Origin of the sequence: Streptomyces sp. NPDC059166 (assembly GCF_042755185.1) — a bacterium.
Classification (GTDB): Bacteria; Actinomycetota; Actinomycetes; order Streptomycetales; family Streptomycetaceae; genus Streptomyces.
In genome coordinates, this window is the sequence record NZ_JBHZCI010000014.1 from 1 (window position 1) to 48,386 (window position 48,386).

Genomic DNA, 48,386 nt, shown 5'->3' on the forward strand with positions numbered 1-48,386 from the left:
GCGTCCGGGAACGTCTGCGCCCCGGCCGCCTACTCCTGGATCGCGGGCTCGAAGAAGGTCGCCCTGTCCGGTGACGAGGACTCCGCGACCGTCGCGCTGCCCTTCTCGGTCAAGCACTACGGGGTGTCCTACTCCACCGCGTCGGTCACCACCGACGGCCTGGTCAACTTCCTGTCCTCCCGGGTCGGTGACTACAACAACACCGCCCTGCCCACCACCGGCGCCAACGGTGTCAAGGGCATCCTCGCCCCGCTCTGGGACGACCTGACCCTGGACAAGAAGTCGTCCGTGCAGACCGCGACCACCGGCACCAAGGGCCACCGCAAGTTCGCGATCGTCTGGAACAACGCCGCGTACGCCGACGGCACCACGGGCCGCGCGACGTTCGAGGCCGTCTTCGACGAGGCCACCGCAGCGGTCACCTTCCAGTACAAGGCCGTCGCCGACCAGGGCACCGGCGCGACCATCGGCCTCGCGAACCAGGCCGGCACCGACGCCCTCCAGTACTCCTACAACCAGCCCGTGATCACCGCCGGCACCGCCGTCACCTTCACGCAGGGAGCCAAGTGATGAGAGCCCACCACTCACGGCGGGCGCTGGCGCTCGCCTCCGGCCTGGTCGCAGCGGGCCTGTGCCTGACCGCCGTGCCGCAGGCCATGGCCGCCGACAGCGACAGCGGTTCGGTCATGAAGCTGACCAGCACCGAAGCGAAGAAGCTCGCCGCGGAGGTCACCCTCGACCCGTACGTCAAGGCCGAGGACACCACGACGGCGAAGGAGGACAACTCCGCCGCCGCGTCGGAGACCGCCGTCGACCCGAAGACCAAGGTCACCCTGACCGCGAAGTCCACGCTGGAAGGCGTGCGCGGCATGGGCGCCACGGTCCCGGCGGGCAAGAACGGCGACTACTACACCGTCAACAGCATGGGCTACGTGCAGCTCCACGCCGCCGACGGCAGCCAGAAGTGGGCGCGCAACAGCAGTTCGTTCTACCCGGACTGGCAGGTCAAGCCGCTCCAGGTGTGGCGGGTCGAGCCCTACCCCGCGCAGATCCTCATGGGCTACAACGCGGTCTCGCCCTTCTCGCCCAACTCGGACTCCGGGTACTCGACGGGCGACCTGACCGGCGACGGCGTTCCGGACCTGGTCTTCTCGGCACAGGTCGGTACGAGCCCGTACCCCCGGGCGTTCACCTCGCCCGGTTCGACCCTGAACAGCGGCACGTTCGTGACCGTCCTCGACGGGAAGACCGGCACGACCGTCTGGTCGAAGCTGTACAACCACGCCTCCATGGTGAAGATCGTCGACGGCACTCTGCTCGTCGCCGACGCGCCCCGGCTGAGCAGCGACCCGAAGGTTCCGACGGACGCGACGCTCAACCTGACGGGGATGCGCTTCTCGGCTGGCTCGGACGGCAAGCTGACTCCGGCCGCGACCTGGACGTACGACACCAAGGAAGCCCGTTACGCGAACTGGGGCGACATCCAGGACCTCGGCAAGGGCAAGGTGGCCGTCTCCTGGAGCCTGAGCAAGGCCGACGGTGTCGACGGGCGCGGCCACACCGCGGTCCTCGCGGTCGCCGACGGTTCGGTCACCTGGCAGACCGACGGCATGCTGTACAGCCGCCAGATGCGTCTGGACGCCGGCCGCAAGCGGATCGTCGCCATCGAGCAGGCGGACTCCACCGACGGGGTGCACTACGAGGTCGCCTCCTACGACCTGAAGACCGGTCACCGCGCCACCCTGCAGGCCCGCGACAACGTGGTCCCCACCGCACTGACCGTGGGTGACCTCGGCGGCAAGGGCGGCGACGAGTACGCCGTCGCCGAGGCCGTCCTCGACGAGAACTACCTCGTCAGCGCCAGCACCGTTCGCGTCGTCAACGGAGACAGCGCGGACAAGCTCCGGTGGTCGTACTCGACCAAGCGGGACAGCGACGACGGAAACAGTGCGGCGAACACCTTCGGCCTGTCGGTGGCCGACGGCAAGCTGGTCGTGTCCGGCCAGGACAACGACCAGTTCGGTGTGCCCGAGAACCGTGGCGGCACCCGCTTCGCGTCGCTGACCGTGTTCTCCGGCAAGGGCGACGTCACGTGGCAGTCGAAGGGTGTCGCCGGCTCGGCGATGTACCACGACGTCTACAGCGACGCCCAGGGCACGCACCTGCGCCTGGTCGACCCCGGGCAGAACATCCGGACGTTCAAGCTCGCCAACGGCAAGGCGGAGAGCGTCACGCCGATGCAGAGCGACGTCTCGCACGCCGCGAGCGCCGACCTGAACAAGGACGGCAAGAACGACCTGGTCATGGGCGGTTCTTCGAACGGCCTGTGGGCCTACTCGGGACCGTCCCTCGTGAACGGCTCCAAGCCCGAGAAGCTCTGGCAGGCCACCCTGCCCGGCGCGGTCCACGACATCCAGACCGGCGACGTCAACGGTGACGGGAAGCCCGAGATCGTCGTCGCGGCCGACACCGCCACCGTCGTCCTCAACGGGAAGACGGGCAAGACGCTCGCCACGATCGACGGCGGCGGCCAGTACGTCCGCACGGCGAAGCTGGCCGACCTGAACGGCGACGGCGAGCAGGACATCCTCGTCCCGACCGACGCGCTGCGCGCCTACTACGGCGACGGCCACGCCATCTGGACGTACAACGCCCCCAAGGACGCGGGCGACGTGCAGTTCGCCGACCCGTCGGCGAACGACGGCCGGGTGTACGCCTCGTACGCCAGCGCCGACGCGCTCGACGTGGCCACGCCGGTGACGGGAGCGGTCGCGCTCAACGCCAAGACCGGCAAGGCCCGCTGGTCGGCAGCGCCGAAGGCGCCGGAAGGCGTGGTCGGCGGGATCCGCACCGTGGTCCCGAACACGGGTGTCTTCGCCTCCAAGGAGATCCCGTACGCCGACGGGCACGCGGTGGTCTACACATGGGCCGTCGACGCACCGCTCAAGGTCAACGGCACCACCATGATCAGCGCGCAGAACCTGTTCGAGATCCGCGACGGGCGGACCGGCGAGGTGCTGCACACCCTGATCTCCGGCGGCATGTGGACGCACAACAGCTACTTCGCCAAGGACGGCGCGCTGTACGAGGGCGGTGTCGCCTCGTTCCGGCGGTTCCGCGCGAACGGTGACGACAAGCAGCAGCTCGTCTCGCCGACGTCGTTCGGCGGTGGCTTCCTCACCGGTCCCGGCGGGCGTGAGCTGCTGGGCGCCGGCGTGGACGGCGGCCTGTATCTGTGGGACCCGAGCATCCTCGAGTCCGAGGACTCCTGGGCCCCGTCCGTCGGTCAGATCCCCGGCCTCCTGGGCGCCCACGGCTACTTCTCGGGTGACCTCGACGGGGACGGTGTGGACGAGGTGCTGTCCCTCAACGACGACCTCGGCGGCCGCGACCGTGTGATCGGTCTGTTCGGTGGCGGTTACTACTCGGGCAGCTACGCCATCCACCAGGTGACGGCGTACAAGCTGTCGTGACCTGAGCTCTGCTGATCAAGGGAACCCCCCGGGCCTCGCCCGGGGGGTTCTAAGCATGCTCGGTTAGAGTTGCGCCCTCATGAACGAGCAGCAGACAGACAGTACGAATTCAGCCAACCCGCTGCTACGTCTGCACCTTTTCGGTGGTTTCGTGGCAACGCGTGACAGTGGTCCCGCCCCCGCCGAGCGGTGGACGCGCCCCAGCGCCCAGACCCTCGTCAAGCTGCTCGCCGTCGTGCCCGACCATCAGCTCCACCGTGAGCAGGCCATGGATCTCTGCTGGCCGGACGCCGACCCCCAGTCCGCCACCGGCAGTCTCCGGGTCGCCCTGCACGCCGCGCGCCGTGCGCTGGAGCCCGAGCTCGCGCCCCGCGCCACCTCCTCGTACCTGATAGCCGACGGTTCCCTGCTGCGACTGGATCCGGCCACCGTACGGATCGACGCGGACGAGGCGGAGGCCGCCGCGCGGGCCGCCCTCGGCTCCCCGGACCCCGCCGCTCTCGCAGCCAGTCTCGACCTGTTCACCGGGGAACTGCTCCCCGAGGACCGCTACGCCCCCTGGGCGCAGTCGCGCCGCGAGCAGCTCGTCGCCCTGCGTGAGGAGGTGCTGCTCGCCCTCGCCGCCGCGCACCTCGCCCAGGGCTCCGTGGGCGAGGCGGTCGCCGTGGCAGAGCAGGTGCTTGCCGCCAGCCCGGCGGAGGAGCTGGCCCACCGCATCCTCATGGGCGCGTTCCTGCGGCAGGGCCTGCGCCGGCGGGCGGTCCAGCAGTACCACGTCTGCCGTCGGCTGCTCGACCAGGAGTTCGGGGTGCGGCCGGGCCCCGAGACGGAACGCCTCCACCAGGAGGCGCTGGAACCGGGGCAGGCTCCGACGCCGTCCCTCCCGTCCCTCCCCGCACTGCTGCGGGCGCCTGCGGCGATACCCCTCTACGGACGGGACGACATCCTGGCCGCCCTCCTGGCCGAGGAAGGGCCTCCGGTGAGGCTGCTCACCGGAGAGGTGGGGGTGGGCAAGACCCGGCTGGTGGGCGAGACCGCCCGGCGGGCGGCTGCCGCGGGCACGGCCGTCCTGTGGGGCGCCGGGCACGACGAGGAGGGGCACACACCGTACGGGGTGTTCGCCGAGGCCCTTGACGCCTGGCTCGCGGAACGCGACGTCGAGCACAGGGCCCGGATCGGGACGGAGTACCCGGAACTGGCCTCCTTCCTGCCGTCGCTCGGGCGGGTGGGCGGGCGGAGCGGGCGCAGCCCCGAGGAGGAGCGGGACCGGCTCTTCCGGGTCACCTCCGCCCTGCTGGCCGAACTGGCCGCCGCACACCCCGTGCTCGTCGTCCTCGACGACCTGCACGCCGCCGACACCGGCTCCTACCAGCTGCTCAGCCATCTGGCCCGGCGTGCGACCGACACGGGGATGCGCCTGCGCTTCCTCGTCACCTGCCGCGAGGAGGAACTGCCCGACGGCGACCCGCGCCGGACCGGACTCGTGTCCATGCTGCGGCAGGGGCTCGCCGTGCGCGAGAGAGTGGGCCCCCTGGACCGTGACGCCTGCCTGGCGGTCGTCCGGGACGCGACACGGGCGGCGCCCACCCCGGCCATCCCGGACGGCACGGGCGGGTCTTCCGAAGCCGCCCCGCGCTCCGCTCCCGACCCGCGGCTGAGCCGCGTCTGGGAACTCTCCCTCGGCAACCCGCTGTACGCCGTCGAACTGGCCCGGGGACTCGGCGACGGCCTGCCGGCCGCCGTCGCCTCGGACGGGGTGCGGCAGCTGGTGGGGGAGCGGCTGGGCCGCCTCGATCCGGACACCCGCCGTGTCGTCGAAGCGCTGTCCGTCGCAGGTGGCGAGGCCGCCCTGTCCGAACTGCTCGACGTCGCCGCGCACGGCCTGAGCCCCGCCGTGTCCGGCCCGGTGGCCGCGGACGCACTCGAAAGAGCCGTGGCCGCGGCGCTCATCGAGGAACGCCAGGTCGTCGTCTCCGGGCGCCCCGAGGCGGGCGTGGCGTTCCGCCACCCGCTGGTCCGCCTCACCTGCTACGACCGCCTCTCCGCGATCCGCCGACGCCAGCTGCACGGCGCGTTCGCCCAGGCGGTCCTGCGCCGCCGCCCCGACGCCGTGGATGCCCTCGCCTCCCACTTCGCTCGCGCCGACGACTCCCGGGCCGCCGAGTACCTCCGCAGGGCGGCCGAACGGGCGGCCGCCCTGTACGCCAACGACAGCGCCGACCGGTACTACCGGGACCTGGTGGACCGGCTCGACGTGGACGCGGCCAGGGCCCGGCTCGCCCACAGCCAGGTGCTCCGCAGGATGGGGCACTTCACCGAGGCCGCCGAGGTGCTGCGCCTCGCCCTCCACGAGTTCGAACGTCGCGCCGACCACGACGACACGGTGCTCGCGGCCGCCCGGCTCGCCGAGACCCTGGTCAAGACCGGGGCCCCCGACACGGGCCGGCAGGTGCTCCGGGAGCATCCGGTGGGCCCGGACACGGCGGCGGGGCCGATGGCCGACCACTACCTCGCCCTCTCCGTGATCTGCGGTGTCCAGGGCCTGTACGTCGAAGGGTTCGAGGCCGCGAGGAAGGCACTGGACGCCGCCCGCCGGGTGCCCGGGGCGCAGGGACAGGGGCTCGCCGCCCGCTGCTACACCCTGCAGGCCAGGAACCTCGCCCTCGCCGGCCGCTTCGACGCGGCGCGCGAGGCCGCCGACCGTGCGCTCGCCCCGGCGGAGGCCTACGGGGACCCGACGCTGCTGGGCCTGGTCCTGTCGACCCTGCGGGAGAACGCCCGCCGCGGCGGCCGGCTGCGGGAGGCCGTGGACATCGGGCAGCGCGCCCTCGACCTCGCCGAACAGTCCGGTGACCCGACCGCCGCCGCCTTCGAGCGGGCCAACCTCGCGGAACTGCGGCTGATGCTCGACGAGACCGAGGCGGCGCGGGCCCTCGCGGAAGCCGCCGTCGCCGGTGCGGAGCCCTACGAGGCATGGTGCCTGCCGTACGCGCTGGCGACCCTGGCCCTCGTGCGCATGCGCTCCGGCGCCCTCGCGGAGGCCGCGTCCCTCCTGGACCGGGCGGAGCAGACGGTCGGTGTGCCCGGTGACCAGCAGGCCGACTTCGAGATACGCGCGGCCCGCGCCGAACTGGAGCTGCGCGAGGACCGCCCGGAATCGGCCCTGAGCGCCCTCGGGATCTTCAAGGCCGACGCACCGGTCCTGACCGCCTGGGGCGAGCTCTGCTCCGGACGCGCGGACACGGCGAGGGACCTCGCCTCCGCGGAGGCCGTACGGGCGGAACGCACGGGCGAACAGCTCGCGGAGGTGGACGCCAGGGTGGCCCTGGCCACGGCGCTGGCCCAACTCGGTCGTACCGACGAGTCCCGCGAGGCCCGCACCCGCGCCGAGACCGTCGCGGCGGCCCTGCCCTACCCGGCGTGGATACGGCTGGCGGAGCTTTCACCCGGCCTTCCGCAGGGGGTGCGACCGCAGACGGAGGGGTAGGCCTCCTGGGAGGGGCGCACTTCGAAGCCGTCACTCCGAGTCCGCCGGGGAGGTGAGCGGCAGACATGAGTGCCTATCACATCGTCGGCCTGCTGGGGGGTGCCGCCGTCGTGGCGTGCCTGGTGGTGCTGGAGGAGATCGTCCGCAGGGGGCTCAAAGCCGCCGCCAGGAGGGTGCCGGCGCCGGTGTGCGGGCGCTGCGGACACCTGCTCTCCCTGCATTCGGAGAGGGGCTGCTCCCACAGTTACCTGAACTACCACTGGGACACCGACCTGGATCACACCCGCAAGTACGACTTCCACAGGGTGAGTTGCCGGTGCGAGGCGACCGGGCCCGCACCGTCGTGAAGCGTGCGGGCCCCGGGGCGGGCGCGGCGCCCGGATCAGCCCGCGGCCGCGTGGATCACGAAGCGGGTCCAGGCGGCGGGTGTCAGGGACAGCCGAGGGCCCCCCTCGTCCTTGGAGTCCCGGACGTGAACGGCCTCGGGGGCCAGGGCGACCTCGATGCAGGAGTCGCCGTCGCCTCCGCTGTAACTGCTTTTGAACCACGCCAGTTCGGTGGTGTTCATACCGCTCCTCGCATCTGCCGCAACAGGCTCAACGAGTCCTCCAGCGAAAGAGCCTGTGATCGCATCCTGGCATACCGCATGTGGAGCTCACTGACCACCTGCGGATCCGAGATGAAAGTTCCGCTCTTCTGACCTTCGCTGTAGCCGAGCCAGCGGAGGTCCTGTGTCTCCAGCAGCTGCACCGGGCCGTCAAGTCCGGCATGGTTCTCCTGAACCAGCGGCATCACCTGCACCTCCACGTTCCGCAGCCCGGCGAGGCGCAGGACGTGGTCGATCAGTTCCGCCGTCACCTGGGCGCCGCCCGTGCGCCGCAGGAACAGATGCTCTTCCAGGATGAAGCTGTACGCCGTGTTCGGCCGCTCCCGCAGCAGCCGCTGCCGGTCGAGCCGCGCGGCCAGCTGTGCCTCGATCTGCTCGTCACCGAGAGGCGGCAGCTGGTTCACGAACAGGCGCCGCGCGTAGGCCTCCGTCTGCAACAGGCCCGGAATCAGGCGGCATTCGTACGTGTAGAGGCTCACCGCCTCCTGTTCCAGCCTCGCCCACTGCCGGAACCAGCTCGCCAGCCCCGGCCTCCGTGACAGATGGCGTGCCGCTCCTCGCAGCGACCCGAAGGCGTCCAGCACGCCTTCCGCCCGCTCGACGAACTCCGCAGAGGGGAAGCGCCGGCCCTGCTCGATGGAGCCCACCGTCGGCACCGAGTACCGCACACGTTCGGCGAACTGCTCCTGCGTCAGCCGAGCCCGTAACCGGAACGCCTTGACGACCTCGCCGAACGCCTTGAGACTGTCCGAACTCTCAGGCTCCGCGACACCGTTGCCGGTTGCCGACTGGGCACCGCCACCCTCGTCCAACCCGCCCACCTCCACATACGCCCACGCGCCGAACCCAGCCATGGTCACGTACGGTGAGCGCCTGTGTCCACTCTCCGTACCCGTACGCTGACCCGGCGTACGAGTCGGTGATCTGGAGGGGTGCGCGGGAACCGTCCACCGTGGTCGCCATGACAAACCCCGCCTCTTCCGCCGCGCCCCGCACACAGGTCGTCGACCGGCCGGATTCGTTCACCCAGCGCTTCAGCCCGACACCGCGCGGTGCCCGGCTCGCCCGGCGCCTGACGGTGCTTCAGCTCGACCGCTGGGGTGTGCGGCCGGGCAGTGCCGTGTCCGACCGGGCCGCACTGGTCGTCGCGGAGCTGGCAGCCAACGCCGTGACGCACGGACGAGTTCCCGGACGGGACTTCGAGCTGAGCCTGGTCCTGCCACACGCAGACGTCCTCCGGATCGAGGTGTCCGACGCGCGCGGTGAGCGACGGCCTCCGGCACCCGGCGACCTCGGCACACCTTGCCCCGAGGACGAACACGGCCGGGGTCTGCTCCTGGTCGAGGCTCTGGCGGACCGCTGGACCGTGCGCGAAAGGCTGCCCGTGGGGAAGACCGTTCGTGCCGAACTCGACCTGCGGGGACGGAGCTCCACGAGCCTCTGACGGCGGAGACCGCGGATCGCGGGGCGCTCCCCGGCGGCATCCGCCCGCCGTGAGCCCCGGCGGTCCCGATCACCCCGTGTCCCGCTCGCCGCCGCCTCGACCGCCCGGGCTGCGGGTGACCTGTGCCCGGGCTCTGCCCGACGGTGGCCGTCCCCTCTCACCATCCCGTCGGCAGGCCTCTGAGGAACGGGGTGAGCCGGTCGGCGATCACCTGGTCGTCGTGAGCCGAGGTGTGCCCGTCGCACCCGAGGAAGTCCAGGCCCTCCTGATCGAGGAACCAGTAGTGCACCCCGGTGTCACCGGCGTCGTTCCGCGCCTCGACCACCTGCCGCACATGCTCGGCGTCCCTGTCGAAGCCGACGGCCACCAGAGCGGTCCCCGCGCCGTGGAGCGTCCGCAGTCTCCGGAGGAACTCGACGTAGGCGGTGCGGTAGGCGGCCGCGAGGGTTTCGGGCGTCCACGGTTCATCCGGCGTGAGGTCGGAGAAGTCGTTGGAGCCGAGGTTCACCACCACGATCTGCGGACGCCACGTCCCCGGGTTCTGCCAGACGTCGCCGTCCACGTCCAGGAGGGCGCGGTCGTAGAAGGTCCGGTAGGTGATGTCCGGGCAGATGCCGGCGACGTTGCGCACCATGCCGAGGCCGGAGAGGCCGTTGATCTGGTAGTCGGCGTCCAGCTGCCGGGCGGTGAGGGCGCCGTGGCTCACATCGGCGTTGGTGTTCCGCCGGACGTGCTCCGGATCGCAGTCGCGGGTGCCCGAGACGTTGCCGTAGCCCACCGTCAGGGAGTCCCCGATGAACTCGATCTGGCGGTCCCGGGGCGCCGGCTTGCTCAGTACGGTGCCCCCGGGCGCCGCGACGAAGCCTCCGAACGTGCTGGTGCTCCCCGAGGTCTCGTTTCGTCTGACGACCCGGACCGTGTGTTCTCCGTCCCGTAGGCCGTTGATCCAGTGCGTGGTGTCGCCGGGCGCCACCAGGGTGGCGACGGTGGCCCCGTCGACCTGTACGTCGTAGTCGCCCGCCGAGCAGTCCAGTACGACTCCGATCCCGGCCCCCCGGAAGCGGCCCTCGAAGTACACCCCGGGCCAGCTGAACCGGACCGTGGCCCCCAGGTCCTTGACGCGTCCCACGGTGTGCGCCTGCTCCGACACGTGTTGCACCGGGGCCGGCTGCCCTTGCCCGCCGGTGCCGCTCCGGCCGGCGACCCGCGCCACCCCGTCACCGTCCTCGGTGGCGGCGCGCCGGAGCCCGAAGGGCTCGTCACCGCTGCGGTCGCGAGGGCGCCCAGGGTCCTTGCCTCGCGGTCCGTCCGAGTGCGGTCCCTCCGCCTCACGGCTGCGGCCGGGTGAGGTCCACCGGTTCATCGGCGGCCGCCGAACTCCCAGTCGTGCACCTCGACGGCGGCGTACCCGTCCGGGGTCAGCAGGCCGCGCGCCTCGTCCGGGCCGGCCGCCCTGACGAGTGCCGCCGTGCCCAGCCGGTCGGAGCCGTCGTCGGAGAGCAGCGGCCCGTAGGCGATCAGGTCGTCCCCGTCGGACGGTGCCGCGAGGTCGGTGGCATGCCCGCCGCCGAGGCCCAGCACCAGATAGCGGTTGCCGCCGACGGCGCCGCCGGGGAAGTCCCACATGGTGCGCCCCAGCGCGTTGTGCCACCTCCGCAGCATCACGTCCCGGTAGACGCCGGCCTGGTGGTTCGGCTCGTCGAAGGCGAACGCGCGGGCGGCGGCCGGATCGGGAAGGCCGAGGATGTGCAGGCTGCCGGTGACCGTCTCGCCGTCCTCGGAGAACGTCGGGCCCCGGGCGATCATCCCCTCGGCGTACCGGTCCATGTACGACCAGTGCTCCTCCTGCAGTTTCTCGCGCAGCGGGAGCGAGTTCGGGCGGTCGCGGTGGTAACAGAGGAATTCCACGTCCCTCAGGATCTCTCCATGAAGTGATCGGCGCGAGGGGATTTCCGCCGGGGCGGTCGTCCGGGGCGGGCCCTCGGCCGACTGCGCCGGTACCGGCGCCCGCTGCGGGCGGGTGCCGGGGACACCGGCGGAGGCAGTCGGCAAGTGCGCTGCAGATCACGGGCGTTGCCGGGGTGCAGGTGTGTGGGGTGGGTGTCCGCCCTGCGGCGTCGTGCCCGTCCGGTCGTGGTCGGCAACCACCTGACCTCGGGTGTTCGAGGCGTGGTTCTTGTCCGGGGCCCTTCGAAGTCGCCCTCCGGTAACCCTTGACGCTGCCCTTCGGCGAAAACTACGTTTTGATCTGCGGAAATCAACTTCCACTTTGTGGAAACCTCTGAAACCTCTCTCGGTCGCAGAGGCCCGTGGTGCGCAGCCTTCTCCGAAGGAGGCCATCGACAGGCCGCGTCGCGACCCCTAGCGAAAACTCGAGGGCCGATCGATGACTGCTGTGGAGGGCCGGCCGTCCGGGACGGTCACCGGCGACACCGGGGCCGCCGGGGACACCGTGGCCACCAGTTCCGTCCTGTACACGTATGACCTGGCCCCGACGAAGAAACACGGGCGCCGCTGGGGTGCGTACAACGTCTTCACCCTCTGGGCCAACGACGTGCACAGTCTGGGCAACTACGCCTTCGCCATCGGGCTCTTCGCGCTCGGGCTGAACATCTGGGGCATCCTGGCCGCCTTCGCGCTGGCGTCGGTCCTGCTCTTCCTGCTGCTCACGCTCTCCGGGTTCATGGGGCACAAGACGGGCGTGCCGTTCCCCGTGATGAGCCGCATCGCCTTCGGGATCAGGGGCGCGAAGATACCCGCCGCCGTCCGCGGCGTCGTGGCGATCGCCTGGTTCGGCATCCAGACGTATCTGGCCTCCGCGGTCCTGAGCGCCCTGCTTGTCGCGATGTTCCCGTCGCTGGGCGATCTCGACACGAACTCCCTCCTGGGCCAGTCGACCCTGGGCTGGATCTCGTTCCTCTCCCTGTGGGTCCTGCAACTGCTCATCGTGAGTTACGGGATGCAGATGATCCGCAGGTACATGGCCTTCGCCGCCCCCACCACGCTGATCACCATGCTCGCCCTCGCGGTCTGGATGTTCGTACGGGCCGACGCCTCGATCTCCTTCTCCGTCGACGACCCGCTGACCGGCGGTGACATGTGGCTGCAGGTCCTCCAGGCCGCCGCGCTCTGGGTGGTCATCTACGGCACCTTCGTCCTGAACTTCTGCGACTTCAGCCGGTCGGCCAAGAGCCGGGGGTCGATCGTGCGCGGCAACGTGATCGGCATTCCGCTGAACATGCTCTTCTTCGCCGGGATCGTGGTCGTCCTCAGCGGGGCGCAGTTCAAGCTCGACGGGCACGTCATCACGAGCCCCACCGACATCGTCAGGACCATCCCCAACATGGCCCTGCTGGCGATCGCCTCACTGGCCCTGATCGCCCTGACCGTCGCGGTGAACCTGCTGGCGAACTTCGTCGCGCCCATCTACGCCCTGATCGACCTCTTCCCCCGCCGGCTGAACTTCCGCCGGGCGGGCCTGGTCAGCGCGGTCATCGGGCTCGCGATCCTGCCGTGGAACCTCTACAACAGCCCGGTCGTCGTGAACTACTTCCTCGGCGGGCTCGGCGCGCTCCTCGGTCCGCTCTTCGGCGTGATCATGGCGGACTACTGGCTGCTCAGGAAGGCCCGGGTCAACGTGCCCGACCTGTACAGCGAGGACCCGGGCGGCGAGTACCACTACAGCCGCGGCTTCAACCCCCGCGCCGTCGCCGCGTTCGTCCCGGCCGCGACCATCGCCGTGGTCGTCGCCCTCGTGCCCTACTTCGATGCCGCGGCCGGCTTCTCCTGGTTCGTCGGCGCCCTGCTCGGAGCGGCTCTCTACGCGCTCATCGCCGACCGAACCCGGCAGATCCGGGAGGTCGACGGCGAGGCCATAGCCGTCGCCGCCGAATGAACCACCGAACCGAAAGCCGTCCCATGCGCATCCTCGTCGTCAACGTCAACACCACTCAGTCGATCACCGACTCCATCGGCGAGCAGGCGGCCGCCGCCGCGGCGCCCGGCACCGAGATCGTCCCGCTGACACCCTCGTTCGGCGCGGAGTCCGTCGAGGGCAACTACGAGAGCTACCTCGCCGCGATAGCCGTGATGGAGGCCGTACGCGCCTACCCCGAGCCGTTCGACGCCGTGATCCAGGCCGGCTACGGCGAGCACGGTCGCGAAGGGCTGCAGGAACTGCTGGACGTCCCGGTGGTGGACATCACCGAGGCGGCGGCCAGCACCGCCCAGTTCCTCGGGCGTACGTACTCCGTCGTCACCAGCCTCGACCGCACGGTGCCGCTCATCGAGGAGCGGCTCAACGCGGCGGGCCTGAACGCGCGCTGCGCGTCCGTACGGGCCAGCGGGCTTCCCGTACTCGCTCTGGAGGAGGACGAGAAGGCGGCTGTCGAGGCCATCGTCGAACAGGCGGCCCTGGCGGTGGAGCGCGACCGGGCCGAGGTCATCTGCCTCGGCTGCGGCGGGATGTCCGGTCTCACCGAGCGTGTCGTCGAGCGCACCGGGGTTCCCGTCGTCGACGGAGTGACGGCGGCGGTGACGATCGCCGAATCCCTCGTACGCCTGGGGCTGACCACCTCGAAGGTCCGCACCTACGCGCCCCCGCGTCCCAAGAAGATCCTCAACTGGCCGCCGCGGAACGCCTGATCGCGGCCCCGGGCCCGTGTGGGCGCGGGGGCGTGGGCGCGGGGGCGTGGCGTCCACACGCGTCCGGACGGTGTCCGGGGGGCGTACGCACCCCGGCCCGTCCCTCACCCGATCGTCACCACGCGAGCCCAGTCCGGCGGCAGGTCGGGGCGGTACTCGGGGTTCGACTCGATGTCGTACCGACGCCCGCCGTTGCGGGCGAAGAGCCCCACCACCGTGCGGCACGGCGGTCGCCGCGCGGGCCACGGGGTCTGGCCGTCGGTCAGTGCCACCACGACGTCCGGCCGGGGCCGGGAGGCCAGGGCGCGGGCGAAGCCCTCGCGCAGGTCCGTGCCGCCGCCTCCCAGTAGTTCCACCCCCTCCGCGTCCCCGCACAGTGGGCGGACCCGGCCCGCCGCCGCGTCGCACGGCAGTACGCCCACGAGGTCCCCGCTCCCGCCCACGGCCCGTGAGATCGCCGCCACCTCCAGCAGCGCGCTGCCCAGTTCGGCGTCGCTCACCGACCCCGAGGTGTCGATGACCACCACGACCCGCGCCGGCCGGCGTCGCAGACTCGGCAGGACGGCGCCGGGGACCGCGGCCGAGCGTCGCGCCGGCCTGCCGTACACGTAGTCGTCGCCGGTGCCGGAGGCGGTGGCCGCCGACCGTACCGCGGACCCCAGCAACTGCCGCCAGGGCTGCGGGGCGTGGAACGCCTCCTCCGCCCAGCGCCGCCAGCCCGCCGACGCGCTGCCCGGGCGTCCCGCGATGCCTCTGGCGACACGGAACCGGACCGCGTCCCGCTCCTGCTCGCTGAGCGCGCGAGCCCCGTCCGGCCCCAGGTCCCACGGGCGGGGCAGCCCGTCCGCGCCGCTGCCGCACTCCAGCCAGGCGAGGTGAGCGGTGTGCGGTCCCAGCCGGAACTGCCGGAGGTAGTCCTCCATCAGCTCGCCGTCCCTCAGATCCAGGGACTTCGGGGCCACCGCCCCCTCGGGCTTCACCAGTCCCTCGCCGTAGATGTCGTCGTTGATCTCGCAGTCCGCCGCGATGCTCATCCGCAGCCGCTCCGCCGCACCACTCAGCCCGTGCAGCCGCGCGTAACGGTCGCTGCGCCCGTGGTGGTCGCGCAGCAGGTGCGACACCTCGTGCACCCACACTCCCGCCAGTTCCTCCACCGGGGTGCGGTCGACGAACGCCGGGGAGACGTAGCACCGCCAGTGCGCGTCCACGGCCATCGTCGGAACGCGCCGCGACTCCACCGGGTGCAGGGCGAACAGGGCAGTCGCCAGATAGGGCCGGGCCCGTGCCGCCTGCAGCCGGGCGGCGAAGAGCTTGCCGGTGTCGAGCGCGGGCTCCGCCACCTGGAGGGAGGGCCGTTCGCGACAGCCCGGTCCTCTCATCGTCCGGCCCGCGCGACGGAGAGGGCCCGCACCTTCGCCCTGTCGGCGCGCCGCGACACCGCCACCGCGCCGGCGAGGCCCTCGATCGCCGGCGGCACGTCCCAGTCGTCGCGGCGCAGCGAGGCCAGGGTTGTCGCCGGGACGACGAGCAGGTCCGGAGCACCGGTGGCCGCCGCCTTCGCCAGCAGTGCCCAGGCGGCGTCCCACCGTTCCCTCTCCGGACGGGCACGGACCGCGGCGACCACCGCGTCCAGCGCGGCCTGCCTGAGGTCACCGCGCTCCGGCAGGACCGCGCCGCCGGGGTCGGCGAGCAGTCCCTCCGGGTCCGGCAGATCCATCCTGTCCAGATGGGCCAGCAGTTCCAGCCCGGGACCGTCCCCCACCGTGCCCCGGACGAGCAGCGAGAGGACGTCACGCGAAGCGCCGGCCGCCGACGCGAAGGCGACCAGGCGCAGCGTCATGTCCCAGCTGCGTGGTGAGGGCCAGGCGCTGCCGCGCTGCGCCTCGCCCGAAGGGAGCCGGTGCACCAGGGCGGGCCGCGCCGTCAGCAGCCCGCACACGGCGCGGCGGGCGAAGTCCACGGCCTCCGGCAGCCTTTCGGCGTCCAGCGACGGCAGCACCGCCCGGGGCCAGACGCCTCCCAGCCCGCGCACCACGACGTCGGTGTCGTGGACCCACCGCAGATGGACGAAGCGGTTGGCGAGCGGCGGGCTCAGCTCCCAGCCGTCGGCGGCGGAGGACCGGGGGTTGGCGGCCGCCACGATACGCACGTCCGGCGGCAGCCGTAGCGTGCCGACCCGGCGCTCCAGCACCAGCCGCAGCAGCGCGGCCTGCACGGCGGGCGGTGCGGTGGACAGTTCGTCGAGGAACAGCAGGCCGCGCCCGGCCCGGACGAGCTTCACCGCCCAGTCCGGCGGTGCCATGGGCACGCCCTCGCGGGCCGGGTCGTCGCCGATGACGGGGAGGCCTGAGAAATCGGACGGTTCGTGCACGCTGGCGATCACCGTGGTGAGCGGCAGGTCCAGGGATTCGGCCAGTTGGCTGAGCGCGGCCGTCTTGCCGATACCCGGCTCACCCCACAGCAGCACCGGCAGGTCGGCGGAGACGGCCAGCATCAGCGCCTCCAGCTGCGGATCGGGACGGGGCTCGGTGGTCGTGCCGCGCAGCAGGTCCAGCAGTGCGCTCGACACGTCGAGCCGGCGCGGTGTACGGGCGAGCGGGGAGTGCATGGGCATGAGGCATCACCTGTCGTTCGGTCGAAGGCGGTCGTGGCCCGGAGGGGCCGGGGCACACGTGTGCTGCGGGAGCGCGCGGGCACCTCGGGGCGCACCGCACACGGATCAGCGGCTGATGGCCTGCCGGGGCCGGTAGGGGTGGGACTCGGGGCGGGACGGCTTCCGCGCGGGCAGCCGCTTGCCCGCGAAGGCCGGAGCGGCCAGACCCGCCCTGAACAGGCCGTGCCTGACACCCCGCCGGGCGGCCTCGTGGAGCGCGTCGCTCAGTTCCCCGTCACGGAGCCGTGCCCGCCCGCCGAGCGCGCTCCCGACCAGCGCCAGCGCACCTTCGGTGTCGCCGTGGGCCAGTCTGTCGCGGACGTCGGTGAGCCAGTCGGGCCGGCGGTGCGCGGAGTCGACGGCCTGGAGGCAGGGCAGCGGCGTGCCGGTGAGCGCGGCGAGCAGTTCCTCCCGCCGGATCTCGGCGGGATCGTGGTCCAGCGGCGTCAACCTCCCGTCGACGACGCCGATCCGGTGCAGAGCGCCTCGGCACTCGACCAGGCGCGCCGCGTCGCCGTGCTCCGCACCCGCTGTGGCGGGTGCGGCCGGGGAGACAGCGGGAGCCAGGGCCGACGCGACGAGGGGGTGCAGTCGACCGGCCGCCAACCTGCCGGATCGCAGCAGCTCCAGGTCGGGCAGGGCCCAGGTGGCCGCGTGCGGCAGGACCGGCAGCCCCGCGCCCGCGCGTGCGAGGCGGGCGGACCGTACCTCGGGCCCGGCCGTACCGGGGGAGTGGCGGCCCACGTCCAGCAGCAGCCGACGCCGTGCGCCTAGTCTCACCGCCACCTCGCCCCTGTCGGCTCGGCCCTCGGCCTTCAGCAGCAGTGCCGCCTCGGAGGCCCACCGGCCCAGCGCGAACCGCTCGGGATCCGGTACGGATTCGGCCCAGCGACCGGGTGCCGGGGAGTCCGACGCCCCGGCACGTTCACGCAGTTCGCCGCTGCGGCTCGCGTCCCAGAGGTGGCGGTGCAGGTCCAGACGGAACCGGGCGTCCGGGGCTCGGTAGCCGCGTGGCCGGGGTTCGCGCCCCGGCGGGACGCGACCGTCCCACACCGCGAGGCTGATCCGCTGCCCGGCGTCCGCCCACGCGGGAGCCGTACGTGCCACCAGGCGCACGGGGCGCGCGCCGCCGGGCTCGTCGTACCGGGCGAGCACCGCTGTCGTGCCCGGTCGCAGGAAGCCGTCGGGCGCGGTCCTCGGCATGTGCCACCGCAACAGGTCGGGGGCCATGAGGCGCAGGTCCGCCCGCAGGCGGGAGGCCGTGTCGCGGCCGTGGACACGGGCCACGGAGCGCAGGTCGAGGTCGACGTCGAATCCGGCGGCGGCGCATGCCCCCGCCCAGTCGCCGGCGATACGCCGGGCCGTCGCGGTCTCGATCATGTGGGGCGGCACGGCGATCTCGCGCACGCGCAGCCAGAGTGAAAGCCGGGAATCCCCGCTCGCGTTCCCGGTGAGCATCAGCACTCACCTTGCGCGGACGGGACCCCCATTCCTTGAACAGGTCTGATGGTCATCGGCGGAATCGTAGAACGGCCGCCGCGCGGAGCGCCAGGGAATTTCCGCCGCCGTCAGCGCACCGGTGCGTTCCCCTGTGAGGAAGCCCCGCGTGCCGGCCGGTCGTCGGCACCGGCCGAGCCGCGCGGTGGTCTCCCGCAGGGTCCGAGCCGCGAGGTGGTCTCCCTCAGGCCGCCCCCGCCAGTACTCTCCTGGCGCGCTCCAGCACCGGCCGGTCGACCATCTGTCCGTCGACCGTGGTGACGGATTCCCCGGCGCCCAGGACCGCACGGGCCCAGCGCAGTTCGTCCTCCGTGGGGGCGAATCCCGAGTTCACCGCCGCCACTTGCGCCGGATGGACACAGAGCTTGCCGGCGAACCCCAGACGCCGGGCGTGCGCGGTGTCCGAGGCCGGGGCTTCGGTGTCCCGGACCGCGGTCGTCACCCCGTCCACCGGGGGAGCGATCCCCGCCGCCGCCGACGCCAGCACCAGACGGGAGCGGGCATGGGACAGCGCCAGGGAATCGTCGTGCGCCACACCGAGCTGCGCGGCGAGGTCGACGTTGCCGAACGCGGCCCGCACCACCCCCGGGGCGGAACACACCTCGTACGCGCGCTCCACCCCGAGCGCGGTCTCGACGAGGGGAATCAGCGGGCTCCCGGGGGCGATACCCGCCAAGACCGCCGGGTCCTCCGCCTTCGGTACCATCACCGCGCACCCGGCCCCCACCGCCATGGCCAGATCGGCCTCGAACCAGGGGGTGCCGGGGGCGTTGACGCGTACGACCGTACGGGTGCCGAGGCTCCGCCACGCCGCGACGGAGCGGCGAGCGCTCTCCTTGTCCTCGACGGCGACCGCGTCCTCCAGATCGACGACGACGAGATCGGCGCCGGACGCGGCGGCCTTGTCGAAGCGGTCGGGGCGGTCGCCGGGCACGAAGAGGAAGGTGCGGGCGGCGGCGACCGTGGCCTGGGCGGTGCTCATACGAAGCTCACCTCGGCGGTCGCGTGACGGGCGTCCCGGTGGGTGGCCGTGCGCAGTTCGACGCCCGTGCCGGAAGGGGTGCCCTGCGCGAGCAGGTGCTCCCCGCCGAACACCGGCCGGCGCAGCTTGAATCCGAGCGAACCCACCCGGCGCCCCGGGGCCTCGCGCCGGACCACCTCCAGCATCAGCAGGGCCAGCAGCGGTCCGTGGACCACCAGGCCCGGATACCCCTCGGCGTCCCTGCAGTACGGCGCGTCGTAGTGGATCCGGTGCGCGTTGGCGGTGAGGGCGCTCAGCCTGAACAGCAGCGCCGGGTCCGGCCGCATCCGCAACCGCCAGGGTTCCTCGGCGGCCGGAGCGGTCACGTCGTCGATCGTGGCCGGGTGCTGGGATCCGGACCCGCCACGGCTGGAGCGGTAGACGATGTCCTGCTCCTCCACCATGCGGAGACGGCCACCCTGACGGAACTCCTGGCGCTCCGTCACGAAGAGCAGTTCGCCGCTCCGGCCGTGTTTCGGCGTCACCGCGCTCAGACTGCTGACACGGGTCGCCGCCTCACCGAGGCGCAAGGGCTCCAGGATCTCGCAGCGCCCGCCCGCGAACATCCGCTGCCGGTCGGGCAGGGGCGGCAGGAAGCGCGCGTCCCTGAGGTGACCGTCCGGCCCGAGCTCGTGCTGGGCCGGCCAGTGAAGGAAGTGGAACCACTGCCACAGGGGCGGCAGCGCCTCGCCTGCCCCGGCCGCCGGCCCGGGCAGGTCCAGCAGCGCCGACACGGCGGCGACGGGTCCCGGGTCCATCGGATCGTGGGCGGAGACGGGTTCGGGGTGCCAGTTCTCGACGTAGGAACTGAGGGGTGCGGGGGACGGCATGTGGGGTCCTCGGGTCTTCAGGCGAGCGGTGCGGTCTTCGCGGGCGCCGGGGTGGCGGCAGGCGCCGCGGGGACGTCCAGATGGGAGGTGCGGGACGGCTCCTTGACCAGCAGGGTGGCCAGGAAGGTCAGGCCGACGCATCCGGTGACGTACCAGAAGAAGAGGTTCTCCCTGCCGGCGTCCTTGAGGGCGAGCGCGACGGGTTCGGTCAGCCCGCCGAACGTCGCGGTGACCAGGGCGTGCGGCAGGCCGACGCCGAGGGCGCGGACCTTGGTGGGGAACATCTCCGCCTTGATGATGGCCGCCAGCGCCGAGTACCCGGTGACGAAGGTCAGGGCCACGGTCATCAGGAGGAAGGCGATCCACGGGCTGCTGGTGCGCCCCAGGAGCGTCATGAGCGGAACGGTCAGCAGCATGCAGCCGCCGGAGAAAGCGAACATCACGGGGCGGCGGCCCACCCGGTCGGACAGGGCGCCGACCGCAGGCTGCATCAGCATGTAGACGAACAGCGCGGCGAAGCCGATCAGCGTGACCGTGGCCTTGGGGATGCCCGCGGTGTTCACCAGGTACTTCTGCAGATACGTGGTGTACGTGTAGAACGCGACCGTACCGCCGATGGCGAGCCCGAAGACGGCGAGCAATTGACGGGGGTACTCGGCGAACAGGGCTATGAGGCCCTTGCGTTCGGCGGGTGCGGCGCCGGCCCGCTCGGCGGCGGTGCGGGCCTGCTCCTGCTCGAAGTGCGTGGACTCCTCCATGCTGCGGCGCAGGTACATCACGACCAGTCCGGCGACCGCGCCGATCACGAACGGGACGCGCCAGCCCCACCCGTGCAGCTGGTCCTCGGTGAGCAGGTTCTGCAGGACGATCGCCACCAGCAGCGCGGCCAGCTGCCCCAGCACGATGGAGACGTACTGGAAGCTGGAGTAGAAGCCGCGCCGCCCCGCGGGCGCGACCTCCGACAGGTAGGACGCGCTGGAGCCGAACTCGCCGCCCACGGAGAGCCCCTGGGCCAGCCTGGCCAGGACCAGGAGCGCGGGGGCCCAGAGGCCGATGACGTCGTGGCCCGGGGCGAAGGCGATGGTCAGAGACCCGGCGCTCATCAAGGTCACCGACAGGGTCAGCGCCCGGCGCCGGCCGAACCGGTCGGCGTACGCGCCGAGCAGCCAGCCGCCGAGCGGGCGCATGAAGAAGCCCACGGCGAAGACCACCGCCGTGGACAGCAGCTGGGCGGTCTGGTTCCCCTCGGGGAAGAACACCGAGGCGAAGTAGATGCTGAACGTGGCGTAGGCGAACCAGTCGTACCACTCCACGAGATTGCCCAGGCAGCCGCGTACGACGTTCGCGGTGACGCCGGACCGCCCGGGTGCGGAGGGTGGAGGTGTGCTGCTCTGAGGCATGGGAAGCTCCGTCGCTTTCGTCGCCCAGGGGTTCTGCGGCTCGGGCGGCCCTTCAGCGCAGGAAGAAGGGGGATCGGTGGGATACGCGCCGGACGCCGGAGGAACGGGCGGGGAGGTGGGCGCCGATGGCCCGGTCACGGTTCATCTGGGACGGCTCCCTGTGCTCTGCGGCTGGCGTGCCCCACATCATGGGTGCTGATGGGCATCCATGAACAATAGAAAACCGTGATACGCGCATGACTGCTCTGCATGGCATGGCCCCGGCTCAGGCTTCCACGTCAGGGCGCATCGACAGTTTTACTTGTCGTGCACGGTGGTGACAGGTAATCTTGTCGCATGAGCGACGCGATCCCGACCCCTGACAGGAACGACGAGAACTTCTGGACCACCGTGATGGCTCCGGTGGAGCCCGCCTGGCGTGAGCCCACCGAGGGTGAATCGTTCGCCATGGACGACAAGGTGCTGGAGGCGGTCCGGGTGCTGGCCGAGGGGATCTCGACCCGCGCTCTCGCCTATCGCGCCGCCGACAAGCCCTTCGACGCCGCGCTCATGGCTACTCCCGATGTGCAGCTGGCCGTGCTGAGGTCGCTGTACGAAGCCAAACTGTCCGTCGACCGACTGGCCGAGAGTGCCGCCACCGTCGCCGGCCGCAGCGGAGCCAACTACGCGCAGCTGGGCGCGGCCTGGGGCGGTCTCAAGCGCCAGTCTGCGCGCCTCAAGTGGCCGCACGCAGTGGCCAGGAAGGCTGCCGGCGAGTCCGTCCCGCTTCAGTACGCGGGCGGCGCCGCCGTCATCCACCATGACCCGGATGCCGATGCCTGGTGGTTCACCGCCACTGCCGCGGACCAGCGGCAGAAGGAGTCCGAGGCCGTCCACGCCTCCTCCGCCGAGGCCATCGCCGGGGCGACCGAGTTCCTCCTGTCGCACGCCCTTCCCACCCGGCAGGCGCAGGCCTGACCCCGCTGCCGCGTTTGCGCGGAGCGTGGAATCCGGATCAAGTCCAGGACTTCGGGCGGCCGCCGGGCGCCGCCTCGACTGTCCGGGTCTGTTCAGCAGGGCCGTCGGACGGCGACCGCTCTCACCGATGAGGTGGATCTCGCTGGTCGGGCCGCCCCGGGATCGCCCGAGGCAGTCGCCGGGGAGGTGGTGCCGGGGCGGTCGCCGGGTCAGGCGTCCGCGCCGGGCCCGTCAGGTGTGTGCAGCCGCGCCGAGGGCCACCGCCCCTGGGACACGGCCGCCTCCACGCAGCGGACCAGTACCCGGGCGACCGCGTCCACGGCCGCCGGCACCCGTCCGTAGCGCGGGGTGCACAGCACGATCGACCGCAGGACGTCCGGCTCGCACAGCGGCGCGGCACTGAGTTCGCCGTTCGCCACGTCCTCGGCGATGCCGACGCCCGGCAGCACCGTCCAGCCGTGCCCGGCCCGCACCAGTTGCTTCTGCACGCGCATGGCGTTGGTCTGGGCCGCGATGTCCATCGTGCTCCCGGACCGGGCCGCCGCGCCGTCGATGAGGGTGCGCAGGGCATGGCCGGCCGCGGGCATCACCAGCGGCCGCGCGGCCACGTCCGCGAAGGGGACCGGGCGGTCCGCCCGCAGTCCCTCGGACGCGGGTGCCACCGCCCACAGGCGTTCACGCACCAGGGGGCGGGCGTTGAGCGAAGGGGAGCTGTCCAGGTTGTAGAGCAGCGTCAGGTCCAGGTCGCCGTCGTCCAGCCACTGCTGGAGGTGGCCGGAATAGCCGGTCATCAGGCGCAGTTCCACCCCCGGATGAGCCGCCCCCACCGCTGAGACCAGTGGTTCGGCGAGCAGGTCGCTGGTGCTCTCCAGCAGCCCGAGCGTGACGATGCCCGTCACCTCGCCGCGACGGGGCCGGACCTCGGCGCGGGCCCGGTCCAGCTCGTTCAGGGCACGCCTGGCCCGGTCGATCATGATCTCGCCGGCCTCGGTCGGCCGCATCCCCTGCCTGGTGCGGGTGAAGAGGGCGACGCCGAGTTCCTCCTCCAGCGTGCGGATCTGCCGGGTGACGGCGGGCTGCACCAGATGCAGCAGCTCGGCGGCCCGGGTCACGCTGCCGACCTCGGCGACGGTGATGAGCGCCTTTAGCTGCTTGACGTCCATGGTGCGTCGTCCTCCGGTATCCGCGGTCCGCATGGCGCCATCAAGGATTGCTATTTCCCATGCCTTCACATGAATGTCCATGATGGCACTCCGCCCGGTCGCCGCCGACTCCGCACCCCAGGGCATCGAGACGCGCCCCCAGGGCATCGACAGGCGCCCCTTCCGGGCATGGAGAACACGTCACCGTCAACGCCGCACCCCCTCGCTCCCGGAGGACCACGCATGGCCGAGAACGCAGCGCCCGCCGACGACCTGCCGTTGAGCGGCATCACGGTCGTCAGCCTCGAACAGGCCGTCGCGGCCCCCTTCGCCACCCGCCAGCTCGCCGACCTCGGCGCACGGGTGATCAAGGTGGAGCGGCCGGGCGGCGGGGACTTCGCCCGCCGCTACGACACCACCGTGCACGGCCAGTCCAGCTACTTCGTGTGGCTCAACCGGTGCAAGGAATCGGTCACCCTGGACCTGAAGACGGACCAGGGGCGGGAGATCCTGGAAGAACTCCTCGCACAGGCCGATGTGTTCGTGCAGAACCTCGCGCCCGGAGCCGCCGCCCGTATGGGGCTGGGCGCCGAGGACCTGGCGAAACGGTTCCCGGCCCTGATCCCCTGCTCGGTGACCGGCTACGGATCGAGCGGGCCGTGGGCGGACCGCAAGGCCTACGACCTGCTGGTGCAGTGCCAGACCGGTCTGGTGTCCCTGACGGGCAGCGCCCAGGAGGCGGCCCGGGTCGGGATCTCCGTCGCCGACATCGCCGCGGGGATGTACGCCTACAGCGGCATCCTCACCGCCCTGTTCACCCGGGCCACCCGGGGATCCGTAAGGGCTGTGGAGGTCTCGCTCTTCGAAGCACTCGCCGAGTGGATGAGCCAGCCCGCCTACTACACGGCGTACAGCGGCGCCCAGCCTCCCCGGGTGGGTACCCGGCACGCCACCATCGCGCCGTACGGCACCTACACGGCGGCCGACGGCAAGGACGTACTGCTCTCCGTGCAGAACGAGCGGGAGTGGGCCGCCCTGTGCGAGCGGTTCCTCGACGACCCCGCCCTCACCGAGGACGACCGCTTCGCCACCGGCTCCGCTCGGGTCGGTCACCGCGACGAGGTCGACGCGATCCTGGCCGAGCGGATCGCCCGGTCGGAGAGCGCCGAGGTGATGCGGCTGCTGGACGCCATCGGTATCGCCAACGCCCCGGTCAACGACGTCAGGCAGTTCCTGGAACACCCCGTCCTCGCAGGGCGCGACCGCTGGCGGGACGTGCCCCTGCCCGACGGGAGCACGGCGGCGGCCCTGGTGCCGCCGGTCGACCTGGCCGGGACCGAACCGCGCATGGGAGCCGTACCCGCCCTGGGCGAGCACACCGAACGGATCCTGGCCGAACTGGGCCACACGCCGGAACGGATCGACGCCCTGAGGGCGCTCGGCGCCATCTGAACACCGACACACCCGCACGACCCAGGCAAGGAGCCCCCCCGTGAGCACCCTCGACATCCTCTCCGAGGACGAACAGTTCATCGTCAGCACGGTCCGCGACTTCGTCGACAAGGACATCAAGCCCGTCGCCCAGGGACTCGACCACACCAACACCTACCCCGAGGCACTCATCGAGCAGATGAAGGAACTCGGCATCTTCGGCCTGGCCGTCCCGGAGGAGTACGGCGGCACACCCGTCTCGACCTCCGCGTACGTCCTCGTCACCGAGGAGCTGGCCCGCGGCTGGATGAGCCTCGCCGGCGCCATGGGCGGACACACGGTCGTCGCCAAACTGCTGCTCCACTTCGGAACCGAGGAGCAGAAGCGGCACTACCTGCCGAAGATGGCCACCGGCGAGATCCGGGCCACCATGGCGCTGACCGAGCCGGGCGGCGGTTCCGACCTCCAGGCCATGCGCACCACCGCCCGCCGCGACGACGAGGGATACGTCATCGACGGCACGAAGACCTGGATCACCAACTCCCGCCGCTCACAGCTGATCGCCCTGCTCTGCAAGACCGACCCGCAGGCGTCCCCCGCGCACAAGGGGATCTCGATCCTGCTGGTCGAGCACGGCCCCGGTCTCACGGTCTCCCGCGACCTCCCCAAGCTGGGCTACAAGGGCGTGGAGAGCTGCGAGCTGTCCTTCGAGGGCTACCGTGCCTCCGCCGGCGCCGTCCTCGGAGGAGCGGAGGGCGAGGGTTTCGCTCAGATGATGAAGGGGCTGGAGACCGGCCGCCTCCAGGTGGCGGCCCGCGCGCTCGGTGTCGGGAGGGCGGCACTGGAGGACTCGCTGGCCTACGCACAGGAGAGGGAGTCCTTCGGCAAGCCGATCTGGAAGCACCAGTCCGTCGGCAACTACCTCGCCGACATGGCGACCTCGCTCACGGCCGCCCGACAGCTCACCCTCTTCGCCGCCCGTGAGGCGGACGCGGGACGACGCGTGGACATGGAGGCCGGCATGGCCAAGCTGTTCGCCTCCGAGACCGCCATGCAGATCGCCCTCAACGCGGTCCGGATCCACGGTGGTTACGGCTACTCCACGGAGTTCGACGTGGAGCGCTACTTCCGGGACGCCCCGCTGATGATCGTCGGTGAGGGGACCAACGAGATCCAGCGGAACGTCATCGCGAGCCAGCTGGTCAGGCGGGGAGGGCTCGACGGATGAGCCCGGGGGCCTGGCCCGTGCCTGTACTCGTTTCCGGCGACGGCGACGGCGACGGCGACGGCGGAGGAGGCAGCGGAGGACGCAGCGGGCCGGCTGCCCGACCCCGCACGGAAACTCGTTTGGCGTCGGTCACCGGCCCTGATACTTTTCCGGGGACCGTGCGAGAGAACGAGGAGGTGGTACCCGTGAACGCAGTATCGACATGGGTGCTCCCCTCCGGGGTCACGGTCGGGCGGTAGACAGCCCGGGAGCGCCGTCACACGCACTCCCGAAAGGCACCACCGTGCACTTCACTTCCGAACAGCGTCTCGACGACGGGATCGTCGAGCGTTCCTTCACCCTCGGTGAGATCCCCGGCATCCTGTGGACGCCCGAGCCCGCGCCCGGGCCGATGCCGCTGATCCTGCTGGGTCACCCCCCGCTCGGGCTGCACAAGATGTACCCCAGGCTTCTGGACCGGGCCCGACAGGCCGCGGCGGACGGCTTCGCCGCGGCCACGGTCGAACTCCCCGGGAGCGGCGACCGGCCCGCCCTCGCCGGCGTGGAGCAGGCCCGGGCCGACCTGCGCAGGGCCATGCAGGCGGGCGGGCCGGTCGGCGGGGACGTCGTCGACGCGCTCGTACTGCCGCTCGTCGAGCTGGCGGTCCCCGAATGGCAGGCGGCCCTGGACGCGCTCCTGGCGCTCCCCGGGATCGGCGGCCCGGTCGGGTACTCGGGCGGGGTGATCTCCATCGGCATCAGGCTCGCACGGGTGGAGCCACGGCTCTCGGCCGCCGTTCTCTTCGCCGGAAGCCTCGTGCCCGCCACCATGTTCGAGGAGGCCCGGCAGCTCACCATTCCGCTGCACGTCCTGCTCCAGTGGGACGACGAGGGCAACGACCGGCAGGCGGCCCTGGAGCTCTTCGACGCGTTCGGCTCCGAGGAGAAGACGCTGCAGGCCAACATGGGCGGACACGCCGGCGTCCCCCGGTTCGCCGGGGACGCGGCAGCCCAGTTCTTCACCCGGCACCTGAGGTAGGTCACCGGCGTCACCACGGCTCGGGCCCCTCCGCGCGGCGGGTGTGTGGGGGCGTGACGTCCCCGCGCCCCCGGGCGCCCCCGCCGCCCCCGCGGCCGCGGCGGCGGCCTGGGTGACGGCGGTGGCCGAGGCCCCGTCGAAGGGCCGGATCGCCGCGCCGGTCACGGCCGACCTGGACGTTTCGAGAAGATCGCGTCACGAGCCCTCAGGCGCCCGCGTACGGACCGGATTTCTCCGAAGATTTCCCCGAGTCATCCGGGCATCCATGTCATGAACCTTGTCAGCTGCGCCCGGGCGGCTCTATTGTCGCGGCCAGAAAGCGCTTTCCCTCCCGGGAGCCGTTCCGGTGGAAGCGTCCGTCACGACCGCCGTCGTGACGGACGTGCACGAGCCGCCGCCGGTGCTGTACAGGGCTGCAACCCCGGGATCCGGGTCACGGCCGCGAGGCCGCCCCGACCGCACGACCCAGCGAGATGTACCCGCACAACCGGCTGAAGGACGCCGCCCGGTGAGGAGCCGGCGGTTCCCGAGGCCACGCCGTTGCGACCGCGGCATGAAGCAGCTGACCGGATTCAGCGTGCGAACACGAATGGGGACAGGAATATGAGGCGATCAGTCGCACGGCGACTGTATGCGGCGGTGGCCACGATGGCGGTCGCGGGCGCGACCGGCGTGGTCATGGCGATGCCCCAGGCATCGGCCGCTGTAGCCGGTGGTGCCACCGGCTACGCGACTCAGAACGGTGGTACGACCGGTGGTGCCGGCGGGCAGACGGTCAAGGCCACCACGGGAACCGCGATCCACACCGCTCTGTGCAACCGTGCCAGTGCCAGCACCCCGATCATCATCCAGGTCGAGGGCACCATCAACCACGGCAACACCGCGAAGGTGTCGGGCGACAGCTGCAACACCGCAGCCGGTGTGATCGAGCTGAAGCAGATCAGCAACGTCACCATCGTCGGTGTCGGCAACGGCGCCGTCTTCGACCAGCTGGGCATCCACATCCGTGAGTCCAGCAACATCATCATCCAGAACGTGACGGTCAAGAACGTCAAGAAGTCCGGCTCGCCCACCTCCAACGGCGGCGACGCCATCGGGATGGAGAGCGACGTCCGCAACGTCTGGGTCGACCACGCCACCCTGGAGGCGTCGGGCGGTGAGTCGGAGGGCTTCGACGGCCTCTTCGACATGAAGGACAACACGCAGTACGTCACGCTGTCCTACAGCACCCTGCGCAACTCCGGCCGAGGCGGGCTCATCGGGTCCAGCGAGACCGAGCTCTCCAACGGCTTCGTCACCTTCCACCACAACCTGTACGAGAACCTCGACTCGCGCACGCCCCTGCTGCGCGGCGGCACCGCCCACATCTACAACAACTACTACGTCAAGCTGAACGAGTCCGGCATCAACTCCCGGGCCGGGGCGAAGGCCAAGGTCGACAACAACTACTTCAAGGACTCCAAGGACGTCCTGGGCACGTTCTACACGGACGCGGCCGGATACTGGCAGGTGAGCGGCAACACCTTCGACAACATCACCTGGTCCGCCAAGAGCAGCGAGAACAACCCGGCCGGGCCCAACCCGACGTCGAACACCAGCGTCAGCATCCCCTACGCCTACACCCTGGACGACGCGAGCTGCGTCCCCTCGATCGTGGCCGCGACGGCAGGCGCGAACAAGGGGCTGAAGGTCTCGGACGGCAGCTGCACCCCGACCACGCCCACCCAGACCCCGACCCCCACCCCGACGACCCCGAACCCGACGGACCCGACGCCCACGCCCGACCCCACCCAGCCCAGCGGCACCAACCTCAGCCTGACGGCCGGAGCCGACGGTTCGAGCAAGGCGTCCGGTACGAGCTACGGCAACGTGCGGGACGGCAGCCTGAGCACCTACTGGTCTCCGTCCGGTTCGACCGGGTCCGTCTCGGTCAAGTGGGGCTCCGCCACCTCGGTCGCCAAGGTCGGCATCAGGACGGCGTCCGGTTCCACCCTGGGTTCCTGGCGGATCCTGAACGGTGACACCGGTGCCGTCCTGGCCACCGGCAGCGGAGCGAAGGTCGTCAGCATCTCGAAGACCTCGCTGAAGAAGCTCACGCTCGACATCACCAGCACGAGCGGGACCCCGAAGATCGCCGAGCTGGAGACGTACGCCGGCTGACGCCGCGGTCCCGGGCGATCCGTCCGGGGCACGGTGAGCGCCTCGCCACTCCGGCGGTGCCGGTGAGGTGAGGCGCTGCCGCCGGAACGGCGCGGCACAGGACTCCCGGAGCGGGGGCCGTCCCAAGGGGCGGCCCCCGCTTCCGTGCGCCCTGGACGCGTCCCCGGGCCGGCGGAGCGCCGGCGTGCACGAGGCCTGTGGTGCAATCGAAGGGCCGGGCAGGTCCGAGTACCCACCGAACGCACCGAAGCCGACTCGCGACAAGGAACTCCTCATGACCAGCACAGACTCCGCCCCCGCCGCCACGCCGCCCTGGTACGGAAAGATCTTCGACGGCACCTGGCGCGCCGCCGGGGGCGGCACCGCGGAGGTCACCGCCCCCGCCACCGGTGAGGTCGTCGCGACCGTGGGCGTGGCGGGCGCCGAGGACGTCGACTCCTCCGTCGCCCGGGCCAGGACCGCGCAGCGCGCCTGGGCGAAGCTCGGGTACGACGAGCGGGCGCGGGTCTTCATCAGGGCGTCCGCCCTGCTGTCGCAGGACCCGGACCGCATCGTGCGGTGGCTCGTCCCGGAATCCGGTTCGGGGCAGGGCAAGGCGCGGTTCGAGGCCGGTCTTCTGATCGCCGAGCTGAACGAGGCGGCCGCCCTCACCTCCGAGCCGTACGGCGAACTGCTGCGGAGCTCGAAGCCCCGGCTCTCCGCCGTCCGCAGGGTGCCCCTGGGGGTCGTCGGCGTCATCAGCCCCTTCAACTTCCCGGCCATCCTCGCCCTGCGGTCCGTGGCACCTGCCCTGGCGGCGGGCAACGCGGTCGTCCTCAAGCCCGATCCGCGCACACCCGTCTCCGGTGGTCTCGCCCTCGCCGAACTCCTCGCCGAAGCAGGGCTGCCCGAGGGGCTGCTCCATGTGCTGCCCGGGGGCGCCGATGTCGGCGAGGCGCTCGTCGCGCACCCCGGCGTCCCGTGCATCTCGTTCACCGGGTCCACCCCGGCGGGGCGTGCCATCGGTACGGCCGCTGCGCCCCTCCTGAAGAAGGTCCATCTCGAACTGGGCGGGAACAACGCCCTGTTGGTACTCCCCGACGCCGACCTGGAAGCCGCGGCGTCGGCCGGGGCGTGGGCCTCCTTCCTGCACCAGGGGCAGATCTGCATGGCCGCGGGCCGTCATCTGGTGCATGTGTCCCAGGCCGCCGAGTACGCCGCCGCGCTCGCGGCGAAGGCGGACGCCCTCCCGGTCGGTGACCCCACCGACCCCGCCAACGCCCTCGGTCCCGTCATCGACGAGCGGCAGCGCGACCGGATCCACTCGATCGTCACCCGGAGCGTCGAGCAGGGGGCGGTGCTCGCCGCCGGCGGTACCTACGACGGCCTGTTCTACCGGCCCACCGTGCTGACCGATGTGCCGCTCGACTCCCCGGCCTTCGCGGAGGAGGTCTTCGGCCCGGTCGCGCCCGTGGTCGCCTACGAGACCGTCGACGAGGCGATCGAGCTCGTCAACTCCTCCGAGTACGGGCTGTCGGTGTCCATCCTCACCGGGAACGCCTTCGCCGCATGGGAACTGGCCGACCGCATCGATTCGGGCGCCGTCCACATCAACGACCAGACGGTGGACGACGAGGCGGTGGCTCCGTTCGGCGGCAGCAAGGCATCCGGAACCGGGGGCAGGTTCGGTGGCCGGGCGAGTCTCGACACCTTCTCGGAGGTGCAGTGGATCACCGCCCAGGCGCAGATCGAGCGCTACCCGTTCTGACCCAGACGGAGCCCCGTCCCCCTTCCGGCCATCCGCACCTCGTCCCTCCGGAGCAGACCTTGAGCAGTGACACCACCGGCCACACCCTCGACGTACAGGCGATTCGTTCCTGCTTCCCGGCGCTTAAGGCGGGGACCGCCCGCTTCGACGCACCGGGCGGCACCCAGACGCCCCAGCAGGTCGTCGACGCGATCGCCGGCGCTCTGACCCGGCCCCTGGCGAACAGGGGGACCCTCACGGAGGCCGCGCGCAACGCCGAGGCGATCGTGGCCGGAGCACGGCTGGCCCTGGCGGACCTGCTGGGGTCGGACGCCGACTGCGTGGTGTTCGGGCGCAGCGCCACACAGCTCGTCCACGACCTCGCGCGCACCATGGCCAAGAGCTGGGGACCGGGGGACGAGGTGGTGGTCTCCCGCCTCGACCACGACTCCAACATCCGGCCGTGGATCCAGGCCGCCGAAGCGGTCGGGGCCACGGTCCGCTGGGCCGAGTTCGACACCACGACGGGTGAGCTGGACACCGGGCACATCGAGGACGTGCTGTCCCCCCGTACCCGGCTCGTCGCGGTCACCGCCGCTTCCAACCTCATCGGCACCTGTCCCGACATGCCCGCAGTGGCCCGTCTCGTCCACCGGGCCGGCGCCCTCCTGCACGTCGACGCGGTGCACTACGCCTCGCACTTCGCCGTCGACCTGGCGGCGCTCGGCGCGGACACCCTGGTCTGCTCGCCGTACAAGTTCCTCGGACCGCATCTCGGAGTGCTGACCGGCACGCGCGAACTGCTGCACAGCCTGCACCCCGACAAACTGCTGCCGTCCAGTGACGCGGTGCCGGAGCGCTTCGAACTCGGCACACTGCCCTATGAGTTGCTGGCCGGCTCGACGGCGGCCGTGGACTTCCTCGCCGGGCTCGTACCCGGCTCCGGCAGTCGGAGGGAGCGTCTGCTCCGGGCGTTCGCGGCGCTCGCCTCGCACGAGGACCGGCTGCGGGCGCGCGTCGAGGAGGGCCTGGCGGCGATGGAGGGCGTGACGGTGTACTCGCGTGCCGCGCGGCGTACCCCGACGACCCTGTTCACGGTTGCCGGCAGCGAACCGGGTGACGTCTCCCGGCGTCTGGCCGAACGCGGTGTGGACGCGCCGGCCGGATCCTTCTACGCCTGGGAGGCGTCCCACCGGCTCGGGCTGGGCGAAGCCGGCGGGGTAAGGGTCGGTCTCGCCCCCTACACGTGCGACGAGGACGTCGACCGGTTGCTCGACGCGCTGCTGCCCTGACCGGATCCGGCGCGCTCCGGCCGCGGCGGGGCGTCTCCGGGGCGGCCGGCGCCGGTGGTTGCGGTGAGCGGCGCGCTCAGCGCCAGTCGGGTGCGCCCGGCGCCGGCACCACGGCGTTCTCGATCTTCTCGCGGATCTCCCGCATGACGGCCACGACCCGTGCCTCGTGCTCCTCACTCAGCCGGTCAACCGGCACCGAGCAGCTGATGGCGTCCAGGGCCGGGGTGTCGTAGCGCAGGGCGAAGCCGAAACCGGCGATGCCCTCCACGGTCTCCTCGCGGTCGACGGAGTAGCCGCGTCCGCGCACGCCGGCGAGGTCCCGCAGCAGCGCACCGCGTTCGGTGTGGGTGTTCTCCGTGCGCGGCGTCAGAGGCCCATCGGGCAGCGGAAGCGCCCCGTCGGGGCGTTCGGCGAGCAGCGCCTTGCCGAGCGCACCGGCGTGGGCCGGGATGCGGCGGCCCACCCGGCTGAGGGTGCGCACGTACTCGTGCGACTCGCGAGTGGCGAGATAGACGACGTGGGCCCCGTCCAGCCTGGCCAGGTGGATGGTCTCACCGAGGGCGTCGGAGGCCTCGTCGAGGTAGGGGCGGGCGGCGCGCACATGCGGGTCGCTGTCGAGATAGCTCGTCCCGGTGTGCAGGGCGCGGATGCCGATGCCGTACAGGGATCCCGTCGTGTCGGTGCGTACCCACCCGCAGCCGGCGAGTGTCCGCAGCAGCTGGTACATGCTGCTGCGCGGTACGCCGAGCTCCTCGGCGAGTTCGTCGAGACGGGCCGGGCGGTCGCCCCGTGCGGCGAGGAGTTCCAGCAGGGCGACGGTGCGGGACGCCGACTTCACTCCGCGCACTCCACTGTTCTCCGGCATCCCCACACTTTACGGGCTGCCGCTGCTCCCGCCGGTGTCCCCGGGCGGACGTCCCGGGCGCCCGTCGCCCCGGAGCACCGGCCCGTGCGGATCCCGTTCGTGACCCGGTCGCGAACCCGCCCGCGTGCTCTTCCGGCCGCTCGCGGAGAACCGCTTCCCGATCCATCCCGACGCACCCATTGACCGCGTCGTGTTCACCCGCCTAACCTCCGTTCTCATACATGTACGCCATCTGCATATGGAGATGAGAGTTGTGGATCGGTTCGGTGCGGGCACAGAGGAGACGGCCCAGCGGTTGCGCGACGGGATGGCGGGCGGGGTGCTCTCCTTCCCCCTCACCAGCTTCCGGGGCGACGGCGAACTCGACCTGGAGTCGTACCGCGCCTACCTGACCGGCCAACTGGCCACCGCGCCCGGCGCGGTGTTCCCGGCCTGCGGCACCGGGGAGTTCGGCGCGCTCGACGAGGACGAGTACCGCGAGGTCGTCCGGGCCTGCGTCGAGGTGGCGGACGGACGACTGCCCGTCGTCGCGGGCGTCGGCTACGGCTACGCGCAGGCGCTGCGCTTCGCCCGGATCGCGGAGGACGCCGGTGCCGACGCCCTGCTGGTCCTGCCGCACTACCTCGTCGCCGCACCGCAGGACGGGCTGGTCGAGCAACTGCGGCGCATCGCGTCCGGCACCCGGCTGCCGCTGATCGCCTACCAGCGCGGCCCGGTCACCTTCACCGCCGACGGGGTACGCCGAATAGCCGGGATCCCCACCGTCATCGGGCTCAAGGACGGGCACAGCGACCTCGACCGGCTCCAGCGCCTCACCCTCGCCGCGCCGGACGGATTCCTCTTCTTCAACGGGGCCGCCACCGCCGAGATCCAGGCGCGCGCCTACGCCACCGTCGGCGTCCCCGCCTACTCCTCGGCGGTCCACGCGTTCGCACCCGAGATCGCCGACGCCTTCTTCACGGCCCTGCGGGACGGGGACGACTCGAGGACGAAGGCGCTGCTGCGCGACTTCTACGTCCCCCTCGTCGAACTCCGCGACCGTGTCCCCGGCTACGCCGTCTCGCTGGTCAAGGCCGCGGCCCGGCTGCGCGGCCTGCCCGTCGGCCCCGTCCGCGCCCCTCTCACCGACCCCGGCGAGGCAGACCTCGCCGCACTGGAGAAGGTCCTCGACGCCGGGCTGGGACTCGTCGGCGCGCCCCGCCTCCGCGGCGCCTGACCTCCGCCCGGCACGCGCCCCCACCCGCCGGCCGGCCGCCCCCGTCCAGGGGCGCCCCGCGGCCGGCGGCGCCCGCCCCCACCGTCCGACAGTTCGAAGGGGAACTGACATGCCGCTCCTCGTAGTCGGGATCAGCGTTCTCGTGCTGCTGCTCCTGATGACCCGTATGAAGTTCAACGGATTCGCCGCCCTGCTGCTGGTGGCGGTCGGCGTCGCACTGGTCCAGGGCATCCCGGCGGCCGAGATCCCCGACGTGCTCTCCGCCGGCATCGGGGACCAGATCGGCGACACCATGCTCACCATCGGCCTCGGTGCCATGGTCGGGCGGATCATGGGTGACTCAGGGGCCGCGCAGCGGATCGCGGGCAAGCTCCTCGACGCCTTCGGCCCGCGCGGGGTCCAGCTCGCCATGGTGGTCACGTCGATGCTCATCGGCGTGACCATGTTCTACGAGGTCGCCTTCATCATCATCGTGCCCGTCGCCTTCACCCTCGTCAGGGTCACCGGAGCGAACCTCCTGTGGGTGGGGCTTCCTATGTCGATCTCGCTGTCCACCATGCACAGCTTCCTGCCACCGCACCCCGGCCCCACCGCCGTCGCGGCGACCTTCCACGCCTCCGTCGGACACACCCTCCTGTACGGGCTGTTCATCGCCGTACCCGTCGGCGCGCTCGTCGCGCTGGTGTGGCCCCGCCTGCCGTTCGTCAGGGCACTGAACCCTTCCATACCCAAAGGGCTGGTCAGCGAGCGGGAGTTCACCGACGAGGAGATGCCCGGCATGGGATGGTCGCTCCTCGTGGCCCTCTTCCCGGTGGTGCTGATCGCCGGAGCCGCCGTCACCGACATGCTCACCACCGGTGAGAGCGCCTTCCTCCACGGTGTCGCCTTCGTCGGCTCGGCGCCCATCGCGCTGCTGCTGACCCTGCTCCTGGCCGCGTGGGCGTTCGGACCGCGGATCGGCCGCAGCCTGGCGGACGTCAGCTCGTCCTGCGCCTCCGCGGCCCAGGCGATGGCCATGATCCTGCTGGTCATCGGCGCGGGCGGAGCCTTCAAGAACGTACTCGTCGAAGGCGGTACCTCCGACTACATCAAGGACCTCACGGAACACTGGTCCGTCTCGCCGATCATCCTCGCCTGGCTCATCGCCGCCATCCTCCGCATCGCCCTCGGCTCGGCGACCGTCGCCGTGGTCACCGCCTCCGGCGTCGTGCTCCCGCTCCTCGCGGGAAGCGGCACCCACGCCGAGATGATGGTGCTCGCCGTCTCGTGCGGCTCGATCGCCTTCTCCCACGTCAACGATCCCGGATTCTGGCTCTTCAAGGAGTACTTCAACCTCTCGGTCATCGAGGCCATCAAAGTCCGGACCGGTTACACGACCGTCCTCGCCGTGCTCGGTCTCGGTGGCGTCCTGGCCGCCGAGTGGGCACTCGACGTACTAGCCCTCTGAACACCGCACCCCGTCCGTCCGTACCGCTCGCACCTCAAGGAACCCGACCCGTATGAACCAGCCGACCGTCACCCGCTTCGCCGTCTACCCCGTCGCGGGACGCGACTCGATGGAGCTGAACCTCTCCGGCGCCCACGGCCCCTACTTCACCCGCAACATCGTCGTGCTCACGGACTCCGACGGCCGTACGGGACTCGGAGAGGTGCCGGGCGGCGAGGCGATCACCCGGACCCTGCGCGACTCCGAGCAGCTGGTCGTCGGCGCGAAGGTGGGCGACTACAAGCGCGTCCTGCGCGACATCGGGAGCAGGTTCGCCGATCGTGACGCGGGCGGGCGCGGCGCCCAGACCTTCGACCTGCGGACCACGGTGCACGCAGTCACCGCCGTCGAGTCCGCCCTGCTCGACCTCCTCGGCCAGCACCTCGACGTCCCCGTCGCGGCGCTGCTCGGCGACGGGCAGCAGCGGGACTCCGTCAGGGTGCTGGGCTACCTCTTCTACGTCGGCGACCCCGGCCGCACCGGGCTCGACTACGTCCGCGAGCAGGGCTCCGACACCGACTGGTACCGCCTGCGCCACGAGGAGGCGCTCACCCCGGAGGCGATCGTCCGCCAGGCCGAGGCCGCCCACGACCTCTACGGCTTCCAGGACTTCAAGCTCAAGGGCGGGGTCCTCGCCGGTGCGCAGGAGGTGGAAGCCGTACGCGCGCTCAAGGACCGCTTCCCCGAGGCCCGGATCACCCTGGACCCCAACGGCGCGTGGTCGCTCCGCGAGGCGATCGAGCTGTGCACCCCGCTGAGGGAGGTCCTCGCCTACGCCGAGGACCCCTGCGGGGCGGAGGACGGCTACTCGGGACGCGAGATCCTCGCCGAGTTCCGCCGCGCGACGGGCCTCCCGACCGCGACCAACATGATCGCCACCGACTGGCGCCAGATGACCCACGCACTGGCCCTGCAGTCCGTGTCCATCCCCCTCGCGGACCCGCACTTCTGGACCATGCAGGGCTCGGTGCGGGTGGCCCAGCTGTGCAACGAGATGGGACTGACCTGGGGCTGCCACTCCAACAACCACTTCGACATCTCCCTCGCCATGATCACGCACTGCGGCGCCGCGGCCCCGGGTGACTACAACGCCCTGGACACGCACTGGATCTGGCAGGAAGGCCTGGAGCGGCTCACCGTCGAACCGCCCCGCATCCGCGGCGGTGAGGTGGCCGTACCGGACGCCCCCGGCCTCGGCGTCGAACTCGACACGGACCGGCTGCTCGCCGCCCACGAGCTCTACCGCGAGAAGGCGCTCGGAGCACGGGACGACGCCCAGGCGATGCAGTACCTCGTGCCGGGCTGGACCTTCGACGCCAAGCGGCCCTGCCTGGTCCGTGATTGACCCTCCGCGGACCGGGGGTGCGGCAAGCCGGGTGCGTAGTCCGAAAGGGGGTGACCGGGGCCAGGTGGTTCACCCTCGGTCCGTCGTCGACGGAGGACCGCTCCGCAGGCGGCCGCCGGCCCCGCGTCCGCGGCGCGGGCCGGCCGGGCAGGCACCGGGCGCGGCCCTGTACAGGGGGGCCGCTCTCGGACAGGATGCGTGACCATGCCGGACACCACACACGAACTGCCATGGACGGGCGTCATCACAGCGATCACGCTCGTCACCGAGGACCTGCGGGCCACGAAGGAGTTCTACCGGGAGGTCTTCGGCCTCCCGGTCGACTACGAGAACGAGAACTCAGCCGTGTTCCGCTTCGGCGGGACCCTCGTCAACCTGCTGGATGCCACGGCGGCACCCGAGTTGATGGAACCCGCGCCCGTCGCACCCGCCGGAACCGGCTCCCGTCAGGTGTTCACCCTGACGGTGGACGACGTGGACGCCAAGTGCGAGGAGCTCGCCGCTCGTGGGGTCGAGCTGCTGAACGGTCCGATGGACCGCCCGTGGGGCATCCGCACCGCCTCCTTCCGTGATCCCGGCGGCCACATATGGGAGATCGCGAAGTGACCGGGTCCGCCCATCCGGAGACCGCCGCGCTGCTCGGCGTCCTGCGGTCCCAGCGCGCCCATGTGCTCGGAGCCCTGGACGGTCTCGACGAGGACGCCCTGCACCGCCCCGTACTGCCCTCCGGGTGGAGTTGTCTGGGCCTGGTCCGCCATCTCGCCCTCGACGTCGAACGCTTCTGGTTCCGTGCCGTCGTGTCGGGCGACCCGGACGTGATCGCGGCCCTGGAAGGGGCGGAAGACGCCTGGGCGGTGCGGCCTGGGACGCCCTCCCGGGAGGTTCTCGCGCGGTACCGGGCGGAGGCATCCCGGGCGGACGGCGTCATCGAGGGCTCCGCCCCGGACGCAGCCCTCGCCTGGTGGCCGCCGTCCAGCCACGGTCAACAGCACCTGCACACCCTGCGGGACGTGATGCTGCACGTCATCACCGAGACCGCCTGCCACGCCGGGCACATCGACGCGGTCCGCGAACTGCTCGACGGGCGGCGCTGGTTGGTGATGCCGTCCTGAGGACCGGCCCGCGGCGTGGAGCGATCAACGCGGCCGTCGGTCCGTACGCACGCTCCATCGCCCGTCGAACCTGCTGAGACGGACCGGATGGTCGAAGCACTTGCTGACCTGATCACTCGTCAGCACCTCGTCGACGGGGCCCGACGCCAGACACCGGCCCTCGCGCAGGAGCATCGCGTGGGTGGTACCGGGCGGCAGCTCCTCCAAGTGGTGTGTCACGAGGACCGAGGCCAGCTCGGGCGAGCCCTGCCGGAGCGAGTCGAGGCGTTCGATCAGCTGCTCGCGACCGGCGACGTCCAGACCCGTCGCCGGTTCGTCGAGGAGGAGCAGCCGCGGCCCCGGCATCAGGGCCCGCGCGATCAGGGCGCGCCCCCGTTCTCCCTGCGACAGCGTCGGCCAGCGCGCGTCACGTCGGCCTTCGAGCCCGAGCAGCACGGTGAGCTCGTCCGCCAGGTCCCGCTGCGCGGCCGTCGGGTGCCAACGCGGAAGAGGCTCGATGCTGCTGGTCAGCCCCGTCAGCACGACGTCTCTCACCCTGAGCGTCGAGCGCGGGGCGTGACGCGGATCCACATGGCCGACAAGGGTGCGCAGCTGGCGCAGATCGACCCGTCCCAGCTCGTGACCCAGGACCTCGACGCCGCCACGGGTCGGATGGGTGAGAGCGCCGAGGAGGCCGAGGAGCGTGCTCTTGCCGGCGCCGTTGGCGCCGAGCAGGGCCCAGTGCTCGCCCGCCCGCACGGTGAGTGACACCTCGCTGAGCAGGTGCCTGCCGTCGCGGACCAGGTCCACCCCGCTCGCCCGGAGCACCGGTCGTGTGTCCGTCATCGGTTCGTCGCCCCAGCCCGGTTCACGGCGGCCATGACCGCGTCGACGGAGGCGGTGAGGACGGAGAAGCCGCAGGTGTCCTGACCGGCACCCCGGGCGGTCACCCCGTCCACCCGGCCTTCCGGAGCTCGTTCAGAGGCATGCCGGGTAGGGTAGCCCCCGACAATTCCTCAGACAACCTGAGGGGTTTTCCCGGGAAGGTGACACCCCATGCCACTGGGACCTCTGAAGCCCTCACCCCTGGTCGAGCAGGCCGCCCAGCACCTGCGCGAACGCATTGCCGCGGGTGACTGGCCCGTGGGGACGAGGCTCCCCGCCGAGACGGCCCTGGCGGCATCCCTCGGCGTGGGGCGGTCGACGGTCCGCGAGGCCCTGAGCTCCCTCGCCGGAGCGGGGCTGGTGCAGGCGCGTCAGGGGGCGGGTGTCTTCGTCATCGCGATCGAGCCGAGTGAGGACTGGGCCGCCGCGTTGCGGAGGGCGGCCGTGACCGACGTCTACGAGGTCCGCACGGCCGTCGAGGTGGAGGCGGCGCGCATGGCCGCGCGCCGGCGTACCGAGGAGGACGTCCACGTCCTCACCGACGCCCTGGCCGGGCGCAGGGCTGCTGCGCGGGCGGGGGACGCGGCCTTCGTCGACGCGGACATCGCCCTGCACGAGGCGGTGGTCGCCGCCGCTCACAACCCGGTGCTCACCGCGCTGTTCACCGAATTCGTCCCGGCGTTGCGTCAGGGCCTGATCGACATGCTGGAACTGCTCGATCTGCGCTCGGCGGACCCGAACCACGGCGACGAGGGACACGCGCTGCTGGTGGAGGCCATCGCCCGGGGCGACGCCGACGCGGCCGGTCGTACCCTGCGCGAGGAGCTGGAGCAGACCCTCGCGCGGCTGACCTCGATGAAGTGAGCGCCGCCGGGTGTGCGAGCCTCACTCCATGACTCATCGAACAGTGGTCCAAGTCGGCCGATGGCCCGGCGGGGACGCCTCCCGGCCGGGACCGGCCGCTCTCCTCGCCGCGTACCACCTGAGGACCCAGGCGGAGAAGGGCGAGGAGGTCGAGGGCGTGGACGCGCTGCCGGAGCGCTACCGGGCCGAGGCCCTGGACCCTGTGGCCGCCTTCGCGGACGACGTCGTCCTGGTCGCCTCGGCGGAAGGGCGCGCCGTGGGGTGCGCGGTGGTCACCGCGCCCGTCGACGGGGAATCCGAGCTGAAGAGGCTGTGGACGGACGATGCGTACCGTGGCCAAGGCGTCGGATCCGCGCTCGTGCGCGCCGCACTCGCGCAGGCGGCGGAGTCGGGTGTCCGTACGGTCCGGCTGTCCGTCTGGGAGTGGCGGACCGGTGCGATCGGTCTCTACGAGCGCCTGGGATTCACCGTCGTGGAGTCCTGGGACCGCCGGGACGGGCTGGTCTGCATGCGGGCCGACACGTGACGGATCGTTTCGCAACGATGCTCCGGGACGGCGGCTTCGTCGTGCACCGATGGCCTGGCCGCTGTTCATCTCCGTCCTCCCGCCCCAAGGACCCGAAGGGCTTCGTCGTCCCGCCGCGCCGCTGACGCGTCGAGAGGACATTCGGCTGGATCATGAACGCCCGCCGCAAGGTCCGCGACCACGAGCGCCTGCCCCAGCACGGCGAATCCACAGCGGCCGGACTCCCGTCATGCTCATGAACAGACGACCTGTCCGCAAGGGCACCCGCACCGACAGCTGGACGAGGAAGCCCGCGAAGAGTTCGGCCGAGCCCCTGACTCAGCCCGCTGCCAGGGCCGACGCCGGCTGACGTTCAGCCTTCTCCAGCCATGTCAGATACCAGCGCGCGAAGGTCATCGGCCCACCGGTGTCATCGAGAAGCGGCTTCAGGTCCTCGTCGTCCACCCTGTTGTCGGACCAGATGCTCCCACGCTCAGGGCCGCTCATGATCAGCCACTCGCGAGCAGCGCAACCCAGCGTCGAGATCACGACCGCGCCGACAGTCCGGTCCGCCGACCACATCACGGGCTCCCAGCGCTCATCCCAGGCCTCGATGGCGTCGTCGAAGTCCTCGATCTGCTCGAAGTCCTCCTCCTCCGGACGCTCGGACAGCAGCAGCTGGACAGCCTCGGGATCGGCGCCCTCACGCGGGAACGGCTCGGCGAGGCGGGACAGGTCGGCCAGCTCGGCCCCGTCCCCCTCCCACCGCCAGCGACCCTGAACGAGTCGAACCGGATACACGCCGTACGAGGGCCCGGCACCACCGGCGCCGACATGGAGCAGGAAGTCGCGGTACTCCCCGGGCAGCGACACACCCGTCTGACTTTCGAGGTCGGCCAGCTCCGCGGGAGTCAAAGGGTCCTCGAGCGAGAACTTGTGCCCTGCCGCGCCGAAGACGCGGTCGCCGGCCGGCGCGGCGATGAGAGCCAGCACCCGCTCCCGTACACCCACCCATATCGAGCCATCCATGAGCCGAGCCTATGCGCGACGGGCGTGTCCAAGCCGGGTGGGCTACGGAAATACGGCAGGCAAGCCTTCGAACAGCCCGCTCCGAGCGCCGAGGAGACGCCCACAGAGCCGGGCCGGCAGTGGCCGGCGGTGAACCGGCCCGGATCCGCCGGGCGTTCGGGACTCCCCGCGAACCGCGACGTCAGTGTCCGTGGGTCCCGCCCTCGTCCTCGTGCCCGTCCGAGGGGGCTTCCTCGTGTCCGTCCGACGGCTGGGCCGGCGGGGGAGTGCCGGTGGCGGCTCCGGAACGTACCGTGAAGGCCGCGGTCCTGACCTCGCCCTCGTGCTCGAAGTCCAGGAACAGACGGTAGGAGGCGGGGCCGGGTGCCGTAGCAGTGAACGAGACGGACGGGCCCGGTTCGGCGGAGCCGTCGCCGGGCGCCCCGTCCGGATGGACGTGCAGATACGCCAGGTCGCCGGCGCGCAGGGCGACGAGATGGCCGTACGAGCCGAGGTAGGGCTGGAGATCGGTGACGGGGCGGCCGTCCTTGCGCACCGTGAAGACCAGATGCCGCGGGACGCCCGGGCGGAGGGTGCCGTTGAGCTCGACGGTGTACCCGTCGACCCCGGCCGTCCGTGAGGGCTTGGGGAGTTCGGCCGGCTTGTACGGTCCGGACACGGCCAGGTCCGCCCCCAGGGTCAGACCCCGGGTGTTCCTGCCTTCGGGGGTGAAGTCGGCGAAGACCCGGTAGTCCCCGGCGGCCGGCAGTTCCACGGGCGTGCTCCAGGTGCCGTCCGAGGCGCGGACGGGATGCAGGTGGCGATAGGTGGCCAGGTCGCGGGAGACGAGGAGCAGGTGCAGTTCCTTGTCGTGCGCCTGCTGGAAGCGCGTGACCGCGTGGCCGTTCCCGTCACGGACGGCGAAGCGCAGTTCGCCGCGCAGCCCGGCCTCCACCCGTGGCGTCATGAGGTCGAGCGTGTAGCCGCCGTCGGAGACCTGCAGCCCTCCGGCCGGGGGGCCGGTGCGCTTCCCCTCGGGGTGCGCCGGGCCGCTTCCCGTGTGCTCGGCGCTCCCGGACGCGGGGGTGGGGCCGGTCTCCGGGCCCGCTGTGGCTCCGATCCCGAATGCGGCGCCGAAGGAGGCCGCGAGCGCGGCGGTGAACGCGGTGATCTTCGCGGCGGGGTTCATGAATGCTCCTGTCCTGCGGCCCGAAGCGGGGCCCACGGGGTCCGACACCTTCGAGCGTATACCTAGGTGGGGTATACGCAAGTATCACTGCGGAAGCTTGCCGAATATACGGGTGGGGGGTATACATGAAGATCTCCCGGATACCCATCAGGGGTATACTGGCTCCCGTTCGAAGAGGAGCAGGACATGACTCCCACGACGCCCGGCGCCGACCGGGTCGAGCTCGCCATCGGTGGCATGACCTGTGCCTCCTGCGCGGCGCGGATCGAGAAGAAGCTCAACCGCATGGAAGGCGTCGAGGCCACCGTCAACTACGCCACGGAGAAGGCCAGGGTCACCTACAGCGGGGCCGTCTCGGTCGACGAGCTGATAGCCACGGTCGAGGCCACCGGCTACACGGCCCGCCCTCCGGCCCCCGCCCGCTCCGGTCCGGACCCGTCCACGGACGTCCGTCGCCAGGACGGGGACGACCCGACCGGCCGCCCCGACGGCGAAATGCTCTCCCTGCGGCAGAGGCTCGTCACGGCGGTGCTGCTGGCGGTGCCGGTGATCGCGATGGCGATGGTGCCGGCGCTGCAGTTCGACTACTGGCAGTGGCTCTCACTGACGCTCGCGGCCCCGGTCGTGACCTACGCGGCCTGGCCCTTCCACCGGGCCGCCTGGACCAACGCCCGCCACGGCGCGGCCACCATGGACACGCTGATCTCGCTGGGCACGTCGGCCGCCTTCCTCTGGTCGCTGTGGGCGCTGTTCCTGGGGACCGCGGGCACACCGGGCATGACACACCCCTTCGACCTCACGATCGCCCGCGGCGACGGAGCGGGGAACATCTACCTGGAGGCCGCTGCCGGAGTCACGGCCTTCATCCTGGCCGGCCGCTACTTCGAGGCCCGTTCCAAGCGCAAGGCCGGAGCCGCGCTCAGGGCGCTCATGGAACTGGGGGCCAAGGAGGTCACCGTGCTGCGCGAGGGCGGTGAGGTCACCCTGCCGACTGCCGCGCTGCGCGTCGGAGACCGCTTCCTCGTACGCCCCGGCGAGAAGATCGCGACCGACGGGACGGTCGTCGAGGGATCCTCCGCCGTCGATCTCTCGATGCTCACCGGCGAATCGGTTCCCGTAGAGGTGTCCACGGGCGACTCCGTCACCGGGGCGACGCTCAACGCGGGCGGACGTCTCGTCGTCGAGGCCACCCGGGTCGGAGCCGACACCCAGCTGGCCCGGACGGCTGCCCTGGTGGAGGAGGCGCAGAACGGCAAGGCCGCGGCGCAGCGTCTGGCCGACCGCGTCTCCGCCGTCTTCGTCCCGGTGGTCATCGGGCTGGCGATCGCCACACTCGGCTTCTGGCTCGGATCCGGTGCCGGGCTCACCGCGGCCTTCACAGCCGCGGTCGCCGTGCTGATCATCGCGTGCCCGTGCGCCCTCGGCCTGGCCACCCCCACCGCTCTGCTGGTCGGCACCGGGCGCGGGGCCCAGCTGGGCATCCTGATCAAGGGGCCCGAGGTCCTCGAGAACACCCGCCGGGCCGACACGATCCTCCTCGACAAGACCGGCACCGTCACGACGGGGCGTATGACCCTGCTGAAGGTCCACCCCGCGGATGGCGCCGACGAGACCGAGGTGCTCCGCCTCGCCGGAGCCCTGGAGCACTCCTCCGAGCACCCGGTCGCGCGCGCGGTCGCGGAGGGTGCGGCCGCCCGGACCGGTGCGCTGCCCACGCCCGGGGACTTCACCGGCATCGCCGGTCTCGGCGTCCGGGGGACCGTCGAGGGCCGCTCCGTACTCGTGGGACGCGAGCGGCTGCTGGCCGAGTGGGCCGTCAGCCTGCCGGATGGACTCCGGACCGTGAAGGAGGAGGCCGAGAGGCGGGGCCGTACCGTCGTCGCGGTCGCCTGGGACGGCGAGGCGCGCGCGGTCCTGGAGGTCGCCGACGCGGTCAAGGACAGCAGCGCCGAAGCCGTACGGCGACTGCGCTCCCTGGGGCTGAGGCCGGTCCTGCTGACCGGCGACAACAAGGCGGTGGCCGAATCCGTCGCGGAGGAGGTCGGGATCGACGAAGTCATCGCGGAGGTGCTGCCGCAGGACAAGGCGGACGTCGTCAGGAGGCTCCAGGCCGAAGGGCGCAGCGTCGCCATGGTCGGCGACGGCGTCAACGACGCAGCCGCCCTCGCCCAGGCGGACCTGGGGCTCGCGATGGGCACCGGCACGGACGCGGCCATCGAGGCGGGGGACCTGACCCTCGTGCGCGGGGACCTGAGGGTGGCCGCCGACGCGATCAGGCTCTCCCGCAGGACGCTCGGCACGATCCGCTCGAACCTCTTCTGGGCGTTCGCCTACAACGTGGCGGCCCTCCCTCTCGCCGCCGCCGGTCTGCTCAGCCCCATGATCGCCGGAGCGGCCATGGCCTTCTCCTCGGTCTTCGTCGTGGGCAACAGCCTCCGGCTGCGCGGCTTCCGGCCGATGGCCTGAGCAGGGGCGCATCCCGTACCCGGCGCGTATCGCGTACCTGGGGTACGCGCCGGTCCTCTCCCCGCGGACGATGTCGTCGAGCAGGAGACCCGGGCAGCCCGGATCGGGGAAGAGCGGGCCCTGGATACTGGCCGGATGGATGGATCAAGAGCTTCCTGGACCAACACCACGCACGACTGGTCAGGCCTGGTGGACGCCGGCCACCTCGGACAGATCCGCGAGGATCCCGCCCGGTTCGCCCCCGGCGGGCCGGGGCACCTCGTCCTGGAGGTCGTCGCGTACGCCGCCGACGAGGCCGCGAGCCGGGGCGGCGGACGTTGTGAGGTCACGCTGCACAGCGACGGCTCCGTGTCCGTGAGCGACGACGGACGGGGCACCGACACCAGGTTCGACGAGACCGGACGGGCGGTGCAGAAGCCCGTCATGGCCACGAAGGACCTACGGTTCTTCGACCTCCCGGACGCGGAGCGGCTCCCGGACGGGCATCCGCGTCGTGGCATGTCGGTCGTCGCGGCGCTGAGCGAGTGGCTGGTCCACACGAACCGGCGTGTCAACGGATCCTGGAGCCGGCGCTACGAACACGGCGTCCCGGTGACGGACCTGGAACCCGTGGGGTCGGACGGATCCACGGGGACCCGCGTGCGCTTCCTGCCGGACCGAAGCCTCGGCCCGGGGTGGTCTCCCGCCGCGGACGGGCCGGAGCAGTGGGCCGGGCACTGGCCCGACCTGACCGTCGTCATAGACGACCGGCGTGACGGCGTTGCCCGATCGGGCAGGTGATGGCCCGGATCCGGTGACCGTGACCGCCTGCGCGGCGGAGCGGCCGGAGCCGAAGGGCACCCCCGGCCCGCCCGGACGTGAGGCTTCGGCGACAGGGACGGGCCGGCGGTGATCGGGCTGCGCGGTCTCTTCGGTACGGGTCCGGCGACTCGGGTCAGGTACGACGCTCCGGTGAGGCGGGTCCGGCGGCACCGCTTCGAGGGCGCGGGTCAGGTGCGACGCTTCGGTGGCGTGGCGGAATCCGGTGTCCACCCACCGGGGGAGGCCCGGGGTTTGCGCCCGGCGGGCGAGGGCGGCAGGGTCGGGGTGTGGCCACTCTGCTGATCGTGCATCACACCCCGTCGCCCAACTGCCAGGCCTTGTTCGAGGCGGTGGTCGCCGGTGCGACCACGGAGGACGTCGAGGGCGTACGCGTCGTGCGCAGGGCCGCGCTGTCGGCCACCGCGTCCGACGTGCTCGCCGCCGACGGCTGTCTGCTCGGCACCCCGGCGAACCTCGGTTACATGTCCGGTGCTCTGAAGCACTTCTTCGACCAGATCTACTACCCGTGCCTCGACACGACGAAGGGCCGCCCCTTCGGCTTCTACGTCCACGGCGGTAACGACGTCACGGGAGCGGTGCGGGGTATCGAGACGATCACCACAGGACTCGGGTGGCGCCGCGCCGCCGAGGCGGTGACCGTCACCGGAGAGCCCGGGAGGGCGGACACCGAGGCGTGCTGGGAACTGGGCGCGACCGTCGCGGCCGGCCTGATGGACTGACGCCGCGAGTCCGGACCACCGCCCTTCCGGGGGCCGGGCAGCCGCTACCCGGAGGGCGTGATCACCGCCGTCTCCTGCGGCCGGACCACGGTCGTCGCGGAGTGAGCGGGCGCCCCCGCCGTCTCGGTGCGGGTGCCCGCGCGGCCATGTCCGCCGCCCGGCCCGGTGCGGTTCTCCGGCCGCTCAACGGGGGGTCCAGCTGAGCTTGCCGCCACCTACCCACCGCACGGAATCGGGGTCGTCCAGATCATGGACCGGAATTCCCGCCGCGGCGGCCAGCAGGACATCGGCCATCCCGGTGGCACCCCCGATCACCTCTCCGTCGATCTCCACGATCCGGAACGGCGGATCACCGGGCTGGACGGGCAGCACCGTGATCCGGGGGGTCGAGGCATGAGGCGTCTCGGTCATGAAGGCATCGATCCCACATGATCAGTCCGCATATGCCGCAACTGGGCCATGTGGGTTGTATGTCCGGTTTAGATTGTTTTTTGGAATTAGTCCCGTAATCCATAAAAGGCCATTTCGTGTGACCTGGACCCCTTCGCGCTGGAGCAAACCGCCCGAATCGGACTCCGTGACCAGGGTCACCTTACGGGCTCCTCACGCCCTGACGCCGGGGTCGGCGCCCTTACGTGCCAAGAGAAATGGATGGCGCGATGTGCGGTGGATTACATGAATTCCCGTGAATGGATCTTGCGAATGAATTGTGATCACCACGTCGGGCTTGTTCCTTTCCGCATTTCTCGCCTACGGTCACCATCACTCCCGGACGGAACGCCGAATCCTGCCGCCGTCCGGTAACCCGACTACTTCTCGTACGGCAGGAGCGGGGGACCCAGGTAAGTGCCGATCCGGTTGCCGGATCGGCTCGGGGTGAAGTCGCATTCAGGTGCGGCCGGGCATCTCCAGCTCGAACCCGACAGCTCACTTCGCAGGCGACGGAGAGGAATTCAGCATGCCCGAAAACGGTAAGCACCGTCGTTCCAGGACCAGTTCGCTCACCCGCGGCATCATCGCCGTGAGCACGGGCGGAGCTGCTCTGGCCCTGCCCCTCATCGGTGCGACCGGCGCCTTCGCCGCCCCGGCCCCGTCTGCCGTCGTGGAAAAGGCCGCAACCTCGACTGCTGTGTCCGGCAAGGGAATTGCCGCGCAGAAGTCCAAGTCCGCCACCTATTCCGTCGTCCGCGGTGACACTCTCGCCAAGATCGCTCGCGAGCATTCCGTGAGCGGTGGCTGGGAGGCGCTGTACAAGGACAACAAGAAGGCTGTCGGCTCGAACCCCGACCTGATTCACGCGGGCCTGAAGCTCACGATCTCGGTCAAGGGCGAGAGCAAGTCCGCCGACAAGGCCTCCGGCCGCGCGGAGAAGGGCGCGGACCGCGCCGACCGTTCGGAGCGCACGACGTCGCTCACCGCCGAGGGCGCGCCGGCAGCCGAAGCCGCCCCCGCGGCCGAGAAGACCGCCTACACCAACGACCTCGACGGCTGGATCAAGGAGTCGCTGGCCGTCATGGCCGAGCACGGCATCCCCGGCACCTACGAGGGCATCCACCGCAACATCATCCGTGAGTCCGGTGGCAACCCGCAGGCCATCAACAACTGGGACATCAACGCCATCAACGGCGTCCCGTCGAAGGGTCTGCTGCAGGTCATCGACCCGACGTTCCAGGCCTACCACGTGCCCGGCACGTCGATGGACAGCTACGACCCGGTCGCCAACATCACGGCAGCGTGCAACTACGCCGCCGACCGCTACGGCTCGATCGACAACGTCTTCGGCGCCTACTGAGCCGATGTGGACGAGGGACCACTGACGCACGCGGTGTGACAGAGGGACATGCGTGACGGGTGGTGGGGGTTCGGGGGAACCCCCCCCACCCCGCCGTCGTATACGGGGCCGCCCCCAGTCGCC

40 protein-coding genes, 1 pseudogene and 1 riboswitch are annotated in these 48,386 nt (G+C 71.6%); of the genes and pseudogenes, 25 read left to right on the forward strand and 16 right to left on the reverse strand.

Annotated features, from left to right (window positions below):
- From ACFXOA_RS12890 to ACFXOA_RS12905, 4 genes and pseudogenes are all read left to right on the forward strand, one after another.
- A pseudogene (locus tag ACFXOA_RS12890) lies at positions 1-570 on the forward strand (peptidase S8); the annotation flags it as partial.
- Complete coding sequence (locus ACFXOA_RS12895; protein ID WP_385025982.1) at positions 570-3,473, forward strand: FG-GAP repeat domain-containing protein; 2,904 nt, start codon at positions 570-572, stop codon at positions 3,471-3,473. The pseudogene ACFXOA_RS12890 and the gene ACFXOA_RS12895, both read left to right, overlap by 1 nt.
- Positions 3,474-3,624: 151 nt before the next feature.
- Entirely contained in the window at positions 3,625-6,960 is a 3,336-nt protein-coding gene (locus ACFXOA_RS12900; protein ID WP_385025985.1) for an ATP-binding protein, read from the forward strand.
- A 65-nt stretch (positions 6,961-7,025) separates the two neighbouring features.
- The gene (locus ACFXOA_RS12905) at positions 7,026-7,307 is read left to right on the forward strand and encodes a hypothetical protein (protein WP_385025988.1); all 282 of its coding nucleotides are present in this window, start codon (positions 7,026-7,028) and stop codon (positions 7,305-7,307) included.
- A 35-nt stretch (positions 7,308-7,342) separates the two neighbouring features.
- Here the strand turns inward: ACFXOA_RS12905 and ACFXOA_RS12910 are convergent, their stop codons facing one another.
- Positions 7,343-7,528 carry a DUF397 domain-containing protein gene (locus ACFXOA_RS12910; RefSeq protein WP_385025990.1) on the reverse strand — a complete coding sequence of 62 codons (186 nt, stop codon included), beginning with the start codon at positions 7,526-7,528 and terminating at the stop codon, positions 7,343-7,345.
- A complete protein-coding gene (locus ACFXOA_RS12915) occupies positions 7,525-8,421 on the reverse strand; it encodes a helix-turn-helix domain-containing protein (RefSeq protein ID WP_385025993.1) in 897 nt (298 codons plus the stop codon). Before ACFXOA_RS12915 ends, ACFXOA_RS12910 begins: the two co-directional genes overlap by 4 nt.
- A gap of 107 nt (positions 8,422-8,528) precedes the next feature.
- Here ACFXOA_RS12915 and ACFXOA_RS12920 point away from each other — a divergent pair, with 107 nt between their 5' ends.
- Positions 8,529-9,011 (forward strand): ATP-binding protein, encoded by a 483-nt coding sequence (locus ACFXOA_RS12920; protein ID WP_385025996.1) that lies wholly within the window; start codon positions 8,529-8,531, stop codon positions 9,009-9,011.
- 157 nt (positions 9,012-9,168) lie between these two features.
- On the opposite strand, the gene ACFXOA_RS12925 is transcribed toward ACFXOA_RS12920, so the two are convergent.
- Both ACFXOA_RS12925 and ACFXOA_RS12930 read right to left on the reverse strand, forming a co-directional pair.
- Entirely contained in the window at positions 9,169-10,374 is a 1,206-nt protein-coding gene (locus ACFXOA_RS12925; protein WP_385025998.1) for an SGNH/GDSL hydrolase family protein, read from the reverse strand.
- A complete protein-coding gene (locus ACFXOA_RS12930; RefSeq protein ID WP_385026000.1) occupies positions 10,371-10,919 on the reverse strand; it encodes a YciI family protein in 549 nt (182 codons plus the stop codon). The genes ACFXOA_RS12925 and ACFXOA_RS12930 overlap by 4 nt, the downstream gene beginning before the upstream one ends.
- Positions 10,920-11,397: 478 nt before the next feature.
- Between ACFXOA_RS12930 and ACFXOA_RS12935 the strand changes: the two genes are divergently transcribed.
- Both ACFXOA_RS12935 and ACFXOA_RS12940 read left to right on the forward strand, forming a co-directional pair.
- Entirely contained in the window at positions 11,398-12,906 is a 1,509-nt protein-coding gene (locus ACFXOA_RS12935) for an NCS1 family nucleobase:cation symporter-1 (protein WP_385026003.1), read from the forward strand.
- Positions 12,907-12,929: 23 nt separating this feature from the next.
- Positions 12,930-13,655 carry an aspartate/glutamate racemase family protein gene (locus ACFXOA_RS12940; protein ID WP_385026006.1) on the forward strand — a complete coding sequence of 242 codons (726 nt, stop codon included), beginning with the start codon at positions 12,930-12,932 and terminating at the stop codon, positions 13,653-13,655.
- A gap of 104 nt (positions 13,656-13,759) precedes the next feature.
- On the opposite strand, the gene ACFXOA_RS12945 is transcribed toward ACFXOA_RS12940, so the two are convergent.
- The 6 genes from ACFXOA_RS12945 to ACFXOA_RS12970 form a co-directional block, all read right to left on the reverse strand.
- Positions 13,760-15,034 (reverse strand): VWA-like domain-containing protein, encoded by a 1,275-nt coding sequence (locus ACFXOA_RS12945; RefSeq protein WP_385026009.1) that lies wholly within the window; start codon positions 15,032-15,034, stop codon positions 13,760-13,762.
- Positions 15,031-16,269: an AAA family ATPase gene (locus ACFXOA_RS12950; RefSeq protein WP_385026012.1), complete on the reverse strand. Its 1,239-nt coding sequence runs from the start codon at positions 16,267-16,269 to the stop codon at positions 15,031-15,033. The genes ACFXOA_RS12945 and ACFXOA_RS12950 overlap by 4 nt, the downstream gene beginning before the upstream one ends.
- A 105-nt stretch (positions 16,270-16,374) precedes the next feature.
- Positions 16,375-17,766, reverse strand: coding sequence for a hypothetical protein (locus tag ACFXOA_RS12955; RefSeq protein WP_385026015.1), 1,392 nt, complete (start codon positions 17,764-17,766; stop codon positions 16,375-16,377).
- A gap of 223 nt (positions 17,767-17,989) precedes the next feature.
- Entirely contained in the window at positions 17,990-18,787 is a 798-nt protein-coding gene (locus ACFXOA_RS12960) for an HpcH/HpaI aldolase/citrate lyase family protein (protein WP_385026018.1), read from the reverse strand.
- Complete coding sequence (locus ACFXOA_RS12965) at positions 18,784-19,656, reverse strand: hypothetical protein (RefSeq protein WP_385026021.1); 873 nt, start codon at positions 19,654-19,656, stop codon at positions 18,784-18,786. The genes ACFXOA_RS12960 and ACFXOA_RS12965 overlap by 4 nt, the downstream gene beginning before the upstream one ends.
- A gap of 17 nt (positions 19,657-19,673) precedes the next feature.
- Positions 19,674-21,056: an MFS transporter gene (locus ACFXOA_RS12970; protein ID WP_385026023.1), complete on the reverse strand. Its 1,383-nt coding sequence runs from the start codon at positions 21,054-21,056 to the stop codon at positions 19,674-19,676.
- Between the two features lie 336 nt (positions 21,057-21,392).
- Between ACFXOA_RS12970 and ACFXOA_RS12975 the strand changes: the two genes are divergently transcribed.
- Entirely contained in the window at positions 21,393-22,013 is a 621-nt protein-coding gene (locus tag ACFXOA_RS12975; protein WP_385026026.1) for a hypothetical protein, read from the forward strand.
- A 209-nt stretch (positions 22,014-22,222) separates the two neighbouring features.
- Here the strand turns inward: ACFXOA_RS12975 and ACFXOA_RS12980 are convergent, their stop codons facing one another.
- The gene (locus ACFXOA_RS12980) at positions 22,223-23,176 is read right to left on the reverse strand and encodes a LysR family transcriptional regulator (protein ID WP_385026029.1); all 954 of its coding nucleotides are present in this window, start codon (positions 23,174-23,176) and stop codon (positions 22,223-22,225) included.
- A gap of 222 nt (positions 23,177-23,398) precedes the next feature.
- On the opposite strand from ACFXOA_RS12980, the gene ACFXOA_RS12985 reads away from it, so the two are divergent.
- The 6 genes from ACFXOA_RS12985 to ACFXOA_RS13010 all read left to right on the forward strand — a co-directional run bounded on the left by ACFXOA_RS12985 (position 23,399) and on the right by ACFXOA_RS13010 (position 32,010).
- Positions 23,399-24,607 carry a CaiB/BaiF CoA transferase family protein gene (locus ACFXOA_RS12985; protein WP_385026032.1) on the forward strand — a complete coding sequence of 403 codons (1,209 nt, stop codon included), beginning with the start codon at positions 23,399-23,401 and terminating at the stop codon, positions 24,605-24,607.
- Positions 24,608-24,647: 40 nt separating this feature from the next.
- On the forward strand, positions 24,648-25,814 hold the full coding sequence (locus ACFXOA_RS12990; protein ID WP_385026035.1) for an acyl-CoA dehydrogenase family protein: 1,167 nt from the start codon (positions 24,648-24,650) through the stop codon (positions 25,812-25,814).
- 283 nt (positions 25,815-26,097) lie between these two features.
- Positions 26,098-26,832, forward strand: coding sequence for an alpha/beta hydrolase (locus ACFXOA_RS12995; RefSeq protein WP_385026038.1), 735 nt, complete (start codon positions 26,098-26,100; stop codon positions 26,830-26,832).
- Between the two features lie 603 nt (positions 26,833-27,435).
- Entirely contained in the window at positions 27,436-28,992 is a 1,557-nt protein-coding gene (locus ACFXOA_RS13000) for a polysaccharide lyase family 1 protein (protein ID WP_385026041.1), read from the forward strand.
- A gap of 274 nt (positions 28,993-29,266) precedes the next feature.
- A complete protein-coding gene (locus ACFXOA_RS13005; RefSeq protein ID WP_385026044.1) occupies positions 29,267-30,739 on the forward strand; it encodes an aldehyde dehydrogenase family protein in 1,473 nt (490 codons plus the stop codon).
- A 59-nt stretch (positions 30,740-30,798) separates the two neighbouring features.
- Positions 30,799-32,010 carry a cysteine desulfurase-like protein gene (locus ACFXOA_RS13010; RefSeq protein ID WP_385026047.1) on the forward strand — a complete coding sequence of 404 codons (1,212 nt, stop codon included), beginning with the start codon at positions 30,799-30,801 and terminating at the stop codon, positions 32,008-32,010.
- Between the two features lie 76 nt (positions 32,011-32,086).
- On the opposite strand, the gene ACFXOA_RS13015 is transcribed toward ACFXOA_RS13010, so the two are convergent.
- Positions 32,087-32,875, reverse strand: a complete 789-nt coding sequence (locus tag ACFXOA_RS13015; protein ID WP_385026050.1) for an IclR family transcriptional regulator — start codon at positions 32,873-32,875, stop codon at positions 32,087-32,089.
- 244 nt (positions 32,876-33,119) lie between these two features.
- Here ACFXOA_RS13015 and ACFXOA_RS13020 point away from each other — a divergent pair, with 244 nt between their 5' ends.
- From ACFXOA_RS13020 to ACFXOA_RS13040, 5 genes are all read left to right on the forward strand, one after another.
- Entirely contained in the window at positions 33,120-34,091 is a 972-nt protein-coding gene (locus ACFXOA_RS13020) for a 5-dehydro-4-deoxyglucarate dehydratase (protein WP_385026053.1), read from the forward strand.
- 109 nt (positions 34,092-34,200) lie between these two features.
- On the forward strand, positions 34,201-35,538 hold the full coding sequence (locus ACFXOA_RS13025; protein WP_385026056.1) for a gluconate:H+ symporter: 1,338 nt from the start codon (positions 34,201-34,203) through the stop codon (positions 35,536-35,538).
- Positions 35,539-35,590: 52 nt separating this feature from the next.
- A complete protein-coding gene (locus tag ACFXOA_RS13030) occupies positions 35,591-36,922 on the forward strand; it encodes an enolase C-terminal domain-like protein (RefSeq protein ID WP_385026059.1) in 1,332 nt (443 codons plus the stop codon).
- 204 nt (positions 36,923-37,126) lie between these two features.
- Complete coding sequence (locus ACFXOA_RS13035) at positions 37,127-37,528, forward strand: VOC family protein (protein WP_385026062.1); 402 nt, start codon at positions 37,127-37,129, stop codon at positions 37,526-37,528.
- Positions 37,510-38,034: a DinB family protein gene (locus tag ACFXOA_RS13040; RefSeq protein ID WP_385026065.1), complete on the forward strand. Its 525-nt coding sequence runs from the start codon at positions 37,510-37,512 to the stop codon at positions 38,032-38,034. The genes ACFXOA_RS13035 and ACFXOA_RS13040 overlap by 19 nt, the downstream gene beginning before the upstream one ends.
- A 24-nt stretch (positions 38,035-38,058) precedes the next feature.
- Here ACFXOA_RS13040 and ACFXOA_RS13045 read toward each other — a convergent pair whose 3' ends face one another.
- On the reverse strand, positions 38,059-38,859 hold the full coding sequence (locus tag ACFXOA_RS13045; RefSeq protein WP_385026068.1) for an ABC transporter ATP-binding protein: 801 nt from the start codon (positions 38,857-38,859) through the stop codon (positions 38,059-38,061).
- A 210-nt stretch (positions 38,860-39,069) separates the two neighbouring features.
- On the opposite strand from ACFXOA_RS13045, the gene ACFXOA_RS13050 reads away from it, so the two are divergent.
- Together ACFXOA_RS13050 and ACFXOA_RS13055 are read left to right on the forward strand one after the other, a co-directional pair.
- Positions 39,070-39,762, forward strand: coding sequence for a FadR/GntR family transcriptional regulator (locus tag ACFXOA_RS13050; RefSeq protein ID WP_385026071.1), 693 nt, complete (start codon positions 39,070-39,072; stop codon positions 39,760-39,762).
- A gap of 28 nt (positions 39,763-39,790) precedes the next feature.
- Positions 39,791-40,288 carry a GNAT family N-acetyltransferase gene (locus ACFXOA_RS13055; RefSeq protein ID WP_385026074.1) on the forward strand — a complete coding sequence of 166 codons (498 nt, stop codon included), beginning with the start codon at positions 39,791-39,793 and terminating at the stop codon, positions 40,286-40,288.
- 318 nt (positions 40,289-40,606) lie between these two features.
- Here ACFXOA_RS13055 and ACFXOA_RS13060 read toward each other — a convergent pair whose 3' ends face one another.
- Positions 40,607-41,296 (reverse strand): SMI1/KNR4 family protein, encoded by a 690-nt coding sequence (locus tag ACFXOA_RS13060; RefSeq protein ID WP_385026077.1) that lies wholly within the window; start codon positions 41,294-41,296, stop codon positions 40,607-40,609.
- 181 nt (positions 41,297-41,477) lie between these two features.
- A complete protein-coding gene (locus ACFXOA_RS13065) occupies positions 41,478-42,464 on the reverse strand; it encodes a hypothetical protein (RefSeq protein ID WP_385026080.1) in 987 nt (328 codons plus the stop codon).
- A gap of 186 nt (positions 42,465-42,650) precedes the next feature.
- Here ACFXOA_RS13065 and ACFXOA_RS13070 point away from each other — a divergent pair, with 186 nt between their 5' ends.
- From ACFXOA_RS13070 to ACFXOA_RS13080, 3 genes are all read left to right on the forward strand, one after another.
- The gene (locus tag ACFXOA_RS13070) at positions 42,651-44,930 is read left to right on the forward strand and encodes a heavy metal translocating P-type ATPase (RefSeq protein WP_385026083.1); all 2,280 of its coding nucleotides are present in this window, start codon (positions 42,651-42,653) and stop codon (positions 44,928-44,930) included.
- A gap of 135 nt (positions 44,931-45,065) precedes the next feature.
- Complete coding sequence (locus tag ACFXOA_RS13075; protein WP_385026086.1) at positions 45,066-45,710, forward strand: ATP-binding protein; 645 nt, start codon at positions 45,066-45,068, stop codon at positions 45,708-45,710.
- A 308-nt stretch (positions 45,711-46,018) separates the two neighbouring features.
- On the forward strand, positions 46,019-46,471 hold the full coding sequence (locus ACFXOA_RS13080; protein WP_385026089.1) for a flavodoxin family protein: 453 nt from the start codon (positions 46,019-46,021) through the stop codon (positions 46,469-46,471).
- A 183-nt stretch (positions 46,472-46,654) separates the two neighbouring features.
- On the opposite strand, the gene ACFXOA_RS13085 is transcribed toward ACFXOA_RS13080, so the two are convergent.
- Positions 46,655-46,882 carry a hypothetical protein gene (locus ACFXOA_RS13085; protein WP_385026095.1) on the reverse strand — a complete coding sequence of 76 codons (228 nt, stop codon included), beginning with the start codon at positions 46,880-46,882 and terminating at the stop codon, positions 46,655-46,657.
- Between the two features lie 357 nt (positions 46,883-47,239).
- A riboswitch (cyclic di-AMP (ydaO/yuaA leader) is annotated at positions 47,240-47,425 on the forward strand.
- Between the two features lie 4 nt (positions 47,426-47,429).
- On the opposite strand from ACFXOA_RS13085, the gene ACFXOA_RS13090 reads away from it, so the two are divergent.
- Positions 47,430-48,263 (forward strand): transglycosylase SLT domain-containing protein, encoded by an 834-nt coding sequence (locus ACFXOA_RS13090; RefSeq protein WP_385026099.1) that lies wholly within the window; start codon positions 47,430-47,432, stop codon positions 48,261-48,263.
- Positions 48,264-48,386: the final 123 nt, after the last annotated feature.

Coding starts and splice junctions, on each gene's coding strand:
- ACFXOA_RS12895 (WP_385025982.1), top strand. CDS start 570: ATGAGAGCCCACCACTCACGGCGGGCGCTGGCGCTCGCCTCCGGCCTG.
- ACFXOA_RS12905 (WP_385025988.1), top strand. CDS start 7,026: ATGAGTGCCTATCACATCGTCGGCCTGCTGGGGGGTGCCGCCGTCGTG.
- ACFXOA_RS12910 (WP_385025990.1), bottom strand. CDS start 7,528: ATGAACACCACCGAACTGGCGTGGTTCAAAAGCAGTTACAGCGGAGGC.
- ACFXOA_RS12915 (WP_385025993.1), bottom strand. CDS start 8,421: ATGGCTGGGTTCGGCGCGTGGGCGTATGTGGAGGTGGGCGGGTTGGAC.
- ACFXOA_RS12920 (WP_385025996.1), top strand. CDS start 8,529: ATGACAAACCCCGCCTCTTCCGCCGCGCCCCGCACACAGGTCGTCGAC.
- ACFXOA_RS12925 (WP_385025998.1), bottom strand. CDS start 10,374: ATGAACCGGTGGACCTCACCCGGCCGCAGCCGTGAGGCGGAGGGACCG.
- ACFXOA_RS12935 (WP_385026003.1), top strand. CDS start 11,398: ATGACTGCTGTGGAGGGCCGGCCGTCCGGGACGGTCACCGGCGACACC.
- ACFXOA_RS12940 (WP_385026006.1), top strand. CDS start 12,930: ATGCGCATCCTCGTCGTCAACGTCAACACCACTCAGTCGATCACCGAC.
- ACFXOA_RS12945 (WP_385026009.1), bottom strand. CDS start 15,034: ATGAGAGGACCGGGCTGTCGCGAACGGCCCTCCCTCCAGGTGGCGGAG.
- ACFXOA_RS12950 (WP_385026012.1), bottom strand. CDS start 16,269: ATGCCCATGCACTCCCCGCTCGCCCGTACACCGCGCCGGCTCGACGTG.
- ACFXOA_RS12955 (WP_385026015.1), bottom strand. CDS start 17,766: ATGCTCACCGGGAACGCGAGCGGGGATTCCCGGCTTTCACTCTGGCTG.
- ACFXOA_RS12960 (WP_385026018.1), bottom strand. CDS start 18,787: ATGAGCACCGCCCAGGCCACGGTCGCCGCCGCCCGCACCTTCCTCTTC.
- ACFXOA_RS12965 (WP_385026021.1), bottom strand. CDS start 19,656: ATGCCGTCCCCCGCACCCCTCAGTTCCTACGTCGAGAACTGGCACCCC.
- ACFXOA_RS12970 (WP_385026023.1), bottom strand. CDS start 21,056: ATGCCTCAGAGCAGCACACCTCCACCCTCCGCACCCGGGCGGTCCGGC.
- ACFXOA_RS12975 (WP_385026026.1), top strand. CDS start 21,393: ATGAGCGACGCGATCCCGACCCCTGACAGGAACGACGAGAACTTCTGG.
- ACFXOA_RS12980 (WP_385026029.1), bottom strand. CDS start 23,176: ATGGACGTCAAGCAGCTAAAGGCGCTCATCACCGTCGCCGAGGTCGGC.
- ACFXOA_RS12985 (WP_385026032.1), top strand. CDS start 23,399: ATGGCCGAGAACGCAGCGCCCGCCGACGACCTGCCGTTGAGCGGCATC.
- ACFXOA_RS13000 (WP_385026041.1), top strand. CDS start 27,436: ATGAGGCGATCAGTCGCACGGCGACTGTATGCGGCGGTGGCCACGATG.
- ACFXOA_RS13005 (WP_385026044.1), top strand. CDS start 29,267: ATGACCAGCACAGACTCCGCCCCCGCCGCCACGCCGCCCTGGTACGGA.
- ACFXOA_RS13015 (WP_385026050.1), bottom strand. CDS start 32,875: ATGCCGGAGAACAGTGGAGTGCGCGGAGTGAAGTCGGCGTCCCGCACC.
- ACFXOA_RS13020 (WP_385026053.1), top strand. CDS start 33,120: ATGAGAGTTGTGGATCGGTTCGGTGCGGGCACAGAGGAGACGGCCCAG.
- ACFXOA_RS13025 (WP_385026056.1), top strand. CDS start 34,201: ATGCCGCTCCTCGTAGTCGGGATCAGCGTTCTCGTGCTGCTGCTCCTG.
- ACFXOA_RS13030 (WP_385026059.1), top strand. CDS start 35,591: ATGAACCAGCCGACCGTCACCCGCTTCGCCGTCTACCCCGTCGCGGGA.
- ACFXOA_RS13035 (WP_385026062.1), top strand. CDS start 37,127: ATGCCGGACACCACACACGAACTGCCATGGACGGGCGTCATCACAGCG.
- ACFXOA_RS13040 (WP_385026065.1), top strand. CDS start 37,510: ATGGGAGATCGCGAAGTGACCGGGTCCGCCCATCCGGAGACCGCCGCG.
- ACFXOA_RS13045 (WP_385026068.1), bottom strand. CDS start 38,859: ATGACGGACACACGACCGGTGCTCCGGGCGAGCGGGGTGGACCTGGTC.
- ACFXOA_RS13050 (WP_385026071.1), top strand. CDS start 39,070: ATGCCACTGGGACCTCTGAAGCCCTCACCCCTGGTCGAGCAGGCCGCC.
- ACFXOA_RS13055 (WP_385026074.1), top strand. CDS start 39,791: ATGACTCATCGAACAGTGGTCCAAGTCGGCCGATGGCCCGGCGGGGAC.
- ACFXOA_RS13060 (WP_385026077.1), bottom strand. CDS start 41,296: ATGGATGGCTCGATATGGGTGGGTGTACGGGAGCGGGTGCTGGCTCTC.
- ACFXOA_RS13065 (WP_385026080.1), bottom strand. CDS start 42,464: ATGAACCCCGCCGCGAAGATCACCGCGTTCACCGCCGCGCTCGCGGCC.
- ACFXOA_RS13070 (WP_385026083.1), top strand. CDS start 42,651: ATGACTCCCACGACGCCCGGCGCCGACCGGGTCGAGCTCGCCATCGGT.
- ACFXOA_RS13075 (WP_385026086.1), top strand. CDS start 45,066: ATGGATGGATCAAGAGCTTCCTGGACCAACACCACGCACGACTGGTCA.
- ACFXOA_RS13085 (WP_385026095.1), bottom strand. CDS start 46,882: ATGACCGAGACGCCTCATGCCTCGACCCCCCGGATCACGGTGCTGCCC.
- ACFXOA_RS13090 (WP_385026099.1), top strand. CDS start 47,430: ATGCCCGAAAACGGTAAGCACCGTCGTTCCAGGACCAGTTCGCTCACC.